General features: G+C 64.3%; 53 protein-coding genes (2 of these 53 running past the window's edge). 36 read left to right on the top strand and 17 right to left on the bottom strand.

Annotated features, from left to right (window positions below; translation table 11 throughout):
- The 4 genes from BRSPCE3_RS02965 to BRSPCE3_RS02950 form a co-directional block, all read right to left on the bottom strand.
- A protein-coding gene (locus tag BRSPCE3_RS02965; RefSeq protein WP_244064941.1) for a type I secretion system permease/ATPase crosses the window boundary here: on the bottom strand, positions 1-2,104 show its 5' portion. The gene continues 86 nt to the left of window position 1, outside the view; the window shows 2,104 of its 2,190 coding nt (coding positions 1-2,104); it begins with the start codon at positions 2,102-2,104; the stop codon falls past the left edge of the window.
- Between the two features lie 232 nt (positions 2,105-2,336).
- Positions 2,337-4,049: a TolC family outer membrane protein gene (locus BRSPCE3_RS02960; RefSeq protein WP_244064169.1), complete on the bottom strand. Its 1,713-nt coding sequence runs from the start codon at positions 4,047-4,049 to the stop codon at positions 2,337-2,339.
- A 257-nt stretch (positions 4,050-4,306) separates the two neighbouring features.
- Entirely contained in the window at positions 4,307-4,762 is a 456-nt protein-coding gene (locus tag BRSPCE3_RS02955) for a hypothetical protein (RefSeq protein ID WP_244064168.1), read from the bottom strand.
- Positions 4,763-4,897: 135 nt separating this feature from the next.
- Positions 4,898-5,554 carry an NYN domain-containing protein gene (locus BRSPCE3_RS02950; protein WP_244064167.1) on the bottom strand — a complete coding sequence of 219 codons (657 nt, stop codon included), beginning with the start codon at positions 5,552-5,554 and terminating at the stop codon, positions 4,898-4,900.
- A gap of 773 nt (positions 5,555-6,327) precedes the next feature.
- Here BRSPCE3_RS02950 and BRSPCE3_RS02945 point away from each other — a divergent pair.
- The 16 genes from BRSPCE3_RS02945 to BRSPCE3_RS02870 all read left to right on the top strand — a co-directional run bounded on the left by BRSPCE3_RS02945 (position 6,328) and on the right by BRSPCE3_RS02870 (position 19,996).
- A complete protein-coding gene (locus tag BRSPCE3_RS02945; RefSeq protein ID WP_244064166.1) occupies positions 6,328-6,834 on the top strand; it encodes a hypothetical protein in 507 nt (168 codons plus the stop codon).
- A 342-nt stretch (positions 6,835-7,176) separates the two neighbouring features.
- Complete coding sequence (locus BRSPCE3_RS02940) at positions 7,177-7,392, top strand: Flp family type IVb pilin (RefSeq protein ID WP_244064165.1); 216 nt, start codon at positions 7,177-7,179, stop codon at positions 7,390-7,392.
- Between the two features lie 81 nt (positions 7,393-7,473).
- Positions 7,474-7,689: a hypothetical protein gene (locus BRSPCE3_RS02935; protein WP_244064164.1), complete on the top strand. Its 216-nt coding sequence runs from the start codon at positions 7,474-7,476 to the stop codon at positions 7,687-7,689.
- Between the two features lie 69 nt (positions 7,690-7,758).
- On the top strand, positions 7,759-8,265 hold the full coding sequence (locus tag BRSPCE3_RS02930; RefSeq protein ID WP_244064163.1) for a prepilin peptidase: 507 nt from the start codon (positions 7,759-7,761) through the stop codon (positions 8,263-8,265).
- Between the two features lies 1 nt (position 8,266).
- A complete protein-coding gene (gene cpaB / locus BRSPCE3_RS02925; protein ID WP_244064162.1) occupies positions 8,267-9,232 on the top strand; it encodes a Flp pilus assembly protein CpaB in 966 nt (321 codons plus the stop codon).
- The gene (locus tag BRSPCE3_RS02920) at positions 9,232-10,428 is read left to right on the top strand and encodes an AAA family ATPase (RefSeq protein WP_244064161.1); all 1,197 of its coding nucleotides are present in this window, start codon (positions 9,232-9,234) and stop codon (positions 10,426-10,428) included. The genes cpaB and BRSPCE3_RS02920 overlap by 1 nt, the downstream gene beginning before the upstream one ends.
- Positions 10,425-11,867 (top strand): CpaF family protein, encoded by a 1,443-nt coding sequence (locus tag BRSPCE3_RS02915; RefSeq protein ID WP_244064160.1) that lies wholly within the window; start codon positions 10,425-10,427, stop codon positions 11,865-11,867. Before BRSPCE3_RS02920 ends, BRSPCE3_RS02915 begins: the two co-directional genes overlap by 4 nt.
- Positions 11,867-12,793 carry a type II secretion system F family protein gene (locus BRSPCE3_RS02910; protein WP_244064159.1) on the top strand — a complete coding sequence of 309 codons (927 nt, stop codon included), beginning with the start codon at positions 11,867-11,869 and terminating at the stop codon, positions 12,791-12,793. The genes BRSPCE3_RS02915 and BRSPCE3_RS02910 overlap by 1 nt, the downstream gene beginning before the upstream one ends.
- Positions 12,790-13,698, top strand: coding sequence for a type II secretion system F family protein (locus BRSPCE3_RS02905; RefSeq protein WP_244064158.1), 909 nt, complete (start codon positions 12,790-12,792; stop codon positions 13,696-13,698). Before BRSPCE3_RS02910 ends, BRSPCE3_RS02905 begins: the two co-directional genes overlap by 4 nt.
- Before the next feature lie 51 nt (positions 13,699-13,749).
- The gene (locus tag BRSPCE3_RS02900) at positions 13,750-14,355 is read left to right on the top strand and encodes an isoprenylcysteine carboxylmethyltransferase family protein (protein ID WP_244064157.1); all 606 of its coding nucleotides are present in this window, start codon (positions 13,750-13,752) and stop codon (positions 14,353-14,355) included.
- A gap of 79 nt (positions 14,356-14,434) precedes the next feature.
- Entirely contained in the window at positions 14,435-14,917 is a 483-nt protein-coding gene (locus BRSPCE3_RS02895) for a TadE/TadG family type IV pilus assembly protein (protein ID WP_244064156.1), read from the top strand.
- Positions 14,902-16,152 carry a pilus assembly protein TadG-related protein gene (locus tag BRSPCE3_RS02890; protein ID WP_244064155.1) on the top strand — a complete coding sequence of 417 codons (1,251 nt, stop codon included), beginning with the start codon at positions 14,902-14,904 and terminating at the stop codon, positions 16,150-16,152. The genes BRSPCE3_RS02895 and BRSPCE3_RS02890 overlap by 16 nt, the downstream gene beginning before the upstream one ends.
- Positions 16,152-16,586: a TadE/TadG family type IV pilus assembly protein gene (locus BRSPCE3_RS02885; protein ID WP_244064154.1), complete on the top strand. Its 435-nt coding sequence runs from the start codon at positions 16,152-16,154 to the stop codon at positions 16,584-16,586. The genes BRSPCE3_RS02890 and BRSPCE3_RS02885 overlap by 1 nt, the downstream gene beginning before the upstream one ends.
- A gap of 587 nt (positions 16,587-17,173) precedes the next feature.
- Entirely contained in the window at positions 17,174-18,817 is a 1,644-nt protein-coding gene (locus BRSPCE3_RS02880; protein ID WP_244064153.1) for a type II and III secretion system protein family protein, read from the top strand.
- 12 nt (positions 18,818-18,829) lie between these two features.
- Entirely contained in the window at positions 18,830-19,231 is a 402-nt protein-coding gene (locus tag BRSPCE3_RS02875) for a hypothetical protein (RefSeq protein ID WP_244064152.1), read from the top strand.
- Between the two features lie 249 nt (positions 19,232-19,480).
- Positions 19,481-19,996, top strand: a complete 516-nt coding sequence (locus BRSPCE3_RS02870; RefSeq protein ID WP_244064151.1) for a tetratricopeptide repeat protein — start codon at positions 19,481-19,483, stop codon at positions 19,994-19,996.
- A gap of 42 nt (positions 19,997-20,038) precedes the next feature.
- Here BRSPCE3_RS02870 and BRSPCE3_RS02865 read toward each other — a convergent pair whose 3' ends face one another.
- The 3 genes from BRSPCE3_RS02865 to BRSPCE3_RS02855 all read right to left on the bottom strand — a co-directional run bounded on the left by BRSPCE3_RS02865 (position 20,039) and on the right by BRSPCE3_RS02855 (position 24,186).
- The gene (locus tag BRSPCE3_RS02865) at positions 20,039-22,180 is read right to left on the bottom strand and encodes a fused MFS/spermidine synthase (RefSeq protein WP_244064150.1); all 2,142 of its coding nucleotides are present in this window, start codon (positions 22,178-22,180) and stop codon (positions 20,039-20,041) included.
- A gap of 341 nt (positions 22,181-22,521) precedes the next feature.
- The gene (locus BRSPCE3_RS02860; protein WP_244064149.1) at positions 22,522-23,685 is read right to left on the bottom strand and encodes a hypothetical protein; all 1,164 of its coding nucleotides are present in this window, start codon (positions 23,683-23,685) and stop codon (positions 22,522-22,524) included.
- 234 nt (positions 23,686-23,919) lie between these two features.
- Complete coding sequence (locus tag BRSPCE3_RS02855; RefSeq protein ID WP_244064148.1) at positions 23,920-24,186, bottom strand: hypothetical protein; 267 nt, start codon at positions 24,184-24,186, stop codon at positions 23,920-23,922.
- A gap of 373 nt (positions 24,187-24,559) precedes the next feature.
- Between BRSPCE3_RS02855 and dinB the strand changes: the two genes are divergently transcribed.
- From dinB to BRSPCE3_RS02840, 3 genes are all read left to right on the top strand, one after another.
- Positions 24,560-25,807: a DNA polymerase IV gene (gene dinB, locus BRSPCE3_RS02850; RefSeq protein ID WP_244064147.1), complete on the top strand. Its 1,248-nt coding sequence runs from the start codon at positions 24,560-24,562 to the stop codon at positions 25,805-25,807.
- Between the two features lie 151 nt (positions 25,808-25,958).
- Entirely contained in the window at positions 25,959-26,168 is a 210-nt protein-coding gene (locus BRSPCE3_RS02845) for a hypothetical protein (protein WP_244064146.1), read from the top strand.
- A gap of 149 nt (positions 26,169-26,317) precedes the next feature.
- Positions 26,318-26,959, top strand: coding sequence for a glutathione S-transferase family protein (locus BRSPCE3_RS02840; protein WP_244064145.1), 642 nt, complete (start codon positions 26,318-26,320; stop codon positions 26,957-26,959).
- A 78-nt stretch (positions 26,960-27,037) separates the two neighbouring features.
- Here the strand turns inward: BRSPCE3_RS02840 and BRSPCE3_RS02835 are convergent, their stop codons facing one another.
- Positions 27,038-28,249 carry an alpha/beta fold hydrolase gene (locus tag BRSPCE3_RS02835; RefSeq protein ID WP_244064144.1) on the bottom strand — a complete coding sequence of 404 codons (1,212 nt, stop codon included), beginning with the start codon at positions 28,247-28,249 and terminating at the stop codon, positions 27,038-27,040.
- 193 nt (positions 28,250-28,442) lie between these two features.
- Between BRSPCE3_RS02835 and BRSPCE3_RS02830 the strand changes: the two genes are divergently transcribed.
- Complete coding sequence (locus BRSPCE3_RS02830; RefSeq protein WP_244064143.1) at positions 28,443-29,045, top strand: TetR/AcrR family transcriptional regulator; 603 nt, start codon at positions 28,443-28,445, stop codon at positions 29,043-29,045.
- Between the two features lie 55 nt (positions 29,046-29,100).
- Here BRSPCE3_RS02830 and BRSPCE3_RS02825 read toward each other — a convergent pair whose 3' ends face one another.
- Entirely contained in the window at positions 29,101-29,919 is an 819-nt protein-coding gene (locus BRSPCE3_RS02825; RefSeq protein WP_244064142.1) for a GDSL-type esterase/lipase family protein, read from the bottom strand.
- Between BRSPCE3_RS02825 and BRSPCE3_RS02820 the strand changes: the two genes are divergently transcribed.
- The 7 genes from BRSPCE3_RS02820 (at position 29,906) to BRSPCE3_RS02790 (ending at position 36,987) form a co-directional block, all read left to right on the top strand.
- Positions 29,906-30,970, top strand: a complete 1,065-nt coding sequence (locus tag BRSPCE3_RS02820; RefSeq protein ID WP_244064141.1) for a hypothetical protein — start codon at positions 29,906-29,908, stop codon at positions 30,968-30,970. The genes BRSPCE3_RS02825 and BRSPCE3_RS02820 overlap by 14 nt on opposite strands.
- Before the next feature lie 51 nt (positions 30,971-31,021).
- Positions 31,022-31,699 (top strand): phytanoyl-CoA dioxygenase family protein, encoded by a 678-nt coding sequence (locus tag BRSPCE3_RS02815; RefSeq protein WP_244064140.1) that lies wholly within the window; start codon positions 31,022-31,024, stop codon positions 31,697-31,699.
- A gap of 131 nt (positions 31,700-31,830) precedes the next feature.
- Positions 31,831-32,781, top strand: a complete 951-nt coding sequence (locus BRSPCE3_RS02810; RefSeq protein WP_244064139.1) for a PDR/VanB family oxidoreductase — start codon at positions 31,831-31,833, stop codon at positions 32,779-32,781.
- 28 nt (positions 32,782-32,809) lie between these two features.
- Positions 32,810-34,162, top strand: coding sequence for a Rieske 2Fe-2S domain-containing protein (locus tag BRSPCE3_RS02805; protein ID WP_244064138.1), 1,353 nt, complete (start codon positions 32,810-32,812; stop codon positions 34,160-34,162).
- The gene (locus BRSPCE3_RS02800; protein ID WP_244064137.1) at positions 34,159-34,635 is read left to right on the top strand and encodes an aromatic-ring-hydroxylating dioxygenase subunit beta; all 477 of its coding nucleotides are present in this window, start codon (positions 34,159-34,161) and stop codon (positions 34,633-34,635) included. Before BRSPCE3_RS02805 ends, BRSPCE3_RS02800 begins: the two co-directional genes overlap by 4 nt.
- A 7-nt stretch (positions 34,636-34,642) precedes the next feature.
- Entirely contained in the window at positions 34,643-36,256 is a 1,614-nt protein-coding gene (locus BRSPCE3_RS02795) for an ATP-dependent acyl-CoA ligase (protein ID WP_244064136.1), read from the top strand.
- A 2-nt stretch (positions 36,257-36,258) separates the two neighbouring features.
- Positions 36,259-36,987: an SDR family NAD(P)-dependent oxidoreductase gene (locus BRSPCE3_RS02790; RefSeq protein WP_244064135.1), complete on the top strand. Its 729-nt coding sequence runs from the start codon at positions 36,259-36,261 to the stop codon at positions 36,985-36,987.
- Between the two features lie 7 nt (positions 36,988-36,994).
- Here BRSPCE3_RS02790 and BRSPCE3_RS02785 read toward each other — a convergent pair whose 3' ends face one another.
- Genes BRSPCE3_RS02785 through BRSPCE3_RS02770 form a run of 4 tightly spaced genes read right to left on the bottom strand, consistent with a single transcriptional unit; the run spans position 36,995 to position 41,692 of the window.
- A complete protein-coding gene (locus BRSPCE3_RS02785; RefSeq protein WP_244064134.1) occupies positions 36,995-37,477 on the bottom strand; it encodes a MarR family winged helix-turn-helix transcriptional regulator in 483 nt (160 codons plus the stop codon).
- The gene (locus BRSPCE3_RS02780) at positions 37,477-37,971 is read right to left on the bottom strand and encodes a MarR family winged helix-turn-helix transcriptional regulator (protein WP_244064133.1); all 495 of its coding nucleotides are present in this window, start codon (positions 37,969-37,971) and stop codon (positions 37,477-37,479) included. Before BRSPCE3_RS02780 ends, BRSPCE3_RS02785 begins: the two co-directional genes overlap by 1 nt.
- The gene (locus tag BRSPCE3_RS02775; RefSeq protein ID WP_244064132.1) at positions 37,971-39,536 is read right to left on the bottom strand and encodes an indolepyruvate oxidoreductase subunit beta family protein; all 1,566 of its coding nucleotides are present in this window, start codon (positions 39,534-39,536) and stop codon (positions 37,971-37,973) included. Before BRSPCE3_RS02775 ends, BRSPCE3_RS02780 begins: the two co-directional genes overlap by 1 nt.
- Positions 39,533-41,692, bottom strand: coding sequence for an indolepyruvate ferredoxin oxidoreductase subunit alpha (locus BRSPCE3_RS02770; protein WP_244064131.1), 2,160 nt, complete (start codon positions 41,690-41,692; stop codon positions 39,533-39,535). The genes BRSPCE3_RS02775 and BRSPCE3_RS02770 overlap by 4 nt, the downstream gene beginning before the upstream one ends.
- Positions 41,693-42,381: 689 nt before the next feature.
- On the opposite strand from BRSPCE3_RS02770, the gene BRSPCE3_RS02765 reads away from it, so the two are divergent.
- From BRSPCE3_RS02765 to BRSPCE3_RS02750, 4 genes are read left to right on the top strand one after another with little or no spacing between them, the layout of a single operon-like run.
- Positions 42,382-43,488 carry a cupin domain-containing protein gene (locus BRSPCE3_RS02765; RefSeq protein ID WP_244064130.1) on the top strand — a complete coding sequence of 369 codons (1,107 nt, stop codon included), beginning with the start codon at positions 42,382-42,384 and terminating at the stop codon, positions 43,486-43,488.
- A gap of 44 nt (positions 43,489-43,532) precedes the next feature.
- Positions 43,533-44,441, top strand: a complete 909-nt coding sequence (locus BRSPCE3_RS02760; protein WP_244064129.1) for a fumarylacetoacetate hydrolase family protein — start codon at positions 43,533-43,535, stop codon at positions 44,439-44,441.
- Positions 44,441-44,872, top strand: a complete 432-nt coding sequence (locus BRSPCE3_RS02755; RefSeq protein WP_244064128.1) for a thioesterase family protein — start codon at positions 44,441-44,443, stop codon at positions 44,870-44,872. Before BRSPCE3_RS02760 ends, BRSPCE3_RS02755 begins: the two co-directional genes overlap by 1 nt.
- Positions 44,869-45,600 (top strand): hypothetical protein, encoded by a 732-nt coding sequence (locus BRSPCE3_RS02750; protein ID WP_244064127.1) that lies wholly within the window; start codon positions 44,869-44,871, stop codon positions 45,598-45,600. Before BRSPCE3_RS02755 ends, BRSPCE3_RS02750 begins: the two co-directional genes overlap by 4 nt.
- A gap of 158 nt (positions 45,601-45,758) precedes the next feature.
- Here the strand turns inward: BRSPCE3_RS02750 and BRSPCE3_RS02745 are convergent, their stop codons facing one another.
- From BRSPCE3_RS02745 to BRSPCE3_RS02730, 4 genes are read right to left on the bottom strand one after another with little or no spacing between them, the layout of a single operon-like run.
- Positions 45,759-46,472 carry an ABC transporter ATP-binding protein gene (locus BRSPCE3_RS02745; RefSeq protein ID WP_244064126.1) on the bottom strand — a complete coding sequence of 238 codons (714 nt, stop codon included), beginning with the start codon at positions 46,470-46,472 and terminating at the stop codon, positions 45,759-45,761.
- Entirely contained in the window at positions 46,469-48,238 is a 1,770-nt protein-coding gene (locus tag BRSPCE3_RS02740; protein WP_244064125.1) for an ATP-binding cassette domain-containing protein, read from the bottom strand. The genes BRSPCE3_RS02745 and BRSPCE3_RS02740 overlap by 4 nt, the downstream gene beginning before the upstream one ends.
- Positions 48,235-49,278 (bottom strand): branched-chain amino acid ABC transporter permease, encoded by a 1,044-nt coding sequence (locus BRSPCE3_RS02735; protein ID WP_244064124.1) that lies wholly within the window; start codon positions 49,276-49,278, stop codon positions 48,235-48,237. The genes BRSPCE3_RS02740 and BRSPCE3_RS02735 overlap by 4 nt, the downstream gene beginning before the upstream one ends.
- Positions 49,279-49,320: 42 nt before the next feature.
- Positions 49,321-50,472, bottom strand: coding sequence for an ABC transporter substrate-binding protein (locus BRSPCE3_RS02730; RefSeq protein ID WP_244064123.1), 1,152 nt, complete (start codon positions 50,470-50,472; stop codon positions 49,321-49,323).
- 629 nt (positions 50,473-51,101) lie between these two features.
- Between BRSPCE3_RS02730 and BRSPCE3_RS02725 the strand changes: the two genes are divergently transcribed.
- The 5 genes from BRSPCE3_RS02725 to BRSPCE3_RS02705 form a co-directional block, all read left to right on the top strand.
- A complete protein-coding gene (locus BRSPCE3_RS02725) occupies positions 51,102-51,884 on the top strand; it encodes an aspartate/glutamate racemase family protein (protein ID WP_244064122.1) in 783 nt (260 codons plus the stop codon).
- A 136-nt stretch (positions 51,885-52,020) separates the two neighbouring features.
- Positions 52,021-53,199, top strand: coding sequence for a thiolase family protein (locus tag BRSPCE3_RS02720; protein WP_244064121.1), 1,179 nt, complete (start codon positions 52,021-52,023; stop codon positions 53,197-53,199).
- Positions 53,196-54,437: an SDR family NAD(P)-dependent oxidoreductase gene (locus BRSPCE3_RS02715; RefSeq protein ID WP_244064120.1), complete on the top strand. Its 1,242-nt coding sequence runs from the start codon at positions 53,196-53,198 to the stop codon at positions 54,435-54,437. The genes BRSPCE3_RS02720 and BRSPCE3_RS02715 overlap by 4 nt, the downstream gene beginning before the upstream one ends.
- A 34-nt stretch (positions 54,438-54,471) precedes the next feature.
- Positions 54,472-55,254 (top strand): cyclase family protein, encoded by a 783-nt coding sequence (locus BRSPCE3_RS02710; RefSeq protein ID WP_244064119.1) that lies wholly within the window; start codon positions 54,472-54,474, stop codon positions 55,252-55,254.
- Between the two features lie 54 nt (positions 55,255-55,308).
- Positions 55,309-55,688, top strand: the 5' end (the start) of a protein-coding gene (locus tag BRSPCE3_RS02705; protein WP_244064118.1) for an ABC transporter substrate-binding protein. It continues 778 nt past the right edge of the window; only the first 380 of its 1,158 coding nucleotides appear in the window; it begins with the start codon at positions 55,309-55,311; the stop codon falls past the right edge of the window.

Genomic DNA, 55,688 nt, shown 5'->3' with positions numbered 1-55,688 from the left:
GCGGGCCGTCGGCGACCAGGCGGCCATTGTCGAACAGCAGCAGGCGATCGACCATGTTCAGCAACGACAGACGATGGGTCGAGATGATGATGGTCATGCGCTCGTCGCGGAGCCCCTTGAGACGTTCAAGGAATTCCTGCTCGCTGCGAATATCGAAGTGCGCGGTCGGCTCGTCGAGAAACAGCACGCGGGGTTTGCGGATCAGGACCCGCGCGAGCCCGATGGCCTGCTTCTGGCCGCCCGACAGGCTGCGGCCGCCTTCGGAGATCGGCATGTCGTAGCCCATCGGATGGCCGGCAATGAAGCTCTCGACGCCGGAGAGCCGCGCGGCAAGCAGGATCTCCTCGTCGGTCGCCTCCGGCTTGCCGAGGGCGATGTTGTCCCGCAGCTTGCCGTAGAACAGGTCGGTATCCTGCATCGCAAAGCCGATGCCGGCGCGCAGGTCCGAGGGGTCGTATTGGCGCGAGTCCACGCCATCGACCATGATGCGGCCTTCCTTCGGCTCGTAAAATCCGAGCAGCAACCGGCCGACCGTGGTCTTGCCCGATCCGACCCGGCCGATGATGCCGACACGCTCTCCGCCCTCGATCGTGAAGCTGACTTTCTCGAGCGCGTTGCCCGGGGCGTTGGGGTAGGCGAACGACACGTTCTCGAAGGCGACCTTGCCGTCGTCGATCCGCCTTGCGACATAGGATCGGGTCGGCGATCGCTCGCGCTCGATCGACATGATGCGGTCGATCGCCTTGAGCGACGACAATGTCTGCGTTCCCTTGGTGATGACAGAGGCGATGCCGGCGATCGGCGCCAGGATGCGGCCGGCCAGCATGTTTGCCGCGACCAGCGCGCCGACGCTGAGCTTGCCGTCGAGGATCAGGAAGATGCCGACGATGACCAGCAGCAGGCTGGTGACCTGCTGGGCGGTGCTCGCGCTGGTCAGCGACATCGACGACCAGAAGTGAACGTCCTCGCCGGATCGGGCGGTCGCCGCGACCGAACGCTCCCACAAGGTCTGCATGCGCGCCTCGGCGCCGGTCGCGCGGACGGTTTCGAGGCTCGACAGCGATTCGACCAGCACGCCGTGCCGGGCGGCCGATTCGGCCTGCAGGCGCTTCATCGCGCGGTCGAGCGGGCGCTGCAGCAGGAAGCCGATCAGCATGACGAGCGGCAGCATGATCAGCGGGATCCAGGCCAGCGGTCCGGCGATGATGAACAGCACCCCGACAAACAGGATGGCAAACAGCAGGTCGGTCGCCGAGACCACGCTGCCGGACGTGAAGAATTCGCGCACCGAGTCGAAATCGCGGAGCTGGTTGGCGATGATGCCGACCGAGGTCGGCCGCTGAGCCATCTTCACGGCCATCACATGCTCGAAGATGTTGGCGGCGAGCACGACGTCGATGGTCTTGCCGGTCACGTCGATCATGCGGCTGCGGACCATGCGGAAGATGAAATCGAACAGGATTCCGAGCCCCATGCCGATCGAGAGCGCGATCAAGGATGGAATAGCGCCGTTGGGGATGACGCGGTCATAGACGCTCATCGTGAACAGCGGCGTTGCCAGCGCCAGGATATTGGTCAGGAAGGCCGCGATCGCGATGTGCCCGTAGCTGCGCCAGTGCGTCTTCACCACCGACCAGAACCAATGGCTCTTGGGGATGTCTCCGGCGGCGGCGGCGCGCGGGTCGGCTTGCGCTGCGCTTCTCACCAGGAACGCGTAGCCGGTGTAGTCCGTGGCGATCGAGGCAACGTCGGCAATGCGCGGGGCGTTCGGCGTCGCCGGATCAACGATCCTGACCGACTTGTTCGCGGGATCGACACCCAGCAGGATAAGTGCAGAGCCGTCCTTCATGATGAGGACAGCCGGCAAGACCAGCGCGGGAATGTCGGAAATGTCGCGCTTGACGGCTTCGGTCTCCAGGCCCGCGCGTCTGGCCGCGCGATCGTAGAGCGAAACCGACAAGCGGCCGTCCGTGATCGGAAGTCCGCCGAGGAGAGCTTCGCGGCTGACCGCGCGGCCGTGATGCGCGGCGAGATAAGTCAGTGACGTGGTGAGGGGATCGTCGCCCAGAGTGCGCGGCCGACTTGTCGCGGCAGGCTTTGAAATTGCGGCATCCGGCGAAGGGCGGACGGCGTCAGCCGCCGCGCTGGGGGTTCGAAACAACAACTGAAACCTCGACAACCAAAATGGAAATACAGAAATCGCATTCGATGATTTCGGCGAGACTACAACAAACAGCGAACAAAATCAGCGAAACTTGCTTTAAGTATTAATACGGGAATCGAAAGGGCCCCGATTTGGGGCCCTTTCTGAAGTTCTGACCTTTGGTTGCCGGCTGCTATTGAGCCGAGCTCGGGAACGCCGACAGCAGCCAGTGGGGCTTGGTCGATGCGTAGGAGCTCGAATTCGCCGTGACCGACGGGTCGGCGTAAATGACGTTCGGGCCGTCCGCGGCGTTCTTCTGCTGCTGCATCCATTCCGAGGAGCCCGGCACCGACGCCGTCGTGGTGGCGCCGGTGAAGCGGTCGGCAAAGCCGGCATCCTTGGGCTGGGCTGCCGCATTGGCGTCCTTATAGCCCCTGGCGGGGCGGACCGAAGCGACGGGGGCGGGCACGGCGACGTGCAGCGGCTCGGACCCGGTCTGCGGGAGATTCACGCGCAGGGTGGGGAACGAGTAGCGGGGCAGGCCGATCGACAGCATATCGGTCGGCGCGGCGTCGACCGGCGGCGGAGCCTTCAGATACTCGATCAAGGTCCCCATCGCGGCCAGCAGCTGATAGTCGGCGAACACGACGACACTGCGGGCGGAGGTGAGCGAGACCGACGCGTTGAAGAACTGGTTCTGCGCGTTCAGCAGGTCGATCAGCGAGCGCTGGCCGAGCTCGTATTCCTTCTGGAAGGCCGCGATGGTCTTGCGGTCCGCTTCAAGCTGGCGCGACAGCGCCGCGATACGCGTCGCCGTAATCGTACGGGCATTCCATGCCTTGTCGATCGATTCATAGGCGTCGCGCTGCAGGCGCGCGTGGCGCATGGTGGCTTCGGTGTAGCGCTCGGCCTTTTCCGACCGGTTCCAGGCATCCTGGCCGCCGCGGAAGATGTCCCACGACATCACCACCTTGCCGCTGTAGTCCTCATGCGTCACGGCGGGGTTTCCGGGAGCCGTCACGTAGGGGAACGAGTTGTCGTAGTGGGTCGCGCGTCCCTCGAGATAGAACTTCGGGCCGAACGTGCCGTCGGTCGCCTTGAACGCATGCTTGGCGGCATCGGCGTCGGACTGCGCCGCTGCGATCGTCGAATTGAAGCGCAGCGTGGTGGCCAGCGCTTCGTCGCGGCTGTGCGGCAGACCGGCGAGGGGGCTGGGGAAGCGAACGTTGATCGGCTCGAGGCCGACGACCTTGCGGTACTTCGCCCTCGCATCATCGAGGCTGCGCTGGAATTCGGCGAGTGCCGCACGCGCGCTCTCGACGCGCTCGCGCGCCTGCTCAAGGTCGCCTTCGCCGGCGCGGCCGCCCGAGAAGCGCGAGTTCACGTTGGCGAAGATCTTCTCGTGATTGGCGACGTTCTGCTGGGCGAGGCTGACCAGCCGGATGTAGCGCACGACGTCCATGTAGCCTTCGGCGGCGTCGAGGGCCAGCAGCTCGGTCCGCTCCTTGACGCGGGAGGCGGCCGCATTGACGCGCGCGGTCTGGCGCCAGACGTCGTAGATCGACGAGAAGCCGTCCCAGAGCAGCTGGCGCACCACCACCGATTCCTGGCTGCCGTTGCGCCACGGTCCCGATCCGACGGTGGGGGACTGCAGGGTATTGATGACTCCAGGCGGCTGATCGAATTTCTCCGGCCCGTAGCTGGCGTCGACACGCACCTGCGGCAGCAACGTGCTCTGCGTCTGTCTCAGCTCGCTTTCGGTCGCGCGCCGGTTCGCGGAAGCCTCGCCCACGCCCGGGTTGGTCAGCATGGCCTGACGCAAGGCATCGTTGATGGAATAGACCTCGGCACGCGCTGACGTTGCCGCCAGGCAGAGGCACGCGACTACCGTGTATGCCGATCTCATAATTTCCGCCCCTACTCGCAAAAAAATTACCTAAGAATCCATCAAGGCTAACAAAGGACGGTTCCGCGACCTATGACATTTCAGCCACACAGCAGCCCTAAGTGAGGCGGAGCCATCAGCTGCAGGTCGTCGGGAATATCTATATTTCTATTAAAATTCAATGATTTGGGTGTCGTTGGGTGAGCTCGTCGGCTGATGCTGGACGGCAACACCGGCGTTTGGAACAGTTAAGTTTGCCTTAATGCGGAGGCCAATGCCTACTGCTCGCGGCAGGTCGCAAGGTAGGTTGCAACGAAGGGTGCCGCCTTCGGGTCGGGCGAAGGACCTTCCAGCCGGCTGGTCATCTTGTAGAGCGCCTTGCTGCCAAAATAGAACCGGAAGATCTCGGCGGTGGACTCGTCCACGCGGGTCGCGAAGATCGATGCCGCGGTCCGGTGGGCGGCCGCGAAGACGTAGGTCGTCAGCTTGGCTCCCTTGCCTTCCGCCGCGACCGACGTTCCCCAGGTGACCGTGAAGGTTTCGCCATCGATCACCACGGCAGGCCGGACCGTCTCCAGATCGTCCTCGATCCACTGCACGTCGTTGCCTTTGCCGGAGGCGCCGGGCTCGACCCGCTTGCCCCGCGGTGTGTCACAGGTGAACCTGGAAGGCGCAGCCATCGCCGCGCTCGTCGTTGCCAGCAGCAACACCAGGCAGCCGATCGACCGCCACATTGGTTCTCCCCTCCCGCAGTTGCGCCGGGATCATACTGAAGTCTCGCACCGGGCCGCGCAACTCGGTGATGTACGGACGTCGCGCTGCGCTCGGGTTTGCGGGCGAGCCTGGCGGGCAATGTCGGGCAAGCGTCGTCACTCCGGCGCAATCGGATGCGGCGGACGCTCGATCAATGACCTGAGGCCCTCGATCTCGACGAAGACATCGGCGTGCCTGCGAAGCTCATCGGCGATCATCGGGGGTTTCGTCCGAATACTGGAAACGACGGTGACGCGGACGCCCATCCGCCTGACGGCTTCGACGACGGCGCGCAGGTCGCCATCGCCGGAGAACACGAACGCGTGGTCGATGCGGTGCGCGATCTCCAGCGCGTCGACCGCGAGCTCGATACCGATGCTGCGCTTCATCCGCCGCCGACCGTCGCCGTCGTCGTGCTGCCTGGCCGTTTTTCTCCTGACCGCATATCCGTTGTAGTCGAGCCAATCCACCAGCGGCCGGAGGCTGCTGAACTCGTCGTCGTCTCTCACGACCGTGTAGAAATATGCACGGACGATCTGCCCATGCTTGCCGAACTCCGTGAGCAGTCGCCGGAAATCGACCTCGAAGCCGAGGTTCTTGACCGTGGTATGCAGATTCGCGCCATCGATGAAGAGTGCAATACGATCGGTCATCTGAAGCCCCGTGACGCCCGGATCAGTCGCTGTACGCTTTGGTTCTGAAAATTCCAGTTCTTGAAATTCCGGTTCTTGAAATTCCGGTTCTTGAAACTCAACGAGCGCACGCGCGCCCAACTTGAAATGTCTGATCCTAGAGCATCCACTCGGCGAGGATGAAGCGAAAATTTTCGCCACCGCGGGTGCATGGTGATCGTGCGCCTGTTGATAAAGTGGCGATCCGGGCGATGCGGCCGGCCCGCGCATGGAAACGAAACGGTGGTCATTTGCCGCGAATTCTGCCGTTTGCGCTCATGATGCACACCGGGGCGTTCAGCGCTGAAGACATCCTCGCTGTGGCGCATCGATCTGCATCGGCCGTGAGCGCATAACGCCAGTCCTGATATCCACAAACAGAACAAACGAATGCTGGCTCGTTACGCGAGCACCGCATCGACGCCAGGCAATGATGCAGCGCAGCGGTGCCGTTGGCGTGCGCCGGAGGTGACTATTGCGTCGTCAACAAAACTACATCTAAAATCAATCGAGGATAGCGGCGCCATTTCGTGCCGATGCGATATTTCGAGATACCACTTTTTTGCAGATGCAGGTTTCGCCGCAGCGAATTGCGCCGTTGGGGAGAACACGGGTCTCGTCCTCCGATTGCCGGACGGTTGGTGGTGCCGGCGGCCCTGGATGCGCGGTCGCGCGTTCCTGGCGCCGCCGCAACAAGTCTCTCCTTCGCTGATCCACGAACCGGTCGCGATCGACTATTGCTCGATGTTGTGATGTCAGTATCAGCGGGATGCGAGTGGTCTCGCGATGGTGGGCCTGTCGTGACTGACGCAGCAATCGGGCGCCCCACCGGGGATCGCGCCACGGAGATCCGGCGAAAGCGCACGAGAGCCCTGGTGGCTCTCTCGCTCTGTATCCTGCTGCCGTGTTGCGGGGCTCCTCGCCAGACCGTCGAGACGGAGACCGCACCGGCAACGGCGGCGACACCGGAGCCGGCGATCACGGAGACGACACCGGCGCCGGCAACCGTCGACCTGAGCGGCGCGCTCGCGGCATGCCGTAACGCGTTTCCGGATCAGATCGCGCAGGCGGTGGCGCGGGCGTCATGCGTGATCAAGGCCACCGAGCCGCTACGGCCGCTGTTGCCGTTTCCTGAGCTGCTCGATCGCGAGAACGCGCTGCGCAAGGCGCTGGCGGAGCAGGTCCAGGCGAGAACGATGTCCCTGCTGGAGCGAAACGTCCAGGTTCAGAAGCTGCATTCGCAGCTGCTCGATGAAGAGCGCAGCAGGCTGGCGGCCGCGCCGGCGGACGCGAGCACGCAGCCGCTGGCGGCGACGCAGTGGCGACAGTCCAACGGGGAAGGGTGCGGCCGGCTCGGAGGGGATTCCGGGACCTGCTACTGAGACGGTCGATCCGGCGAAGGGCAGTCCGCCGCAGCTCCTCCGGTCCGGGATTGCGACATCATCGCGCACCTGCAGCGGCCACCGTATTTGCACGGGCGGGGCCGCACCGAACACATCGTGAAACGCCGAAACACCTATAATTCAAGAGGTTTCGCGCGCCGGGCCGCGCAGCGGCACGCCGCAAGAACGGCGCCGGCCATTACGACAGTAGGGTTAACAAGGGATTACCAAGTGACAGGTTTCTTGCAGCAGATTATAAGCAAAGTCAGTTGGTGGATTTTACCCCCCAACCGGTTGCGTAAATTCATTGTCAAAACATTCGTTCAAAAGGGATATTTTCCTATGCTGAAGCTCTACATCCAGACCACTGAAGCCTTCAAGCGTCTTGCCTCGGACAAGGACGGCGTTGTGTCGTTCGAGTACGTGATCGTCGCCGCTTGCATCGTTGCCGCCGTGTCCGCCGCGTTCGGTACCGCCAATGCCAACGGCATCGGCAAGGTCCTGACCACCTCGATCGGCACGATCAGCGCTGCGGTCACCACCGCGGTCAGCGCTTAAGCGCCGGGAGTTGAATGCTGTTGGCAGATTTTTCTGCCGACAGCCGTCAGCCCGATGTGCGAGCCTGAGGAGGCTTCTCCCATGTTGCAGTCCTATATTAAGATCACCGAAGGGTTGAGGCGTCTGCGCGCGGACAAGGACGGCGTCGTGTCGTTCGAGTACGTGATCGTTGCCGCTTGTATCGTTGCTGCGGTGTCCGCCGCGTTCGGTACCGGTGCTGCTGGCGGTATCGGCAAGGCTCTGACCGACTCGATCAGTACGATCAGCGCTGCGGTCACCGTCGCGGTCAGCGCGTAAGTCCAGAGAACGGCGCTCCGGAGGGGGGCACTATTTTGTGCCCCCCGCCTTCTCCGAGGCACATATTTTATGAATTGGATTGCGTCCACGACCTCGTGTCTGGAAATCGCATTGTTGTTGTATGTCGCAACGATCGATATCGCGACACGGTTGATCCGAAACGAAATCTGTCTGGCGCTGGCGCTCCTCGGGATCGTCGGTCAATTGGCCAGTCCGATGCAGGTCGGCCAGTCGCTGATCGTTGCCGCAATTCTGTTTCTGGTGCTGTTCGTGATCTACCAGCGCGGAATGATCGGCGGCGGCGATGTCAAGTTGCTGGTTGCCGTGGCGATCGGTCTCCCATTGAGCGGCGTGATCGAATTGCTGACCGTCACCGCGCTGGCTGGTGGCGTCCTGGCCGCGGTGCATCTGATGATGCGCCGTCTGCCGCAGCCGAAGCTGGCACCCGCCGGATCTTCGCTGGTGCGTCGGGTCTACGCGGTCGAACGCTGGCGTCATTTGCGACATGCGCCGCTGCCTTACGGGGTGGCCATCGCATGCGGCGGTATCTGGACTATTTTGAGCAAAGGATTTTGACATGTCCTCCGCATTGCGCGTCTCGATCATCATGGTGCTGTTGCTTGCGGCGACGGCGCTCGGGCTCATTGCCTACAATGTGAACCTGCCGAAGCCGACGGTCGCGGAAGTCGTGGAGAAGCGGTCGGTTGCGGCTGCTCCGGCTGCGACAGTCGGCTACTTCGTCACGACACGAGCGCTCTCGAAGGGAACGCTGGCGCGCGACGAGGATTTCACCGTGCGCCAGGCGGCGCCGGATCGTGTCCCCGCGGGGGCGATCCTCGAAACGCCCGACAGCAAGGCCGGACTTCCCGGTTCTCTGGTTCGCAAGTTCGTCGACGCCGGCAGCGCCATCACCCTGGACGACATCCTGCGTCCGAGGGATCGCGGCTTCCTCGCCAGCGTGCTGGCGCCGGACAGCCGCGCCATCAGCCTCAAGGTCGACGAGGAGACCGGCGTCTCGGGTCTGATCAGGCCGGGTGACAATGTCGACGTGGTGCTGACCCAGGTGTTCGAGAAGGCGGATCCGGTGCGGCGGGCGGTCAGCGAAACCGTGCTGTCCAATGTGCGCGTCATTGCGATCGACCAGGAGATTGCGCAAGGCGGGCGTCCTCTCACCAATGCCGTCCCGGGCAAGACGGCGCAAACCGTCTCGCTGGAGCTCAAGCCGGAGCAGGTCAAGAAGGTCGCCGTCGCCAAGCAGCTCGGAACGCTCTCGCTCGTGATCCGCGCGGCGGCCGAGCAATGGGACAAGGCCGACACCGGTGCGACCTCCAGCTGCGACGTGTCGCCGGAGCTGGCACGCCAAAGCGCAGTTGCCGGCCAGACCACGACGGTGGCGATCTACAGCGGCATCGGAGTGAAGCAGTACTCGGTGAGGAAGCAGGACGTGGACGACGACGCGCGCATGGCCTGCGAGAGCGCGGCCGACGTTGCCCGTCAGACAGCTGCCGCGGGTGATGCTGTCAAGGGTTCGGAGAAACCGTGATGAGCATGGCAGTGGTTGAACCAGTGGAAGAAACGACGTCCGTCGTCACGCGTAACCGTATCGTCTGCTTCGTCAACGACGAGCTGAGCGCAGCGGCGCTGCGCAAGGGGCTCGATGGCAGCAATCTGGTGATCCGGCGGGGCACCATCCGTCATGCCACGCGCATGCTCGAGACCGATACCGACCTGACCGCGCTGGTGACCGACATCAGCGGGATCGACGATCCCTTCACGGAGCTGGAGCGCCTTGCAAGCGTTTGCCCGCCCGATGTGCGGGTGTGCCTGATCGGCGACAACCGGGAGATCACCTTCTATCGCGAGCTGATGGAGATCGGCCTTACCGAATACCTTCCGACGCCGATCACCCGTGACATGGTGCTGGACCAGCTTCGCCCGAAGCTGGTCGGCGATGTCGCTCCCGCCCAGAACGATCGCGGCGGGCATGTGGTCTCGATCTGCGGCGCGCAGGGCGGCGCCGGCGCGACGAGCGTCGCGATCAACCTTGCGCTGCAACTGGCCGAGACCACCAAGGCCAAGGTCGCGCTGCTCGACCTGCATCTGCAGGGCGGCGAGACCGCGGTGATGCTCGGCGTTCGCCCCGGACCGGGCCTGCGCATCGCGCTTGAAAATCCGATGCGGGCCGACACGCTGTTCCTCGAGCGCGCGGCGATCGAGGTGAACGACCGGGTCTGCCTGATCTCCGGCGACGAGGATCTCGATGCCAAGCTCGATATCACCGAGGCCGGCGTGCGGCACGTGCTGGGCCTACTCCGCCAGCGCTTCAACTACGTCGTCGTCGACGTGCCGGTGCCGTTCCCGGCATCGATCTATCCGGTCATCCAGATGTCCCGTCACGTGCTGGTCCTGCTGGAAGCCGAGGTGACCGGCCTGCGCAATGCCCATGCGCTGCGCAACGCCGTCACCAACATCGCCGGCAAGGATCGGGTCTTTACCCTGCTCAACCGCGCCGATCGCGCCGGCGGCCTGCCCAGGGCGACGATCGTCAAGGCGCTGGGCGCAGAGCCGGACATGGTGATCCCCGATCTCGGCAAGGGAATGACCCAGGCGGTCAACCTCGGCGTTCCCGCGCTCAAGCATGTATCGGCACTGCGGCGTCACCTTGCTCCGATCGTTCGGGAAATCACCGGCGTCGGTGCCAAGAGGAAGGCCGGCTGGAAGAGGTGGCTCGGGCTATGAAAAAGTTCGGCAGGCGCGCAGACGAGATGCCAGTGCGGATGCCCGGCGCGGTGCTGGTCGCGCCGGCGTCGGCACCAAATGTGCAGCCGGTCCCGCCGGCCTTGCCGCCGGAGGAATCGAGCGCGTCGCCGTCGGCGTCCAGCTTGTTCGTATCGGCGCCGAAGCATGAGGAGCGTTCGCACCACCCGGTGATGCCGGCGTCGCTGCGCGAACGGGTCATCGAGCAGATCGAACCGGCGGTGGCGACGACCGTGCCTCGCGAAGTGCTGCGGCGGCAGATCGAGGAGATCATCCACGGCATCGCCAACCAGGAGCGGCTGGAATTGTCCGGCCGCGAGCAGCTCTTCCTGGCGGAGGAAATCGCCGACGACATGACCGGTTACGGGCCGCTGCGCCCGCTGCTGCTGGACGAGACGATCAACGACATCATGATCAACGGCCCGAGCAACGTCTATGTCGAGCGCAACGGCAAGCTCGAGCGGGTCGCGGTGCGATTCCGCGACAACGACCATATCGCCTCCGTCGCCCAGAAGATCGCCTCGCAGGTCGGCCGGCGGGTGGATGAATCCAGCCCGATGGCGGACTGCCGTCTGCCGGACGGCAGCCGCGTCAACATCATCCTGCCGCCGCTGGCGATCCACAGTCCCTGCATCTCGATCCGAAAATTCCCGAACCGGCGCCTGAACATCGCCGGGATGATTCAAAACGGCTCGATGACCGCCGCGCTCGGCCAGTTGCTGGAGATCGCCTCCCGCTGCCGGCTCAACGTGCTGGTCTCCGGCGGCACAGGTTCCGGCAAGACGACGCTGCTGAACGCCCTGAGCCAGTTCATCGACCACAGCGAGCGCATCGTCACGATCGAGGACGCGGCGGAGCTCCAGCTTCAGCAGCCGCACGTGATCAGCCTGGAGACGCGTCCGCCCAGCCTCGAGGGCACCGGGCAGGTGACGCAGCGCGATCTGCTGTGGAACGCGCTTCGTATGCGCCCGGACCGCATCGTGGTGGGCGAGGTGCGCGGCGCCGAGGCGTTCGACATGCTGCAGGCGATGAACACCGGCCACGACGGGTCGATCTCGACGGTGCACGCCAACAGCGCGCGCGATGCGCTGACCCGCGTGGAGAACATGGTGCAGATGGGCCAGGTCAACCTGCCGTCGCGCGCGATCCGCGCCCAGATCGTCGCTGCGCTGGATCTCATCGTCCAGGTCGAGCGCATGCGCGACGGCCAGCGCCGCATCGTGCAGGTCAGCGAGGTGATCGGGCTCGAGGGCGAGGTGATCACCACCAACGACATTGCGCTGTTCGAGTTCAAGGAAGAGGACGTCCACGGGCGGATCTCTGGCAGCTACCGATCCACCAACGCGGTCCCGAAGTTCAAGAGCCGCCTGGTCTATTACGGGCTCGATCGGGCCTGGGCAGAGGCGATGAGGCAGATCTGATGTCGACGCCCCTGATCATCGTCCTGGTGCTTCTGCTGTGCGCGACGGTCAATACGTTGTGGCTCGACGCGCGGCAACGGCGAATGGATCGCCAGCTTGAGATCGCTCTGCCGACGGTTGAAGCAGCCGCCCTGGTCTCGATCCGTCGCGCGGCCAAGACGTCGCGCTGGCGTACGCTCCAACGCTTCGCCAATTACCACCCTGAGATGGTGTACGCCGTACGCCCGGTCTTCGTGGTGCTTGCTGGGGCCATGGCGGCGGCGGGCGTCCTCTACCTCAATGAGGTGCTGAAATTTCCCGGGCTGTATGCCGGCATTGCCGCTGCGGTCGTAGCCGTCATGGTCGTGCGCGGTCTGTTCGGGTGGCAGCAACGGAAATTCGCGACCCAATTGTTCCAGCAGCTGCCTGACGCGGTCCAGTTGGTGACGAGTACGGTCCGGTCGGGATTGCCTGTCCACGAGGCATTTCGCACCATCGCCCGCGAGATGCCGCAACCGACATCCGGACAGTTCGCCATGGTCTGCAGCGAACTGAATCTCGGCAGGTCGCCCGAGGAAGCCGTCGAGGCGATCTATCAGCGAACCCTCGTGCCGGAATATGCGATGTTTGCGGTCACGCTTGCGGTGCAGTTGAAGACCGGCGGCAGTCTGGCGGAAACGCTGCAGACGCTGGGCGAGACGGTGAGCCAGCGGGTCGCGCTGGCGGCCCGCGGGAAGGCACTGGCCGGAGAGGTGATCTTTTCATCGCGCGCGCTCACGTTTGCGCCGGTGGTCGTCGGCGGGCTGCTCTACTGGATCAATCCACAGTCGATCGACCTGCTGCTGACCGATCCGCAAGGAAACGTGTTGCTCGCCTATGCGGCGTGCTCGGTCCTGCTGGGGCATTTCGTGATCCGCTGGATGGTCAGAAGGGAAACCACGCTATGACAGCCGGGCTCGGTCTTGCCACCCTTGCCGTCGCACTTGCGGCCGCGACCTTCCTGCTGATCATCCGCGAGATGCACCTTCGCGCCCTGAACACGCGTGTCTCGAATGCCGTACTGGGCATTCCCGATCGGTCGCACTCGTCCAGGGACCTGATCGGCTGGCTTTCATCGGTAGGTACGCGCTACCGGCGCTTCTACGCCCAGGAGAATGTCGATCAATTGCGGATCGTTCTGCAATCGGCGGGTTTCAACCACTATCGCACGCTGCCGATCTGGATCGGCTTCAAGACGGTCAGCAACTTTGCATGCCCGATCGCGGCGTTCATCGTCGCGCAAGTCCTCGGATCATCGTTCTCGGACGTGATGATCTTCACGTTGCTCGGCCTGGCAGTCGGCATCATGGCCCCGCGCCTGATCCTGCTGATCCTGAAGCGGCGCTTCGATGCGGCGATCCGGCTTGGCACGCCCGACACCATCGACCTGCTCGTGGTGTGCAGCGAAGCGGGCATGGGGCTGGAGAGTGCGCTCGAACGCGTGGCGGACGAGATGCGGGAGGCCAATCCGGCCATCAATCATGTGCTGCGAGGTCTGCTCGATGATCTGCGGATCCTGCCCAACCGCGTGGATGCATTCGAGAAGCTCGCCCTCACGTCGGAAGGCCTCCGTCGCTTCGGCACCATGGTCAGTCAGAGCCTGCAATATGGCACGCCGCTGAGCCAGGCGCTGCGCAGCATCGCCGTCGACCTGCGTCGCGAGCGCATCACCAAGCTCGAAGAGCGGGCGCACAAACTGGGTGCCAAGCTCACCGTCCCCATGGTGCTGTTCCTGCTTCCTGCGATGTTCGTCATTCTCGGCGGCAGCCCGTTCCTCCATCTCATCCGTACGTTCTCCAGCATCGGTAAGTAAGCCATGAGTGCAAGTGCAATGACTGTTCAAACGAGCCTGGCTTACGATCGGATGACCCGATTCCTGGGCAGCGCCTGGTTCCTCCTTTTGGGGCTCACCGTGACCCACAAGCTGGGGTCATCGGGTGGCGAGCCTTGGCCGTCGCTGGTCGCGAGCTTTTGTACCGCGGTGTTCTACCTGACGTTGGCGCTCTTGATCCTGATCCGGGCGCCGGCAAAGGCGCAGGCCGAAGGCCTGCTGCCGAGAATTGCGGCGTTCGTCGGCACCTACTGGCCGTGGACGATCACGTTCTTCGACAGGACCGAAGGCGCACTGCCGAACCTTCTGTCAACGATCTGCGTGCTCGCCGGCTTGATCATGATCCTCGTCACCATCCGGCATCTCGGTCGGTCGTTCAGCCTGGTGCCGCAGGCGCGCTCGGTGGTGCAAACCGGTCCGTACCGATGGATCAAGCATCCGCTCTATCTGTCGGAAGAGATCGTGTTCCTTGGCGTCGTGCTGCAGCATCTGAGCTGGATGACGGTGGCGCTGCTGATCCTGCACATAGGCATCCAGGTTTGGCGAATTCATTACGAGGAGGACGTGCTTCGGCGCACGCTTCCCGAATACTCCAGCTACGAAGCCTCGCGCTGGAGATTGATTCCTTACGTCTGGTGAGCGTCCATGAATGGCCCGGATAGCTAAGAACATGTGTGTCGCGCCGCAACGATCTAGTACTGGAACGGAGTTACGCACTTTGCGTGACCTCCTGGCTGACAGGCGTGGCGTTGCGGCACTTGAGTTCGTCTTGATCGCCGGATTTCTGTTCTTCGCTCTGTTGATTCCGATAGGTGACGTGGCGGTCGGCGCACTCCGCTTTATGCAGGTCAAACAGGGGATGCGCGACCTTGGTGCATTCGTCCAGTACAATCCGCCACCAGACCTGACGAACGCGGCTACTTGGCCGGCTCTTCCTTCGACGGTAGGGACGTTCACCGTAAAGATCGGGACTGCTTTCCCGACGGTCGAAAACCAGATCAACGTTACGGTGTCATGCGGGACGCCGCCGACAGTGGGGGCGGCGGCCGGCGCGGCATGCACCACCGCCAATATGTCGGATCCCTCGACGCCGAAGTACGTCTGGATGGGAGCGGTCGTCAAGCTGAAGCCATTCGTCATCAAATCCTTGACTGGCGGGAACATCGGTTACGCGGAGCGGCTCCAATGGCCTCCTCAATGATGAAGCACCTATGGAATGATCGCCGCGGCGCAACGGCATGGTTCATGACGGTCGCCATGGTGCCATTGCTCGGCATGGTCAGCTTGGGCACCGAGGTTGGTTCCTGGTACTCGATTCGTAGACAAGCTCAGAATGCCGCTGATACTGCCGCCATCGCAGGCGCAACGGCGCTGGTCGTCAACGACACAGCTGGAGCCGTTACCGCTGGTCAAGCTTTCGCTACCTCAAATGGCTTTGCGAACGGTGGCGGCTGTGGCTCGTCGGCAAAAAGCGGTCAGAATGTCTGCATTACTTCTTCGGGTGCCGGCACCGGTGCTACGGTTACTGCGGTTGTCACGCAGTATCAGACCCCAATCCTTGCCCAATGGTTTGTACCATCAGGTGCCGTCAAGATTCAGGCCACAGCAACTGCCCAGATTCAACAGAAGCCGGGGTACTGTATCCTCGGCCTCAATTCGTTGGACATGAGTGGCAACTTCAACTTTTCCGGCGGGTGCGGTCTTGCGTCGAACGGGACGTTCGCCCCACCCCCGCCAGGGCAGAATCCATTCCAGGGCAGCCCTAGTCAATGGAGCCTTAGTGTTCAGGGTGATTGCACCGGCAACGCCAACAAGTGCGATCTCAGTGGAAAGGTCAAGTGGTACGGCTACGACACAGGGGCGGCGATTGCCCTCCCACCAGCGCTCGATCATCTTATGAATGGTGGTGTTGTGCCAACCGAGCCTGCCTCGCTCCCTGCAGTGACAGGGACGCCGAGTCCATCTTCGTCATGGCAGGGCGCGTATACTGTGCCATCTGCGGGAGTGACATTGGCTCCCGGTCTGTACATGTTCAAGCAGTTGACGGTGAATGGCCCGCTGAATGGCACGGGGGTCAACATCATTATCGGGTCTGGAGGGTTCTCCGGAGGCGGTGCCATCACTATGACGGCGGGCACCGGGGGCACCTTGAGCGATATGAATGGCGTGCTGATTTTTGATATGGAGGGCAAAACCGCGTCGAAAACCCCTGACATCAAATTCACCGGCCAGTACACATCGAATTTCAACGGCGCAGTCTATTTTCCCTATGCACATCTGACGTTCAGAGGCGGCGCCGGTCTCACTGGCTGCATGGTGGTGGTGGCAAAAGTCTTGGACTTTGGCGGCAATTCATCAATGGACATGTCCGGATGCAGCAACACCATTCTCAACAACGTCGTCGCGCAAGCCCGCGTCGTGATGCTGACGAACTGATGACCATGTTCCAGCTCATTCACGATCGCAAAGGTGCAATGGCGTTGGAGTTCACGCTCGTCCTGTTTACGATTCTTCTGTTCATATTCGGCATCTTTGATTTGTCGCGCTACGCGCTGGTTTGGTACTCAGTGAGTAACCTTGCCGACGAGGCGATACGATCGCAGACCATTTGCTATTCTCCGCTGATCGCCAAGCAGGGGCAAACTGTAGCGTGTCCGTCTGATCCGTTTTCCTCCGATCAGAAGAAGTCTGTCGCTCCAGCCTTGTTCTGGGGCAGCCTGAATGCGCCGACGATTACAACTGTCCCAACTGATACCACCGTGTCCCAGCCACGTGTCATCACAGTATCGGTGACGGGATTCAAACCAGTGATGTCGTCGCTTTTTTCCTATCCGGGTACTCTGACGGTAACGGTCAATCTGCCGTACTGACCGCGTTTGGTCGAGTAATGCTGCACCCGCACGGGCGCAGAAAAGTGGTGCGTGCTTGTGGGGAATCTGCGCTTATCGTGGCGGGGCGTCAGCCAAGCTTCAACATGCCGATGCCGATATGGGCACGACGTTCAAGGCGCCGGGCGCGTCCACCAGTATTCCATACTGAGGGTGCTCGATTCATGGTAGCTGGTTGGAGGCTGTCCCGCGACCGCTCGCCGCAGGATCGGCCGCGGCCCGCTGGACCGCCGCCAAATAGCCCAAGCGGGCTAGGGAAGTGGTGCGCGGTGGCAACATCGAAGAGTTTTCTCCGGGGTTGGGACGGGGCGGCGGGGCTCTCTCCTTGCAATCAAGGCGCGTCGCGGGGGATGATCACCAAGCCGCTATTTGCGGCCTGGCGTGTGGGGCGTCCGGAGCGAGTTGGTTTTGCTTTCGCTCGGCGCGCCAGGGAATGGAAATTCGCAAGTAACTATTTGTAGTCGGACAGTCTGTAAGCTCTACGGCGTGATGGACGAACGGGAGTGATCGGGACGTCGGTGCCGTAGATTTACGGGGATCGTCGCGGAAACGCGGCGAAGGGGATTGGCATGATGGGAAGTCGCGTTTCGATTGATGCGGGACTTGGGCTGGTCGCCTTGAGCGCGATGGCGTTCGGCGCTGCGATCGCCCTGTTTCATTCCGTCGATCCCGCCGCTGCCGCGGACCGGCGGGCGCCATCATCCAGCGGCGTGTTCGTCAGCGAGATGAGCGACGTCCAGCGTGTCAGGGTGATCGTCAACAAGTCACGCACCTTCAGGGTCGACTCGGCGTTTTCGTCGATCGTTGCGGGTTCGCCTGAGATCGCCGACGTGAAGTCGTTGAGCGACCATCTGATCTACGTCCAGGGCAAGAGGACTGGCACCACCAACGTCATCCTGTTCGACAGCGGGATGAAGCAGATCGGCATTCTCGATGTCGAGGTCACGCTCGATATCGGCAATCTGCAGCAGAACATCCAGGCCGGCACCGGCACGCGCGGCATTCGCGTGTCCGCCTCCGAGGGCCAGGTGGTGCTGAGCGGAACGGCCGCCGATGCGGTCGCCGCGGAGCGGGCGATGACGATTGCCCAGGGCAGCATTCCCAAGGACGCCATCGTCGTCAACGCGATGAGCGTCGCGGCGCCACAGCAGGTGATGCTCGAGGTGCGCTTCCTCGAGGTCAACCGCGACGCCGGGCGCGATCTGGGCGTCAACCTTTATGCGGCGAACGCCAACGGCACCAATGTTGCGAATACAGGCCTTGGTGGTGCTGTGCCGGGGGCCGTGGGGCGGGCACCCATTGGCGGCGTCAACGGCAACGTCGGCTCTCCTCCCACCGGCAGCCTGCCCATCCTCGGAACATTGGGCACGCTTGCTGGCACCGCGGGCGGTGTAGCTCCGCTCCCGTTCGGAAGCCTTTTGACCAGCATCGTCCGAACCAGCAATGGCGGCTCGGTGGACTTATTGATCTCGGCGCTGGAAACCAAGGGATTGGCTCGCCGATTGGCGGAGCCGAACTTGACCACGCTGTCCGGAGATGCCGCGCGCTTCCTGGCCGGCGGCGAGTTCCCGGTGCCGGTGGCTTCGACGGCGGGCACCGCTGGCCTGGTTCCTACCATTACCATCGAGTTCAAGAAATTCGGCGTCGAGCTGGCGTTCGTGCCCACCGTGCTCTCGCGCGGCGTGATCAACCTCCGCGTCGAGCCCTCGGTCAGCGAGCTCGATTTCTCCAACGCAGTGACCGTCGCCGGCACGACGATCCCGGCATTGACCCGCCGCGACGCGCGTACCACGGTCGAATTGCGCGACGGCCAGAGCTTTGCCATCGCCGGCCTCTTGCAGACCCGCAACCGGCAGGACGTTTCGCAATTGCCGTGGATCGGCTCGGTGCCGGTGATTGGAACGCTGTTCAGCAGCAAGTCCTACCAGCAGCAGGAAACCGACCTCGTCATCATCGTAACGCCGCGCCTGGTCGCGCCGGCGGCGCCCGGCCAGCAACTGGCATCGCCGCTCGACTCCCGCCTGCCGGCCAACGACGTCGATTTCTTCCTCAATGGTCAGATGGAAGTTCGCAAACGCTACAACGACTATGTCAATTCCGGCGGCGACGTGAAGGGGCCCTATGGCCACATCATCGCGCCCGACGCGGTCGTGCCTGTTCCGCCACCGGCTGCCGTTGGTGCGAACCAGCCGGTCGTGAAGACCCTGAACTAGAGGAGGCGAGAGATGACCATCCGATATCTGGCTTTGCTCGCTCCCTTCCTGCTCGGCGGCTGCTACGGCGTTGCCGGTCATGACGAGATGGACCGTTACGTCCAGCGTTCCGACACCATCACGATGAGTGCCGGCAACGCCAAGGACGTCAACGCCGTCACCCACACGATCCACCCATGGCCGTCCTATGTCGGCGACCGCCGGATCGCGTATGATGCGCGGCGCACGGGCGAGGCTGTGAAGCGTTACGGCAGCCAGCAGCGGCCGTTGGATCAACTGCCCGACATGGGTGATCCGACCAAGGCGATGGGCCAGCCGCCGCCTGTCACGACGATTCAGAATGTCAACACGACCGGATTGGGCGCGGGGACCGGCGGATCGGTGGCCGTCGGCGTAGGGGGCCCTGGCAGGTAATCGGCTGAAAGGTCACAGCCTCCTGGGCATCTGCCCGTGGGATCTCGATGTCTCGATCCTTGCGGGGTGGGCGGATGCCGGAGCTGGACCTCGGAAGGGAAGTGACGACGTGAGATTCTGGTACTGACCTCGGTGTTTCGGTCGTGCCGTCTGTTTTTCGTAGGTAGTTTCGCGATGGTGTTTCGAATGGGGCAAGAGATGCGCTGGACTAGGGAAACGGGGCGACGATTACATCGTCTCGCACCAGCGTTGCTCTGTTGCTGGCTGGCGGTGGGCCTCGGCGCCTGCGACTACACGACGCGGGAAGCCGCGATCGTCGCTCCCGTGGATCCGCCCGGTGGCGACCCCGTGCAGGAGCCGACCGACGTCAAATACTATCCCTCCGACGAGCCGGTGCGGCTGGGGCTCGAGCACTACAACCGCGGCAATTACGGAATCGCGCAGCGCTATTTCAAGGATGCGGTCGAGAAATCGCCGAAGGACGTCACGGCCTGGGTCGGGCTCGCGGCGAGCTACGACAAGATCCGCCGCTTCGATCTTGCCGATCAGGCCTATGCGCAGGCGATCCGGATCGGCGGCGAGACCGTCCAGATCCTCAACGACCAGGGCTATTCGCTGATGCTGCGCGGCAATCTGAGCGGCGCGCGGCGGAAGTTCGAGAAGGCGTATTCGCTCGATCCCGGCAACCCCGTGATCGCCAACAATCTCGAGCTGCTCAACGGCAGCCGCAAGTTCATCGAGCGGCCGCCGAACAATCAGCCGTAGAGCGTTTCGAGCGAAGATGGCCTCACGGGGCAGGCTCGTTCGTCAGCGCCCGAGCCAGCGTCCGAGCTTGGCGTCGAGAACTGCGCTGAGGATGTCGGCATAGTCGTCGGTCCACACCGCCCGCGAGCCGGGGTCGACGCGCGTCCAGCCCTGCGTGGGCAGGTCGCCGAGATCCTTTTCGTCCCGGGCAAACACGACCACGTCCGACGCGCTGCGCATGTCGTTGTCGGTCATGTCAGGCGGCAGCTGCGCTTTGGCAAAAGCGACCAGACCTTCGGCAACGCCGACCGCGGCCGCCGGTGCGCGCAGCGCCAGGTGCCGGTTCGAGATGTGCAGGACAATGATGCCGTGGTCCGTGAGGTGCGACAGATATCCGGCAAACGCCTCGCGCGTCAGCAGGTGCACGGGAATGGAGTCGGAGGAGAACGCGTCGAGCACGATCAGGTCGTAACGCTCCGCTGATGCCGTCAGCGTCAGCCGCGCATCTCCGAGCACGATGGGGATATCAGCTCCGCATTCCCCGAGGAAGCGGAACAGCGCCGGATCGCGTGCGATGCGGACCACCTGCGGATCGAGCTCGAAGTATGTCCAGGCCTCGCCGTCGTGGCGATGGCAGGCAAGGCTGCCGGTGCCGAGCCCAACGACGGCGACGTTTGCCAGCCGTCCCTGCGTGGTGCGGGCCGCGGCAATCGCGGCGCTGATCGGTCCGCCGAAATAGTAGTAGGTGGTCGGCTCGGGACGGCCGCTGACTGGCGTCCCATCGGCATTGCGCACCCGTTCCGCGCCATGCAGGGTCGTTCCATGCACCAGCAGGCGAAATTGCCCGGAGCGGTCCTCGACCACGCGATGCACGCCGAAGAAGCTGCGAACCTGCTCGATCGGCGTGAACAGCGGATCGAGCCTCGCGATCGCGAAGGCGAGCACCGCAAGGCCGAAGAACACGGCCGGTTGCCGGCGCACCAGCACCAGGACGCCGGCGAGGACAATCAGTGTGATCTCGATCGGCATCGCGGCGTGGGCCGGCATGCGGACGTGTAGCCACATGATGCCGAGGATCAACGCGGCCAATGCCAGACCTGGGCCACTCTGCCGCAGGAACCGGTCGAGGCCGCCGGCAAACGCGCCGGGCATGGCCAGCAGCGCGGCCAGCACCAGGATCGGGTACTCGGCGATGCCGTTGAAGATGTGCGCTGCGATCAACCCGGCGAACAGGCCGCCGATCATGCCGCCGAACGAGGTCCACAGGTAGAATTCCGTCAGGCGCGCCGGCTGCGGCCGCCGGCGATAGAGCTCGCCATGACAGGCGAGCGCGATCACCAGAAAGCTCGCGAGATGGATCGCAAGCAGGACGCCGATATACGGCCGAACCACCATCGATGCGGTTGCGACGAGGGCGACCGCGGCGAACGGCACCAGCTTCAACACGCGCCCATGTGCCACCCAGGCACGCTCGCGGAAGATCGCCACGAAGGTCAGAAGGTAGAGTGACAGCGGCAACACCCAGAGGAACGGCGCTGCCGCGAGGTCGACCGAGATCGCCGCCGTGACGGCGACCACGAGCCCGGCGGGAATCGCAGCGAGCACCGTCCACATCGCGCGGTCGGCGATCGTCGGAGCGGCGGCCGTGTCCGCGCTCGCCCGGCTGATGGTGGATTTGCCGGCGCCGGCGACGACCACCGCCGCAGCCACGATCAGCCCGGTCAGAACAAAATAGCCGAGCGACCAGATCCTGATCTGGGTGTGCAGCGTAAACAGCGGTTCGACCACGAAAGGATAGGTCAGCAACCCCGTGAACGATCCGAGATTGGAGGCCGCATACAGCAAATAAGGATTGGCAGCCTGCGGGTGGCCGCTTGCGGCGAACCAGTTCTGCAACAGCGGGGCGGTCGCGGCGAGCGCGACAAACGGCAGCCCGATCGATGCCGCGAACAATGCCAGCAGCCAGAATTCGAGTCCCTGCTGCGGCGCGGCCTCGAAGCCGTGGGCGATGCTGACCGGCAGCGTGATGGCGGCGATCGCCAGCAGGCCGAGATGGACGAGGGCGGATGGTCCCGGCGACAGCGCGCGGCTGAGCAGGTGCGCGTAGGCATAGCCCAGCAGCAATGCCGTCTGGAAGAACACCATGGCGACGGACCAGATGGCTGCCGCGCCGCCGAGCCGCGGCAGCACCATCTTTGCAAACATCGGTTCGATCGAGAACAGCAGCAGCGCCGAAAGGAAAAGCGCCGCTGGATATATCGCGGGTGCGAAACGCAAGGCCGGTGCGGATATCGCCCGAAGATTGACCTGGTCATCAAGATGCATGGCGTTCTGAAAATGCTTGCGGCACGCGGTGCCAAATTAAGGTTAAAAATGGCCGGCAACGGAAAGCAGAAAAGCTTGGCAATGGTACGCTTGAAAACACCCGAGGATACCATCAACGGGCGTATTGTGGAAACCGCTCGCCGTTGTGGTTACCGCCCGATCACGCCGTGTCCAACGGCCGCCTGCCACGCCTCGAAAGCATCGCTGGGGCTCGCGCCGACCTAGTTCGGCATCAGCACGGCGTCGACGCGGCGGCTGTTGCGCGTGCTGATGATGATGGCGCCGTTGCGGATGGCAAATCTCGCACCGACGAGCCGTGAAACTTTTTCGGTCAGCGGTGATGGTAACGGAATCATTCCGCCGGTGACGGGATCGCCGACGTTGACCGGCGGCGCGGCGGCCGCGCCGACCGAAGGCGCGGCCTTGATGTACTCCCTGATCAATTGAATCTCTTCTCGCGAGAGGTTGAGTGCGGACTGCTCGCTGATCGCCGCTCTCTTTTCCGCCTCAGCCTTGTCTCGCGCTTCTTCCTGTTGCGCGGCTTCGCGCTTCGCCGCGTCCTGTTCGAGTTTGGCGAGGCGCTCCCGCAGCGGCACGAATTCCCGGCGCAGCGTGACGATCTCAGATTTCAACGACGAGTTCTGACCAAGCGCGATCGCCGCGGCAACGCAGGCAACGACCGAGATCAGGCCGAGGAAGGCGACCGCCAGCCCCGGCATTCCAAAGCCGCTGCTCGTCTTCCGATCCGGCGCGTCCTGCGCGCGACGCCGCCGCCGCGCCCGGGCAAATCCCGGCATGCCGGTGCCGAGGCGCTCCGCAAGTCGCGCGAACAGCGACGCGTTTCGGTCGGTCTCCCGGATCGAGCCGAACGCCGGCCCGAGCACGATCGGGGCAGGCGCCGGCAACTCGGGTGGCGCGGTCGAGCGGCTTGCGCTCGCGATGATGCGATCGCCAGGCTCCTCATCCATCACGCGCGGGAATTGCCGATCAATCGCGCCGGCCCGCTCGCCGACGGCATCGCCGGTCGCATCTGTTGTCTCGGCGGCGACGGGCGCCAGGCGCTCGGCCTGTGGTTCGCTGTGCTCCTGATCGCCGAGTTCCTGCTCGCCGAGCTCCTGCCCGATGCGTTCCTGTTCGGCGCGGGAGGCTTCGAGCGAGCTCCAGAGCGCGAGCCCGCTCTCCGTGATCTGCAGTCCGGCCTCATTGATCGAAGCCCATCCGGACTGGAAGACGTCGGCCTCGCCAAGCTCGGACGATCGCTTCAATCTGGTGGCTGCATCGCCCGCCGCGATCATGCGCTTGACTTCGCGGCTGACCTCATCGAGCGGGATGCGCTGCTCGGGTCTTGCAGCCAGCACGCTCAGGATCGCCAGGTTGAACCTCATGTGGCGTCTCTCGATGCCCCACAAACCGGTCGTGCAGCAGCTCCACACCCATGCGCGCGACGTGCAAGCCGGAGGGGAGGTCGAAGCGGATCAATCATGCCGGCATGGACTCGGTCGATCAGAGAGTCGCGCGACTGTAACGGCTCGCTGGCGGGCAAACAATCCGGCTCCAGGTGTAAGACGGATGGATAAGTCCACCCGCCAACGCGACGCGTCACGTGCGCCAGGAGCGCCTCAGAGAAACTCGCGCAGCCTGGAGAGCTCGATCACATGCTCGGGCGACAGCACATCGGGGACCAGCGGCGGCTGCGACGCGGTCCGGATCTCGTAGAGATGCCGCGTCTTCTCCGGCTTGCTCATGAAATCCCGGATGCACTGGTCGAGCGTTCCGTTGACGATCATATAGGGCGCGCGATCCTCTCGCCGGGAATTGTTGAGAGAAGGCCATTTGTAAAGGTAGGCCGCGGCCTGGAAGTCCACCTGAGGCGAGTGGTCGGTCATCTCTCAATGTCTACCCGAAAAAGCCTGACCGTCAAAGCAGTCGGCCGGTGCGCTGGCGGCGCGGCAAGCTGCGAGCGGCGCGCGCCCGCTGCGCCGCCGTCATGCTTTCCGCACGATCCGCCAACGCCTCGTGCCGATTGCTTCGGTAGCGACCGCAATCGCATCGATGTCCCGCGAGACGAGATCGGCTTCGAACCGTGGAAGCCCCACCGAAGGATCGCGCGTCGACGATCCGGCGTCGCCCTAGGTGCAGGCGGTCGCGGCGACAAATGCCGGGTTGACTCGATTTGACGATGTTCCTATTTTGTTCTAATGGCGGTTGCGGCGTCCGGGGACAGGCCGTCTCGGTCAGGTCGGGGATGAACAGGTTGAGATGGCAGTCACGGCCACCATCCTTCACGCGGACCTCGATGCCTTTTACGCGTCGGTCGAGCAGTTGCTTGAGCCGTCGCTGCGCGGCAAGCCGATTGCCGTCGGAGGCGGGGTCGTGCTGGCCGCGTCCTACGAGGCCAAGGCCTTCGGCGTGTGCGGCGGCATGTCCGGACGCGACGCGCGCCTTCTGTGTCCGCAGCTGATCTTCGTCGGCGGTCACTTCAGGGATTATCAACGGCTGGGCGATGCGGCCATCAAGGTGATCGGCGACTTCACGCCGCTGGTCGAGCGCATTTCGATCGACGAGGCATTTGCTGACGTTGCCGGCTGCACGCATCTGTTCGGCGCGCCCGCCGAAATCGCCGCGACGATCCGGCGACGCGTGCGCACCGAGCTCGGCCTGCCGATCTCGGTGGGCGTCGCGCGCACCAAGCATCTGGCGAAGATCGCTTCGCAGGTCGCAAAGCCCGACGGGCTCGTCGTCGTTGATCCCGACGCCGAGCTCGGCTTCCTGCACGACCTGCCGGTCGAGTTGATGTGGGGAGTAGGGCCCGTCACCCGGAGACGGCTGGACGCGATCGGCGTCGCGACCATCGGCCAGCTCGCCAGATTGTCGGAACGATCGCTGGCGCGCCTGCTCGGTCCGGCAGCGGGCGAGAAGCTCGCGGCGCTGTCCTGGAATCGCGATCCGCGCCAACTCACGCCGCACCGGCGGGCGCGATCGGCGGGTGCGCAATCGGCGCTCGGCCGAAAGCCGGCGATCGAGCGCGTCATCCGGCCGACGCTGCTGCATCTCGCCGACCGCGTCGCCACGCGGCTGCGGGCGAAATCGCGGCCCGGAAGAACCGTGACGGTGCGGGTTCGCTTCGCCGACCTGAGGTCGGTGACGCGCGCGGTCACGCTCGACGCGCCGGTGTGCACGACACTGCTGCTCGCCCAACTCGCCGAAAGCCTGGTCCGTGGCATTCTCGCCGACCATCCGCGCGAGAAGATGATTTCGCTGCTCGCGATTTCGGTGTCGCATCTCGAGGAGCAGTGGAATCTTGCGCTGGAGCTTCCGCTTGGGCTGGCGGATGAAGCGCTTCGCCCTGGAAGTCCGGCAGGGCTGGCGCGCTGGGCGGCGGACTCCGCGATCGACAAGATCCGCGATCGCTTTGGCTGGGAAGCGATCGGATACGGCTCGGCCGCCCTGGAGGCGGCCCGTTCGGTGCCCGACGCATTTCGCCAGCTGGCCGAGAAAGAACTCTAGAGCGTTTTCGCGCGAAGTGGATACCGGCTCGCGTGGAGAAAAACGCTTCACGCGTCCGTCATCGCATTAAGAAACGGCAATTTGGAATCGCGGGCTTGTGAGTGGCGACCGCACGCGCGTGGTCTATCCTCGATCGTGCGGAGGACAGGCCATGAAGTACAGCGCGGAACTGATCCAGACCATGCGCGATGCGCTGGACGCAGTGATGGCGAGCGTACCGCCGGATCAATCCGTCTTCGGCCTCAAGGCCGCCGTTGCCGAATGCATTCTGCGGGCCGCGGCCCACGGCCAGACGTCGTTCGACGGCCTCGTGACCTCAGCATCCAATCAGCTTCAATCCATCATCTCGATGCTGACCTAGGTCGTGGACCCACAGAGCGGGCAGAGGCTGCGCTTTGGGATGACGAATATGCGCCAGGTCTCGAGCGCATTACGCCGTCGATAATTCATTGCGCGATTGGCTTAGCTCTGCGAGTTAGTATACCCGGCTCAATCCAGGAATTCTTGGCTATGCTCACCGTCTATGGCGAAGGTCGTGGCTTCCGTGTTGTTTGGCTGCTTGAGGAATTAGGATTGGCTTATCGGCTGCGCCCGGTCGATCTGCTGGCGGTCGAGAATGATCGCGACTTCCTGGCGATCAATCCCGCCGGCTTCATTCCCGCGCTGCAGGATGGCGAAACGATCATGGTCGAATCGATCGCGATTCTTGAGTACCTGCTCGCGCGCCACGGCTCAGCTTCGCTTGCCGTCGCCCCGGATGATCCCGCCTTCGCTTGCTATCTGCAATTTCTCCACTTGGGCGAGGCCGGGCTCGCCGGACCGATGAACGCTGTCTTTGTCGGCCGCGAGCTGGCGCCCGAGGCCGAGCGAGATGCGCGGGTGACCTGCTGGGCACGCGAGACCTTCGAGAGCCGGCTGGGGCTGGTTATCCGCCGCCTCGCGGACTGCCCCTATCTCGCCGGCGACCGATTCACTGCTGCCGATATTTCGGTGAGCTACGCGCTGCTGCTCGGCCTGCGCACTGGCAACTACGTCCCCGGTCCGACCGAGCGGGACTATCTCGCCCGCACGACGGCACGCCCTGCCTACGCCCGAGCGATGGAAAGCTGCCAGGCCACCAAGGCTTGGGCGGCGAGATCGCCGGGATTGTAGCGCGCGCTTCGTCGGAAGGGTGTGTAGCGTTAGTCCTGCCCTCGGGGTCTGCATCCTCGGGAATGTCCTGCCGCACAGTCATCCGGGCTGACGGCCGCCAGGTCCACAATCGCCGATGTGATCCGCCCCGCCGACCTTCTCGATGAAGGCGAGCAGGAGCGTGCTGAGCCGAACCGGCTGCTCCTGTTGGATCCAGTGACCGGCGCCCTCGATCATCTCGATGCTGCTCATCCTCGTCACCGCCTTCGCCTCCATGAGATCGAGCGCGCCCGGCGCCGCATAGGTGCCCCAATCGTTCGTCCCGCCGATGAAAAGCGACGGGACGTCGATCGTCTTGCCCGAAAACAGGCGCAACTCAGCGTTCAGGCCGGGATCGGAAAGGACGCGATAAGCCTGCAGGGCGCCTTGAAACCCGGTGCGGCCATACTCCTCCACGTACACTCCAAGTTCCGGCTCGGTGAGCCATTTGCAGGCCTCGACCTCGGCGGCGGAAGGATGGAATGGAGCGACGGTCTCGGGCATCGTCTTGCCGAGATCCATGACGTAATAGGTCGGTAGTTGTGCAAGTTCGACGGCGGTTCGCGCCTGCAACGGATGCGGCTTGTTTCCCGGCCAGTCGGCACTCTTGACGTGGAAAAATGCACGAAGGAACGCATTTAGACCTTGAGGGGGATGCCACATGTCATCGTTCGCGCCCCGTGTACTCAAGTATTGCTGGTAATACTCTCGCGGCGGATCGAGCGCGGCCAGCGCGGCCGCCAGCTTTTGAGTGTCGGTGTTCGGTTGGACCGACGATGCCGCGCTTTCCGCCGTGTTGAAAGGAAACGCCGGCGGACCGGGAAACGGTGCGCTCATCAGCACCACAGAGGGAAACACGTCAGGGCGCGCAAGCGTACAACAGGCCGCCACGGGCGAACCGAAGTCGTGCCCAACCAGCATCGCCGTGCGCCGATATCCCAACGCCGAAACCAGTGCGAGGGCGTCACGCGTCATGTTCAGGAGGCTGAAGGGTTCCAGCGGGGCGTCATAACTGTTCACCCAACCGGTGGTGCGGCCAAAGCCCCGCTGGTCCGGTGCCACCGCATGGTACCCGGCGTCGGCCAGGAGCGGGAGCAGGTGTCGCCAGCCGTATGCCAAATCCGGAAAGCCGTGCAGAAGCAGCGCGAGCGGCCGGCCGGGGCTTTCGTAACCGGCTTCGAGAATATGGACATCGAGGCCGTTGACCCCGTGGATCATGCGCGAGCGAACCACCTTGGGAAGCGTTCCCTCGCCATATGGTGATGCGGTCAAATCAGCTTCTCCCATGGGGTTTGCGCGGGCCGGTCGAAGTGAAGCCGCGACCAGGCCGGCCACGCTCATCGTCAAGAGGGCCCGTCGGGACGTCGAGGGTGGGTAGAGGGGCATCGCCGGGCTCCTACTATGGTGATCGACATAGTATGGTGGTCGCCATAGTCGCGTCGAGCGAAACGTGTTATGTCGGGGCATGCCACGTAAGACTGACGCCCGCGCTCGCGCGATTGCCACGGCCGAACGGCTGTTTCGCATCCAAGGCTACACGGCGACTGGATTGACCCAGATCATTGAAGAGAGCGGGGCGCCCAAAGGATCGTTCTACTTTCACTTTCCACGCGGCAAGGCGCAGCTCGCAGAAGAAGCCATCGATCATTACGTTGCGGGCCGAATTGCGGTATTGCGGAATCTCTCGGCGGATACGACGGGCGATGCCCTGAAGTTTGTTCGTGAGATTTTCAGCGCGTTCGCGGCTGAAATGGTCGCCTCCGATTTCCGTTATGGCTGCCTCATGCAGAATCTGGCGAATGAGCTGCCCGCACTCGACGCTGAGCTGACCAAACGGGTCGCGCGCGGATTTGTCGATTCGACCGAGATCATCGCCGAGCATTTCAGAGGGTGCGGTTTCGCTCCCGCGCGCGCGGCATCTACCGCAGCCGCGTTGGTCGCCGCCCTCGAAGGCGCGCGAACGATTGCCCGCTTGGAGCGCACGCCGGCTGTATTCGAGGCGCTCGCGGATGTGAGTTGCCAAAGATGCCAACCACCAAAGCGACGCGGAGCTTCGCCGTCGCGATAACCTCGTGTCGGCCTCTGGCCCTTGGCGTCCCGTTCAGCGCAACCGCGCCGAACGGCTAGGGGGAGCCGATGCCTTGTTTGGTGATCCTGGTGAGGATCTCGTATCCCGGCGGCGTCAGGTGCAGCAGGTCGCCCTTGTAATTGGCGCACGGCGTCGTCTTTCCGCATGCGATGTCAGCGGCGTCGATCGTCTTGATTCCGAGTTCCTTGCTTCTTCGGCCGAGCTCGGAATTGACATATGCGATGTTCTCGGCCGCTCCCTTCATCTGCTCGCCGCGCGGGAGAATGTGGATGCTGTAGATTTTGCCGTTCGGCCAGAGCGACCTGATCTCTCCAAACAGCTTTTGATACGACTCCATCACCCCGCACGGCTTGTCGAGATAGATGTTGTTGGTCCCGACCAGCACGATGATGGTCTTCGGTTTGATTCTGCGCAGTTGCTCGCGATCGTGTTCGATGAACCAGAGTGTGTTCTGAATCCTGTCGCGTCCGACGCCGAGATTGGCCACCGGTCCGGTGCCGAGCGTGGCCGACAAGTCCTTCGGCCACGCTTCCACCAGCGAGTCGCCGAGCATCACGGTCGAGACGTCGCCGGTCAGGCCGGACACATTTCTTTCATACTTGCGCAAGGCGTCCGCATTGTCAGGCACGGACGGTGATATTGCGAATTGCGTATCGGTCTTGTCGCACGTGGACCGCGGGCTCTGCTGCGCGCGGCCCGCGGACGGTAGACAGAGCGCGGCGACAATTGATAACGTCGCCGCTGCATAGACGATCGATGTCGTTGACGCGGTGTGGCGGAGTTCTCCATCGGGTGTTTTCGATGTCATTGAGCGGTTCCATCTGAGGGCGATCAATCCGATGTCGATGAGCATTTCGATCCTGGGACAGTCGAACAGCATTCTGAAGGCCGGTTTCTTTCAAAAGTTTCTGGATGCTGACGACACCATTACCGTCAAATCAGCGGGCAGGATCGGGGCGTCGCCATCCTTGCTCGGCCCTTACTTCGCCCAAGGCGACTTCTTTCAGGGCTCGGAGTTCTGCATTGTCGATCCGTGCGTCATCGATTTCTCGCTCCTCTCGGCCAACGCGATCGATTACTACGACGTTTTGAAGTGGATTGAGTGGATTGGACATTCGGCCAAACGCGCCAATTGCGAACCGGTCTTCGTCTGCATACCGGTGAGCGACATCAACGCGTCAAGGACGGTGATCTCAGCCTGCATCTCGGTCTGCCAGAAGAACGATTGGTATTACCTTGATGTGAGGGACATCATTGCCACCGTCGCCAAGTCCAGAAACGTGGACGCCAAGGAACTGTACGCAGACGGCAGTCATCCGGCCGAGTTCTTGTCAGGGGTGATAGCGACGCACCTTGGCAATTTCTTGACTAAGATAAGAACGGCGAAGACCGAAACGTGCAAACGCACGTTTGCGTTCACGGCTTACGAACGCGTCTCTCTCAGGGAACAGATACAGAGCGCGCCGGTCGACTATTCGTCGAGACTGATCGCATTCTCCGGTGTCAGGCTGGCGCGCGGAGAGAGGTATCCGATCTACATCGGATCGGATGCATCGATCCGTGGCCTGATGGTCAATTCGGCAGCCTGCAAGAGCGTGCTGACGATCGAGGGAGACAGGACCTTCCACAAGAACCTGCGCCTCAAACCCTATCATCCGACCAACTTCGAAGCGCGGCTCATTCCAATCTGCAAGCCGATTCGCGACCATCAGGGAGGCGTCACGCTGTCCCTGACGAACCAGGACGTCCGCATCAGCGACGTCACCATGCATAGCTTCAAGGAGGACAACGACGAAGGTTTCATCGAAGCCGCCGATCTCGTCGTCGAGCGCGGCTATGACCTGATCACGTACGCGGCCACGCGGCCGGCCGACCCGGCCTCCATCAGATGGATGCCTGATTGATGCGGCGTAGCCATCGAAACAAGTCACGATCGAAGCCCGCGGTCGACGACGGTGCAGCCTGACAACCTGACTTTTGCGCGCGACGGCGCGCAGCTGTTCCGCGCGGCCCTCTCGCGCGATCGGTTGCACTGCCTCGAAGCCGTGCTCTCCCATTTGCCGCCGGATCACGCCGGCCTCAGGCTGAGGGACGTGGAGGGGCTCGCACCTTTCCTTGCGTCAGCGGGACCAATCGGCCGCTGCGCCGCTTCGCTGTTGGGCGACGATTGCCGGCCGGTCAGGGCAATCCTGTTCGACAAGACACCGGGAACGAACTGGGCGCTGGGTTGGCATCAGGACCGCACCATCGCCGTGAAACAACGCGCCGCGGTCGAAGGCTTCGAGACCTGGAGCGTCAAGGGCGGCATGCTGCATGTCGAACCGCCCTTTGAGCTATTGTCCGGCATGGTGACCTTGCGGGTGCATATCGATGCTGTCCCGGCCAACAATGCGCCGCTCCTGATCGCGCCCGGATCGCACCGGCTGGGACGGATTGCCGAGGACGAGGTTCGCGCGGTGGTTCGGCGTTGCGGCACCGTCGCCTGCCTGGCCGAGCCCGGCGATGTCTGGCTTTATGCGACACCGATCCTTCATGCGTCGGAGGCCGCCGCCGCGCCCGCGCATCGCCGCGTGCTGCAGGTGGATTTTTCGGTCGATCGGCTCCCCGGCGGCCTGGAGTGGCTGGGCGTTTGAAGCTGGCGCCCGGAGCAGACAGCCCCGGGCGGCGCCGTCCCATTGCCAATCCAACCCCGCCGTTGCGATCATTGACAGCCAATTATTACATGTATAAAAATATGCAAATTCATATAATCTGAGATGCCCGAATGGACGCGCATCCGCTCAAGCTCACAGTGCAGTCGGTCGTTGCGGAGACGTCGTCTATTCGCAGCGTCGTGTTCGGCGTCGAGGGCGGCGCGGTGCCACACTGGCAAGCGGGCGCGCATATTCGCGTGGCGCTGCCCGACGGCGGAGACCGGCCGTATTCGCTGATGGCGTTGCCGGACTTGCCCGAGGGCACCGTTGCGCTCGGGGTGCTGCGCGAGCAAGCGTCAGCCGGCGGATCGCGGTTCATGCATGAACTTCAGGTCGGCGACGTCGTCAGGGCGACCGCGCCGCTCAACAATTTCGCGCTTCATGCCGGCGCCGCGCCGGCGTTGCTGTTTGCCGGCGGCATCGGCGTGACGCCGATCCTGTCGATGGCGGCGGCGCTGAAGGCGCAGGGCACCTCGTATCGCCTGCATTATGCCGGGCGAACGCCCGGGCTGCTGGCGTTCCTGCCGCAGCTGCAGGCGATCTGCGCGGAGGGGTTGGCGGTTCACTACGACAGCGATGCGTCCCGGCTCGATATCGCGGCGGCACTTGGCGAGGCACCCGCGGGTGCCCACGTCTATGTCTGCGGCCCTGCAGGGATGATCGACGCGGTGAAGACGACGGCGCTCGCCAGGGGCATCGCGGCAGACCGCATCCATTTCGAGCTGTTCAAGGCGGAGCTGGCCGGCTCGCCCAACCGGCCGTTCGAGGTCGAGCTCAAGTCGACCGGGCAGGTGATCACGGTCGCGACCGATCAGAGCATCATCCAGGCGCTGGAAGCGGCGGGGCTTGATGTGCTCTACGATTGCCAGCGCGGCGATTGCGGCATCTGCCAGTGCGGCGTGATCTCGGGCGTACCCGATCACCGTGACGTCATTCTCAGCGACGACGAGAAGGCGTCCAACAAGGTCATGCAGATCTGCGTGTCGCGTGCGAAGTCGGAACGGCTGGTATTGGATCTCTGAGCGGAGGCAAGAGGAGGCAAGAGGCGCCATGGCGAAATACGAAAACAATCCCCGCGCGATCAGGGGGCTCGTGCGCGAGGCCGAGGTGCATCGCGACGTCTATGTCGATCCCGAGGTGTTCGAGCTCGAGATGGAGCATCTGTTTCCCAACAGCTGGATCTATGTCGGACACGCCAGCCAGTTGTCGAAACCCGGCGATTTCATCACCGCCAATATCGGCCGGCAGCCGGTGGTGGCGAGCCGCCATAGCGACGGCGCGATCCACCTGTTCTACAACCGCTGTCCGCACAAGGGCGTCAAGATCGCCTCCGAGCCGTGCGGCAACACCGGAAAATTCTTCCGCTGTCCCTACCATGCCTGGTCGTTCAAGACCGACGGCTCGCTGCTCGCGATCCCGCTCAAGAAGGGCTACGAGGGCACCGGCTTTGCCGAGACCCAGGCCAATGACGGGCTGTCGAAGATCAAGAACGTCGTCATCTACCGCGATTTCATCTTCGCGCGCCTGAGCGAGCACGGCGTCGCCTTCGAGGACTATTTTGGCGACAGCCTCTCGACCATCGACAACATGACCGACCGCTCGCCGCAGGGAAAGCTCGCCGTCGAGGCCGCCCCGATCCGCTACATGCACACCTGCAATTGGAAGATGCTGGTGGAGAACCAGACCGACACCTGCCATCCGATGGTGGCGCATGAAAGCTCGGCGGGCACCGCGATCAAGGTCTGGCAACGCGAACAGGGCGACTCCACCGAGAAGCCGATGGCGGTGCAGCTCTACGGGCCCTTCATGAGCCCGTACGAGTTCTACGAGCAGAGCGGCATCCGGATCTGGCCCAACGGCCACGGCCATACCGGCGTCAACAATTCCATCCACTCGAACTATTCGGACATCGAGGGCTATCTCGGCCAGATGGTCGCAGCCTATGGCGAGACGCGGGCGCACGAGATCCTCGGCGAAGTCCGGCACAACACGGTCTATTTCCCGAACATCATGGTCAAGGGCGCGGTGCAGATCCTGCGCAATTTCATCCCGATCGCGGTCGACAGGACGCTGGTGGAGAGCTGGGTCTATCGCCTGGTCGGGGCGCCCGACAAGCTCTACGAGCGCGCGCTGATGTACAACCGCTTCATCAACGCGCCGACCTCGATCGTCGGGCACGACGACCTCGAAATGTATGAGCGCGCCCAGGAAGGGCTGAAGACCAACGGCAATCAATGGGTCAATCTGCGCCGGCTCTACGAGAGCGGCGAGGAACCCGACGTCACCGCTGTCATCAACGGCACGTCGGAGCGCCAGATGCGCAACCAGTTTCATGCCTGGGCCAAATACATGACCATGGACATGGACAAGAACTTGGACCAGCCCGGCGAGGCCGCCGAATGATCAGCGAAAACACCATCACCGATTTCGTCTATCGGGAAGCCGATCTGCTCGACACCATGCAGTGGCAGGCCTGGCTCGACCTGTTCCACCCCGAAGCGCGCTACTGGATGCCGCTGGAATGGCAGCAGCAGGATCCGGTGCTACAGCCGTCGCTGATGTACGAGGACCTGCTGCTGATGAAAGTGCGGATCGAGCGGCTGGCCGGCGAACGCACCTTCAGCCAGAAGCCGAAGAGCCGCTGCCATCATCTGCTGCAGGCGCCGCAGATCCTCGCCTGCGACCCGGCAGCCGGAATATTTAAGGCACGGACGTCCTTCATCTACACCGAGACGCGCGGCGACGCGCTGGAACGCTTTTCGGGATGGGCGTCGCACGATCTCGTGCAGGTCGGCGATGAACTCAAGATCAAGCTCAAGCGCATCGATCTCGTGAATTTCGACGCGCCGTTCGGCAATATCCAGCTTTTCATGTGAGTGCGCCTTGACCACAGCGACGACAGTCTTCGCCCGCTTCCGCGAGATCGCCCTCCAGCGGGGGGAGGCCGGCTTTCTCAACGTGCTGCCCGAGACCGCCGACATCTACGGCATCGCGGCCGGGGAGATCTCGTACCGCGCGATGCTCGAACGCGTCGAGCGCTGGCGCGCGGTGTTCGCGACCCGCGGTTACGGTGCAGGCCATCGGGTCGGGCTGCTGCTGCAGAACCGGCCGCTCTTCGTCGAGCTGTGGTTCGCGCTGAACGCGCTCGGTGTGTCGGTGGTGCCGATCAACCCCGATCTGCGGGTCAGCGAGCTCGAATACATCATCGCGCATTCCGAGATGAATGCCGCCTTCGTGCTCGCCAAGCGGCGCGACGAGGTCGAGACCGCGGCGCGGCAGGCCGGCCGGCCCATTCCGGTGGTGACCGACGGCGACGAGATTCCGGCGCCGTTCGGCGGTGCGCGGCCGGCGAACCCCGGCGACGGCGCCAGCGAATGCGCGCTGCTCTATACCTCGGGGACCACGGGCCAGCCCAAGGGCTGCGTGCTGACCAACATTTATTTCCTGTATTCCGGCGACTGGTATCGCGATGTCGGCGGGCTGATCGATCTCAGCGGTGACGACGTGCGCATGATCACGCCGCTGCCGCTGTTTCACATGAACGCGATGGCGGTGTCGCTGATGGCGATGCTGACGGTCGGCGGCAGCCTGACGATGCTCGATCGCTTCCATCCGCGCAGCTGGTGGCAATCGGTGCGCGACAGCCGCGCGACCTGCCTGCATTATCTCGGCGTGATGCCCTCGATGCTGATGGGCGCGCCGCCGTCCGATGACGACCGTGCGCACAGCGTGCGGTTCGGCTTCGGCGCCGGCGTCGACCGGCTGCTGCACACGCCGTTCGAGGCGCGCTTCGGCTTTCCGCTGCTCGAGGCCTGGGCGATGACCGAGACCGGCAGCGGCGGCGTGATCGCCGCCCATGTCGAGCCGCGCAAGATCGGCACCAGCTGCTTCGGCCGTCCGGCGGCGGAGGTCGAGGTCCGGATCGTCGGCGACGACGGCCACGATGCGGCGGTCGGCGTGCCGGGGGAGCTGTTGGTGCGGCGGGCAGGGGATGATCCCCGCTACGGCTTTTTCAAGGAGTACCTGAAGAACCCGGAGGCCACGGCCGAGGCCTGGAAGGACGGCTGGCTCCACACCGGCGACATCGTGAGCCGCGATGCCGATGGCGATCTGCATTTCGTCGACCGCAAGAAGAACGTGATCCGCCGCTCCGGCGAGAACATCGCCGCGGTCGAGGTCGAATCCGTCCTCAACCGGCATCCTGCAATCCGGCAGGCCGCGGTCGCGGCGACGCCCGATTCGTTGCGCGGCGACGAGGTCGCGGCGGTCATCATCGCGGAGCAGCCGGGCGACCGCGCGCTGGCCGAGGACATCGTACGCTGGAGCCTGCAGCAGATGGCCTATTACAAGGCGCCGGGCTGGATCGCGTTCGTCGAAAAACTGCCGCTGACCGCGACCGAGAAGATCCAGCGCGGCGGATTGAAGGATTTCGTCGCGCAGCTGATGCGCGACGGCGCGTTCTTCGACCTTCGCGACCTCAAGCGGCGGCAGGAGTGATCATGAGCCAGGCCCGCACCACACTCATCACCGGCGGCAATTCCGGAATCGGCGAGGCGCTGGCGAAAAAGCTCGTCGGCGAGGGACAGCGGGTCGTCTCGGTCGGCCTCGAGAAGCCGGACTGGACGCACGATTTGCTCACCGCCTATCGCGCCGACCTGACCGATATGGCGGAGACGCGGGCCGTCGCCGAGGAGATCTGCCGCGATCACGCGGTGGATGGCCTCGTGCACAATGCCGGAATCATCCTGCCGAACCTGCTCGCCGATGCGAAGCCGGAGGACATCCTGACGCTGGCGCAGCTGCATCTGGGCGCGCCGATGCTGCTGACCCAGGCGGCGATGGAGGGGATGCGGTCGCGGCGGTTCGGGCGGATCGTGTTCGTGAGCTCGCGCGCCGCGATGGGCGCTGCGACGCGCTCGGCCTATTCCGCGACCAAGGCCGGGGTGCACGGCATGGCGCGGACATGGGCGCTGGAGCTGGCGTCGAGCGGGATCACGGTGAACGTGGTCGCGCCGGGTCCGATCCTGACCGACAATTTCTGGGGCATCGTCCCGAAGGATTCCGAGCAGCAGGAGAAGATGGCGCGCAACGTTCCGGTCGGGCGGCTCGGCTCGCGCGAGGACGTCGCGCACGCGATCCGCTTCTTCCTCGACGAGCGCTCGGACTTCGTCACCGGCCAGGTGCTCTATGTCTGCGGCGGCACCAGCCTTGCCGGCCTCAGTCCTTGATCCAGAGTCAGATCTGGTTCTGGCGGATGTTCTCGACCATCCTGGCCAGCACGCGGGCGCACACCTCGATCTCTTCGGGATCGATGCCGACGGTCAGCCGGTCGTAGTTGTTCTCCATGATCGGCCAGATCTTGCGCAGCAGGGCCTCGCCGTCCGCCGTCAATCCGACGACGCGGCGCCGCTGGTCTTCCTCCGCGATCTCGCGCTTGACGAGGCCCGATGACACCATCGACTCGACCATGCGGCTCGCGGTCGACTGCTCGGTGACCGCAAGCACGGCAATCTCGTTCACGGTCAGGGTCTTGTAGATGAACAGCACCGACAGCGTCCGGAACACGACGTTGTTGATGTTGTGCTCGCTGAGATCGCGGTTCTGATCCAGGTTCCAGCGATTGGCGAGCCGGTTGAAGAGATAGGGAATATAGCTCTGCAGCTGGTCCCGCGTCCGCGGCGGACCGGATTTCCATCTGCTCCTGGATTCCTTGGCCATTATGTCCTGCGACCCTGCTTTTTGCCTTCGTTGCCGAGTTTCGAGGAGAGCGAGCGCAATACCGACAATGCAGTCTCCAGCTCCTGCGCGGGGATATTTTCGAGCCGTTCGCTGAGCTGCCGCTTGTGCACGTCAGCCGCCTTCCTGAACAACGCTTCGCCCTTCGGCGTCAGGCGCACGATGAACGAGCGGCGGTCTTCGCTCGACATTTGCTTGCTGATCAGGTCGTCGGCGAGCAGCCGCTGCACTAACCCCGAGACGTTGCCGCCGGACACTTTCAGGTTCTGCGACAGCTGCCCGAGCGCCAGTCCGTCGCGGTAGCGATCGAGCTGCGCCAGCACGTCGAACTTGGCCAGCGACAGACCGAACTCCGAGCTCAGCATCGAATTCAACGACGCGAACAGTTCGCCATGCAGCGACAGCAGTTGCAGCCACAGCCGGGTTTCGATCTGGCCGAACAGGGGAGCGGCGCTTTCCTTGAGTGCGGCCGGCATCACGCAAAACTCTTGATGGTCTGGATCACGCCGTCGAGCTCCTTGCCCGCGCTGTCCTTCAGCGCGGCTTCGCGCAGCCGGCGGGCCCAGTCGGCGGCATCCTCGCGCGGTGCGACCAGCTTGATCGCGGCCAGCGTCTTGTCGAACTTCGACAGGCCGCGGCTGTGGGTGTCGGAATAGCCCTTGACCAGGCGCCGGCATTGCAGGATCTCGACGCCCAGCTGATAGTTGGTTCGTACCGCCTCGGTCGCGGCCTCGAGCCATGCGTCCCGATGCGCGGTCTCGATGGCGTGACGCAGCGAGCGCCGGCGGATGCCGCGCAGTCCGCCGACGACATAGAGTGCAACGAACCATGGCAGCGAGTAGGTCTTGATCCGGCGTCCCTTGTTGACGCGACGATCGAGCCAGCCCAGCAGGCGCGGCCTGGCTTCAAGCCAACGGCCGACGCTCACCGGCAACATGCCCATCACCTCTTCCATGCGGGGATGCATGAACTCGGTGGTCTGCAGCACCTGGCCCTCGGACAATTCGAGCTCGCCCTCGATCCGCGCGCGGCGGCCGGATCTGGTCTTGAGGTCGGCCACGCGGATGACGTCATCATAGGTCATGGCGTTGGCGAGATATTTTGCGGCGGCCTCGGTGAAGGCAAAGTCGTGCCCGGCGCCGCCGGCGCTGCGGTCGGCGGCGTGTAGCTTGCCGAGGAGGTCGAGATATTCGCCGCCATAGGCCACGTCCTGGAAATCGACCACCTTCTTCAGCCCGGCGCGGCCGATCGCCTGCACGGCGTCGGGCAATTCCTGCACCAGCCGGGCGGCAAGGCCGGCAAGACGGGGATCCAGCGCAGCCGGCGAGGCGGCGGTAGCAGCCGCCTCCGGTTGCGCGGGTGCTGCCGGCTCCGGAGACTTCGATTGCACCCGGTCGAACGCGGCCTCGAACGCGCGGACGCTGGCCTGCGCGCCCTTGTCGCCGGCGCGGATGACGTCGAGATAGCTGTCGCGGCTGAAGCTGAGCACGCTGGCGCCTGCGAGCGCGCCGAACATCGCTGCCGAGATCACGCTGCCGTTTGCGATCGCCAGCGCGTTCATGTCGAAGATGATCTCGGTCTTGGCGGCGATGCCGATGGCGCCGGTCACCGCGCCCTGGTCGGCGATGCCGTTGCCCGGCGCGATCTTCTCGCCGATCGCGAAGGTCCGGTGATTGGATGCGATCAGCGTGGTGCGGTCCGGCGTCACCAGACCACGCAGGATCGAGCGGCCGGCTTCCATGAATTCCGCCGCCATCACCACGTCGACGTCGCCGGGTGTCGGCATCAGCGACAGGATCGGCTTGCGGCCGTCCAGCGGCGGCATCGCCTCGATATAGTAGATCGTGGCGCCGGTGCGCTGAGCGACGCCGGGCACCGAGGTCGATTGCGCGACCCAGCCGTGGTTCTCGGCGAGCTGGACGATCCAGTCGGTCAGCACGCCGCCGCCCTGGCCACCCATCGCGACGATCGCGATCGAGACCGGCCGCTCGGTCGCGTCACCTGCGGCAGGAAGCGCCAGCTTGACCGTTTCGTCTCTCATACGAGCGCCCCGAGCGTCGGGCGCCGGCGATCGCGCCGCCGCTGCAGCCAGCCGATCACGGCCATCGCGACCCCTGACTTGAACTTGTCCCAGCCGGTCGGATTGTGAATCACGTCGGCGCGGTAGAATGACGGACACAGCACGGCTGCGTCAGCGACCTCGCCGCAATTGCCGCAGCCGACGCAGGAATTGTCGATCGCCGCGACGGGATCATCGCGCAGGGGATCGTCGAGCTGTTTGACCGAGAGCGACGGGCAGCCGGAGAGGCGGATGCAGACGTGGTCGCCGGTGCAGACGTCCTCGTCGACACCGAAACGTTCCTTGACGGTGCGAACGCCGTCCTTGATCGCCTTGCTGATCTGCGGCTTCACGCGGCGCTGCTTGTTCAGCATGCATTCGGAGGAGGCGACGATGACCTTGGGGCCTTGCTCCGTGGTGGTCAGCGCCTCCTTCAACGTGTCGCGCATCCGGCCGACATCGTAGGTGCGGTCGATCTGCCGGACCCATTGCCCGCCGATGCCCTTCACCGCCTGCACGATCGAGTTGTTGGTTTTTCGCCGCTTGCTGATCGCGCGCGACGACGGGATATCCTGACCGCCGGTCGCAGAGGTGTAGTAATTGTCGACGATGACGAAGACGCCGTCGTGCTTGTTGAACACGGCGTTGCCGATGCCGCTGGTCAGCCCGTTGTGCCAGAAGCCGCCGTCACCCATCACGGCGATCGAACGCTTGTCGGCCTTGACGTTGAAGGCCGAGGTCGAGGCCGGGCCGAGGCCAAAACCCATCGTCGTCGTGCCGATGTTGAAGGGTGGCAGGATCGAGAACAAATGACAGCCGATGTCGGCGGAGACGTGGTGCTCGCCGAGCTCGCTCTCGACCAGCTTCATGGCGGCGAAGATCGGCCGCTCCGGACAGCCGGTGCAAAGCCCGGGCGGCCGCGCCGGCACGACTTGCTTCAGCTTCTCGACCTCGGGATGGCTCAGCACGGCGCTCGCGTCAGGCGCCGGCGGCCGATTGCCCAGCAGCCGCGGCTCGGTCTTTTCGATGAAGTCGCGCACGCCACCGAGCAGCACTTGCGCGGTATAGTCGCCACCCATCGGCAGCACGTCCTTGCCGTGGACACGCGCCTGGATATCCTTGCGGCGCAGCACGGTGTTGATCGCCTGCTCCAGATATTCCGGCTGGCCTTCCTCGACGATCAGCACGGCGTCCTTGTCGAGGCAGAACTCGGCGACCTCGGTGTCGATCACGGGGTAGGTGACGTTCATGACGTAAAGCGGGATCTGGGTGTTGCCGTAGGCATCCGACAGCCCGAGATATTGCAGCGCGCGGATGACGTTGTTGTACATCCCGCCCTGCATGATGATGCCGACCTTGCTTTGCTTCGGTCCTATCGTTTCATTCAGCCGGTTGTCCCGGACGAAGTTGATCGCCGCGGGCATCCGTGTCTTGATCTTTTCCTGCTCATGCTCGTAGGCCGCCGGCGGCAGCACGATGCGGCCGACGTCGCGCTTCGGATTGTTCAGGGCGTCCTTGATGGTGTGAGCGGGCTTGACGTTGTCCTTGCAGGCAAAGCTGCCGTGCATGTGGCAGGCGCGGACCCGCACCTCCAGCATCACAGGGGTGTTGGAGACTTCGGAGAGCTCAAACCCCTTCTCGATCAGATTGACGATGCATTCATGATCAGGCCGTGGATCGAGCAGCCAGATCTGCGATTTCATCGCAAAGGCATGGGTGCGCTCCTGCATGATCGAGGAGCCTTCGCCGTAATCCTCGCCGACGATGATCATGGTGCCGCCGGTGACGCCGCCGGAGGCGAGATTGGCCAGCGCATCGGAAGCAACATTGGTGCCGACCGTCGACTTCCAGGCCACCGCGCCGCGCAGCGGATACATCACGGAGGCCGACAGCATTGCGGCTGCCGCCGCTTCATTGGCGGAGCTCTGGAACACGACGCCGAGATCGTCGAGCACGTCCTTGGCGTCGGCCAGCACGTCCATCAGATGCGAGATCGGCGAGCCCTGATAGCCGCCGACATAGGCGACGCCGGATTGCAGCAGTGCCTTGGTGATGGCGAGGATGCCTTCGCCGCGGAAGGTGTCGCCGTCGCCGAGCCGGAGATCCTCGACCTCACGAGCAAAAGACCGTTCAGCCATTGCACCCTCCAGAAATATGCTATAGCATACGTTTACATGTAAAGTAAGTCAAACGCTGCGCCCCGCCATGGGCCTTGCTCCAGGCGGCGATCATGAGCCGGCGACAGGGTAGGGCCAATGCTGAAGCTGCCGCGGAGCACGCGAGCCTTCACCGTCGTCACAACTGTCATCGCCCGGCTCGTCCGGGCGATCCAGTACGCCGCGGCCTTTCCGCTCAAGCACAGCCGTCTCTGGAATAGTGGATCACCCGCTTTCGCGGGTGATGACGCCGCGTGGCGCGGCAACTTTAATCGACAGCCATCCTTACCGTCGTCCTGGCGAAAGCCAGGACCCATTACCCCGACCGGTCATTGTCGAGCGAGCCCGGGGCCACGATCCCTTTCACAACCAGATGCGGTGGTTATGGGTCCTGGCTTTCGCCAGGACGACAGTCGTGGATGTGGGTGCGGAGCAGGCAAGGCCCCCCGACTGTCATCGCCCGGCTCGACCGGGCGATCCAGTACGCCGCGGCCTTTCCGCTCAAGCACAGCCGTCTCTGGAATACTGGATCACCCGCTTTCGCGGGTTATGACGCCGCGTGGCGCGGCAAATTTAATCGACAGCCATCCTCACCGTCGTCGTGGCTTTCGCCAGAAGGACAGTCGCGGATGCGGCGACAGGACGTCATGAGATAGTACTTGGAGGACAGCATGGGCGACAACGTCATCGGCCGGGCCAATGTCGAGGATACCCCGGAGCTCAAGGCCTACTACAGGGATCTCGAGGGGTTCGAAGCCGGCGCGCTGTGGACGGTCGCCAACAAGATCGAGCCATGGCAGCCGCAGTCGGCCTCCATTCCCGTTCTCTGGCGCTACAGCGATCTGCGTGAGCACGTGCTGCGCTCGGTGGAGCTGGTCTCGCCGGAGAAGGCGGGGCGGCGGGTGATCTATCTCAACAATCCGGGCCGCCGCGACGTGTCGGCCGCGGTGGGCTGGCTTTATTCAGGCTTGCAGGTGATGCACCCGGGCGAAGTCGCCTCCGCCCATGCGCATTCGGCCTCCGCCCTGCGCTTCATCATGGAAGGCGAGGGCGCCTACACCATCGTCGATGGTCACAAGATGACGCTCGGCGCGCGGGATTTCGTGCTGACGCCGAACGGCACCTGGCATGAGCATGGCGTCGAGGCCAACGGCTCGGTCTGCATCTGGCAGGACGGTCTCGACATTCCGCTCGTCAACGCGCTGGAGGCCAATTTCTTCGTCGTGCATCCGAAGATCCAGCAGGAGGCGTCCGGCTATCCCGTCGACGACATGACCAGGACCTGGGGCAATCCCGGTCTTCGCCCGGCGGGCTCGCGATGGTCGAACGGCTATTCGCCGATGTTCAAATATGAGTGGGAGCCGACCTACGAGTCGCTGCAGAAATATGCCGCCGCGACCGACGGATCGCCCTATGACGGCATCCTGATGAACTACGTCAATCCGGTCACCGGCGGCCACGTGATGCAGACCATCGGCGCCAGCATGCAGATGCTGCGTCCGGGCGAGACGACCAGGTCGCACCGCCACACCGGAAGCTTCGTCTATCAGGTCGCCAAGGGGCAGGGCTATTCCGTGATCGGCGGCAAGCGGTTCGAGTGGCAGGAGCGCGACATCTTCTGCGTTCCGTCCTGGGCCTGGCATGAGCACGGCAACGCGTCCGCAAGCGAGGACGCCTGCCTGTTCTGCTTCAACGATCTGCCCGTCATCGAGGGGCTCGGCCTCTACCGCGAAGAGGCCTATGGCGACAATGCCGGTCATCAGCCGGTCGCGGTCTGACATTTCCTTGTAGACATCAACCCGAATAACCGGATCAAGCCTTCATGCGTCTTGTCACCTACACCTTGGGCTCAAGCGGCGCCCGTCTTGGAGCCCTCGTCAATGGACTGGTCGTCGATGTCGAGCACCTTGGTGCGTCCAGCGGTGTGACATGGCCAAGTGATATGCTGTCGTTCATCGACAACAGCGTGACCCTGCTGCCTGCGCTCAGGGATACACTGGAGGACGCCAATGGCCGCTTCCCAGCCGGCGCGGCGGTTGCGGTCGAGGACGTAAAGCTGCTGGCGCCGATCCCGCGGCCTCGGAAAAACATCTTCGGGATCGGGCTGAACTATCGCGCGCATGTCGCGGAGTCCGCCAAGAGCCTCGACACCGACAAGGATCTGCCGAAGCAGCCGGTGGTGTTCTCCAAGCCGCCGACCGCGGTGATCGGGCCGGGAGCCGCGATCCAGCACAATGCTCGCATGACCCAGCAGCTCGACTGGGAGGTCGAGCTCGCCGTCATCATCGGCAAGACCGCGACCCGCATCGCGGTCGAGAAGGCGATGGATCACGTGTTCGGCTATTCCGTCATGATCGATATTTCCGCGCGCGACAATCGCCGTGCCGGGCAGTGGATCTTCTCCAAGGGCATGGACACCTACGCGCCGTTCGGCCCCTGCATCGTCACCGCGGACGAGATTCCCGATCCGCACGATCTCAGGCTCTGGCTGACCAAGAACGGCGTCATCAAGCAGGACTCCAACACCCGATACATGATCTTCGACATTCCGGCGCTGGTCGCCGACATCTCGTCCGGCATGACGCTCGAGCCGGGCGACATCATCGCGACCGGAACGCCCAACGGTGTTGGCGCCGGCATGAGCCCGCAGGAATGGCTGTGGCCCGGCGACGTGGTCGAGGCCGGCATCGACGGCGTCGGCGTCATCCGGCACCCCGTTGTTGCGATCTGATGCCGTCGTTCTCATTCGATCGCGAGCTGAGGTTCGGCGACTGCGATCCCTCGGGGATCGCGTATTTTCCTTCCTATCTGAACATCCTCAACGGCGTGGTCGAGGAGTTCTGGGCCACGATCGGATTTCCCTGGCCGGAGCTGATTACGGTCCGCAGGATCGGGACGCCGACGGTGCATCTCGCCTGCGACTTCTCGCGGCCGTCGAGGTTCGGCGACCGCCTGACGTTCGGCCTCTCCATCGTCAAGATCGGCGGTGCCTCGCTGCATCTGGCCCACGTCGTCACGGGCGCAGATGGCGTGCGTTGGCGGGCGCGCCAGATCGTTGCGGCGACGTCGCTGGCCGATCATCGCGCGATGCCGTGGCCCGATGACGTTCGTGCGGCTCTCCTGTCGCATCTGCAGACCGGCGAGGAGGCCGCGGCGTCATGATCTCGCTGTTCATGACGTTCTCCGATCCGAACGGCGAGCGGCGAATTCACGCGGACGATCTTGCGGCTGCTGCTGCCATGGTGGGGTCTGCACCGGGGATGGCCGAGGGCCTGCTGTTCACGCCGCTGGAGCAATCGGTCGATCATCCCTACAAGGCGGACGGGGCCGGACCGGTCTTTGCGTTGCAACTGCGTTTTCCGGACCTGTTTGCGTGCGAGGCCGCGATGGATCGCGGCGGCGTGCTTGCAGGCCTTGCGGCAGGTCGCGGACTGCCGAGCCTTGCCGGATTGGACGTGACGCATCAGGCGATGGTGACGCGCGTCTTTCCGGTTGACGACGCCGCGCATGCGAACGACACGGCCACGCCGTGCAGCTACCTCGTGCATTATCCCGGGCCGGCCGACGACATGAATGCCTGGAATTTGCATTACCTGGAGCATCATCCGTCGATCATGCGGAGCTTTCCCGGCGTCCGCCAGATCGAGATCTACACCCGCATCGATTGGGTCGACCGGCTGCCGTCGCAGCGGGTCGACTACATGCAGCGCAACAGGCTGATGTTCGACAGCCCGCAAGCCCTTGCGCTTGCGTTGGGCTCCGACGTGATCAAGCGCATGCGCGCGGACTTCGTCCGGTTCCCGCCGTTCGCGGGCGGCAACAAGCATTTTCCGATGCTGACGCGGATCGTTTCGGCGAGGGGGGCTAGCGAGGGCGGAACGCCGCGATGATGGGATTGTGCCGCTGAGTTGCCCGACGGTGCAAGCGGATTCTGAAAACCAGCAGGTGCTGCGCCCGGGGTCTACAAGCCATTGATATTGCTATGGCCGGCTACTGTGCATGGGGTTGTTTTCGATGTTTTTGGCGTGCGGCCCGCTGCTAGCCGGTCTCAGTGTCCGCCGAGATAGGCGGTGATCAGCCGGGGGTCGTGGATCAAGTCCTTGGCAGGACCGGACTGCACGATCTCGCCTGTCTCCAGCACGTAGCCATAGTCGGCGGTCTCAAGCGCGGCGCGGGCGTTCTGCTCGACCAGCAGGATCGACACGCCGAGGTCGCGTAACGACGCGATGGTGCGAAAGATCTCGCGCACGATCAGCGGCGCCAGGCCGAGGCTGGGCTCGTCGAGCATCAGCAGCGCGGGCCTGGCCATCAGCGCGCGCCCCAACGCGAGCATCTGGCGCTCGCCGCCGGACAGCGTGCCGGCGGCCTGACGCTGCCGCTCCTTCAGGCGGGGAAACCGATCATAGACCTCATCCAGTGTCTTCTGAACGCCGGAGCGGTCACGCAGGCTGTAGGAGCCGAGCAGGAGGTTGTCGGCGACCGACATGTCGGAGAACAGTTCGCGCTTCTCCGGAACCAGACAGAGCCTGCGCTCGACGCGATCCTCGACCGACATCTTACCAAGATCGCTGCCGCGGAACGCCATGCGGCCACGCGATCCGAGCAGCCCGATGGCCGCCATCAGCAGCGTGGTCTTGCCGGCGCCGTTCGGGCCGATCACGGTGACGATCTGGCCCTCGTCGACCGACAGCGAGACGTTGCGCACGGCCTCGACGTTGTCGTAGCAGACGGTGACGTCGGTCATGGAGAACATCTCGCTCATGCGACGCCCCCGAGATAGGCCTCTTGCACCCGCTCGTCGCTGCGGATCGCGCTCGGGACGCCCTCGCACAGCTTGGAGCCGAAATCGAGCACCACGATGCGGTCGACCAGCGACATCACGAACTCCATGTCGTGCTCGACGATCAGGATGGTCAAATGGTCCGCCCGCAGCGAGCGGAGCAGCTCCGCCAGTCGCAGCTTTTCCTGGCGGCGCAGGCCAGCCGCCGGCTCGTCCAGCACCAGCAGTGCGGGATCCGCGGCGAGCGCGCGTGCGATCTCCAGGATGCGCTGGTTGCCGAGCGGAAGGTTGCCGGCGAGCTCGAACGGCTTGTCGCCGAGCCCGACGCGCTCGAGCTGCAGCAGCGCCTCGTGCCGGGCGCTGGCCTCCTCGCGCCGGTTGAGGCGAAAGGCGCCGGCCAACAACCCGGCACGGGTGCGACTGTGGGTGCCGAGCATGACGTTCTCCAGCAGGCTCATGCGCGGCCGCAGCTTGACATGCTGGAAGGTCCGCGCGACGCCGGCCTTGGCGATGCGGGATTGCGGATCGCGGGTGATCGGGCGTCCGGCGAAGACGATCTCACCCTTGTTGACCCGCAGCGCGCCGGTCAGGCAGTTGAACATCGTGCTCTTGCCGGCGCCGTTCGGGCCGATCACGGCAAGGATTTCGCCTGACCTCACCTCGAAGCTGACATTGTTGACCGCGACGAGGCCGCCGAACCGGCGCTCGGCGCCATCAACTTTCAGCAGCAGTTCACCCGGCGTCGGTTGCGGACGGCGCGGCAGCGGCGGCGCCGGCTGCGGCCGCTCGCGCCGGATCTTCGGCAGATGGCGCGCGATCGAGGGCACGATGCCCTGCCGCGCCCATTGCAGGAACAGGATGAACAGCGCGGAGAAGGCGACGATTTCGAGCTGCCCGGAGGCGCCCTTGGCGATCAGCGGCAGATAGTCCTGCACGCTGTTCTTGAGCAGGGTCACGATCGCGGCGCCGACCACACCGCCGAGCAGGCTGCCGGCGCCGCCGACCATCGTCATCATCAGATATTCGATGCCCATGCCGGCATCGAACGGGCCCGGGCTGATGAAGCGGCTCATATGCGCGTACAGCCATCCGGACAGCGAGGCGAGGCACGCCGCGATCACGAAGGTCACGAGCTTGATCCGGAACGCGTTGATGCCGAGGCTCTCGACCAGCGTATTGCCGCCGCGCAGCGCCCGCATGGCGCGGCCGAGCCGCGAGTCCAGCAGATTGTAGCCGAGCAGCAGCACCAGGGCGACGATGCCCCAGATCAGGTAGTAGATCTGCGCGCTACTGACGAGCGCGAACGAGCCAATGCTGATCGGCGGGATCGACGAGATGCCGTTGAAGCGGCCGAGCCCCTCGACATTGCCGAACAGGAAGCCGATCGCAAGGCCCCATGCCACGGTCGACAGCGAGAGGAAATGGCCCTGCAGCCGCAGGGTGACGACGCCGAGCACGGCCGCGACGCCGCAGGTCAGCGCCACCCCGAACAGCAGGCCGAGCCACGGCGATTGCCCGTTCAGCGCAGAGACCCATGCCGTCGCATAGGCCGCGATGCCGACGAATGCGGCCTGCCCGAACGACACGATGCCGCCGACGCCGGTGAGCAGCGCCAGGCCGATGGCGACCAGCGAGTAGATGCCGATATAGTTCATCAACGTGACGCTGAACGGGCTCAGCACGAGGGGCGCGAGCGCGAGGCACGCCAGTGCTGCTACGGCTGCGAGCTGCACATGAAGGCGCGTCATTCCTCGATCTCCTCCTCGGAATGCAGCGAGGCGAGGGATCGCCAGAGCAGGATCGGGATCAGCAGCGAGAACACGATCACGTCTTTCAGCGCGCTGCTCTGGAACGATGCGAAGCTTTCGAGAATGCCGACCCCGACCGCGCCGATCGCAGCACCGGGATAGCTGGTCATGCCGCCGACGATGGCGCCGACGAACGCCTTGAGCCCGATCAGGAAGCCGGAATCGTAGAACACGGTGTTGACCGGCGCGATCAGGATGCCGGATACGCCGGCCATCAGCGAGCCCAAGAGATAGGCGATGGTGCCGGCCCGCGCCGGCCGGATCCCCATCAGCCGCGAGCCGGTCCGGTTCACCGCGGTGGCGCGGAGCGATTTGCCGACCAGCGTGAAGTCGAAGAAGAGGTAGAGGAGACCGCTGAAGACCAGCGCGGCGAGCACGATCAGCATGGTCTGGCCCGAAATCAAGACGCCGGCGAACTCGGTCGAGAACGACGTCAGCGGTTCGGTCCGGACGCCTTCAGGGCCGAAGAACAAGAGGCCAAGGCCGACCAGCGCGAAATGCAGCGCCACGGACACCGTCAGCAGCAGCAGCACCGTGCCGTCGGCGATCGGGCGGAACACGATCCGGTCCAGCAGGGGCGCGATCGGCGTGATCAGCATCAGCGCGAGCACCAGCCGGACCGCGAGCGGCGGGTCCATGCGCATGACGAGCCAGGCGATGCCGACCACCGCCAAGGGAATCGCGAGATAGAACAACAGTGCGCGCGGCAGCAGCCGAATGTCGCCGTTGCGGACGAGCGAGATGATCTCGACCAGGGTCGCCAGGCATGCCAGCGCCACGACCAGCGCGCCGGTCCCGGGAAAGCGCTTGGCATCGAGCGCCGCGAGCGTCAGCGCGGTGAACGCGGCGATGTCGCCGAACGGAATGAAGATGACCCGGGTCACCGTGAAGATCAGCACGGTTCCGATTGCCACCAGCGCGTAGACCGCGCCGGTGGCGATTCCGTCGATCGCAAGGATGGCCGCGATGTCGCTCGTCATGGAGACGCCGTTCCCCCGTTCTGACCGCCGGCCATCGTCCGCTTACGGCGCGTACTTCCAGGTGCCGCCGGTGAGGCGGACCACCACCAGCGAGCGCTCGTCGACGCCGGTCACCGCACCGGGCTTGAAGTTGTAGACGGCATGCACGCCGGGCAGTTCCTTGGTGCTGAGAATGGCGTCGCGCAGCGCGGTGCGGAATTCCGCCGTGCCGGGCTTCGCAGTCTTCAGCGCCCGCTCGGCCGCGTTGGCGAAGATCAGCCAGGCATCGAAGGAGTAGGCGGAGAACCCGTCGGTGGTCGGAATGTTGTGGGTCTTCTGGTAGACCGCGCGGAAATCCATCGCGATCTTCTTGGCGAAGTGCTCGTCCGGAAGCTGCTCGGCGACGATCACGGGACCGGCGGAGACCTGGATGCCCTCGGCGGCCTTGCCGCCGACGGTGACGAAGTCCGGATTGACCAATGCCACGGTGCCGTAGGTATTGCCCTTGAAGCCGCGCTCGGCGAGCGTGATCAGCGGCAGCGCGCCTTGCGTGCCGGAGCCTCCGATCAGCACGGCGTCGGGACGCGCCGCCATGACCTTGAGGATCTGCGCGGTCACCGAGGTATCGGTGCGGGCATAGCGCTCGTTGGTCTGGACCTTGATGTCGTCGACCGGCTCGGCGGCCTTGGCCCCGTTGTAGACGAGGTCGCCCCACGCATCGGAGAAGCCGATATAGCCGATGTTCTTCATGCCGTCGCGCTTCATCCGGTCGGCGACGATCTTGACGAGCAGCGACGCCGGCTGCGGCACCGCGACGACCCATTGCTCCGGCGAGTCCGGAAGCTTGCCGATCGGCGAGATCGCGATCATCGGCACCTTCAATTCGCTGGCGACGGCCGCCATGGCGATGGTCGATGGCGCGGTCGACGTCCCGATCAGGAGGTCGACCTTCTCTTCTTCGACCAGCTTGCGCGCATTGCGCGTCGCAGTCGACGGATCGGAGCCGTCGTCGAGCTGGATCAGGCGGATGGTCTCGCCGTTGATCGTCTTCCTGTATTCATAGGCGGCATTGATGCCGCGCCCATAGGGGATGCCGATCGAGGCGCCGTTGCCGCTCAGCGAGGTGACGAAGCCGATCGTGATGTCGGCCTGCGCAGCCGTTGCTGCGAACACGCCGGCGACAAGTGCGAGTAGGCCCAAGGTCTTCTGCCGCATTTGCATTGTCCTCCAATGATGTTGGATACGAATGGCTGGAAGCCGGGCGGGGAGCCCGAGCTGCGAACGAACCGACTGAAGGCATTGCTGCAGCGCCAGACGCCGGGCGCGGCGAGAAGGATGTTCGCTCGGCCGGGCGTCAGCGGCCATGGTGCGGCGTGCCGCTGAAATAGCGGACAGGCCGGCGGCGACCGCCGGGCTTCTGTCGAAGCAACAGGAGAGGAGTGCCGCAGCCGCGATGCGCGACCGGCGATGTTGCTGCCGGCCATTCGGGCCCGACGATCGTCCACGCGATTGAGTTTCTCAAAATCGGTGCCCTGCAACATCATCGTGACGGCTTACCCGTCGTTCGCCGGCGGATGATTACTTAAAGCCTAAAGTATTCTCCGTGGCGCCGTCAACACGTGTCGCGGGGCTGTCGGAAAAAAATGTTGATGCATACAATTCCGGCAGAGTGCGCCAAATCCGTCAGATATTGGTCCCACAAAACGGGCCTCCTGCTCGCGATCGGGAAGGTCCCCCGGCCGGCTCCGCCGCGCGCATTTGACGCGTCAATTAGTTTATGGTTGAAATATCTCGGTCGGCAGGCCGACGGCCGATGCTCCCGTCACCGTTTGAGGAGAAGGGCGATGCGCATCTTCTGGCAAAGTTTCGTCGATGCGAGCGTGAATGCGCCCTACATGGCGCGGCTGTCGGAGTACCTCAACACAATCGCAGCGCCCGGCACGACGGTTCACGTCGAGGGCATTTCGCCGCCGGATCGGGAGTTCGGCCGGCTCGCCGAGTTGCGCTGCGCCGTTCAGGCGATCGACAACGGCATCGCGGCCGAAGAGCGCGGCTTCGACGCCTTCGTGATGGGCCACTTCCAGGATCCCGGTCTTTACGAGCTCCGCGCGACACTCGACATCCCCGTGATCGGAACCGGCGAGGCGACGCTGCTTGCGGCCTCGCAACTCGGCCGGCGCCTTGGCCTCGTGACGCTCGATCCGGTCTTCGAGGTCTGGCACTACGAGCAGGCCGAACGCTACGGTCTCCGCGATCGCGTGGTCCATGTGACCGGCCTCGGTTGCAAGCCGGAGGATTTCGCAAGCGCGTTCGCCGGCGATCAGGCGGCCCATGCCCGAATGATCGAGGATTTCCTGGCCTGCGCGCTGCCGCTGGTGGAGCGCGGAGCCGACGTGGTGATCCCCGCCGGTGTGCTGCCGGGGCTGTTGATCGGGCGGGAGCACGGCCTGAAGGTCGGGCACGCGCCGGTCGTGAACTGCGCCGCGGTGGCGTTGAAGAGTGCCGAGATGTGGGTGCAACTCAGGCAGCTCAACGGCACCGAGCCGAGCCGCGGACCGAGCTTCAGGCGCGCCAGTGCCCTGGCACGTGACGATTTCCGGGCGATGCTCGCCCGCAACAAGCGCTAGCGCCCGAACGGCCGACCAGCTCTGGAGAGCCAGACGTGACGAGACCCGAGAAGGTGACCCTGTTCGAATACGGCGCATGGCAGTATCGATGTGAAGCTGGCGATGATCCGGGGCGGGTCAGCAAGGCAGGCGGTTGGTGAGAAATTCGCTGCGCACACCGTATGACGGCATCGTGATGGCGGCTCCCGTCACGATCCCCTATGCGCGTTACTCGATCGAGAGCGCGCAATGGTGGATCGGCCGTGCGCTGAGCGCACTGGTCGCGCGAGCCGGGATCAAGGCTTCGGACATTGACGGTCTGTGCGTCTCCAGCTTCACCATGGGGACCGACAGCGGGATCGGGCTGACGCAGCATCTCGGGCTGTGCGTCAGATGGCTGGACACCATCCCGCTCGGCGGCGCCAGCGCCATTGCGGCGTTGCGGAAGGCGGCGCGCGCGGTACAGGCACACGATGCCGACATCGTGGCTTGCGTGGCCGGCGATACAAACCATGTCGATTCCTTCCGCCTGACGCTCGAGAATTTCTCGCGCTTCAACCAGGATGCGGTCTATCCCTACGGTGCGGGCGGTGCCAATGCGAGCTTCGCGCTGATCGCGCGCAATTACATGCGGACCTATGGCGTGACGCGCGAGGACGTCGGCAGGATCGCGGTCACCCAGCGCGCCAACGCGTTGCGCAACCCGCATGCGCTGATGAAGACGCCGCTGACGATCGAGCAGTATCTGGCGGCGCGTCCCATCTCCGATCCAATTCATCTGTTCGATTGCGTGATGCCGTGCGCCGGTGCCGAGGCCTTCCTGGTGATGCGGGACGACACCGCGGCGTCACTGGGCTTGCCGGCGGCACGATTGCTGTCGACGATCGAGCGCCACAACGCCTTCGCCGACGATCCGATGCAGCTGCGCGGCGGCTGGGCGATGGATGTCGGCGAGCTCTACGCAATGGCCGGCGTGAAGCCCGACGATCTCGATACCGTGCAGACCTATGATGATTATCCGGTCATCACGATGATGCAGTTCGAGGATCTCGGCTTCTGCAACAAGGGCGAGGGCGCGGCCTTCGTGCGTCAGCACGATCTGACGATCGACGGCGATTTCCCACACAACACCTCGGGCGGTCAGCTCTCCGTTGGGCAGGCCGGCGCCGCCGGCGCCTATCTTGGGCTGGTCGAGGGACTGCGGCAAGTCCTCGGCGAAGCCGGTCCCACGCAGGTGAAGGGTGCAAAGCTGGGCCTCGCCTCGGGCTTCGGAATGATCAACTATGATCGCGGTCTTGCCTCCGGCGCCGTGATCTTTGCAGGGCCTGGGCGATGATCGATCCGATTGAGCCACCCCGGCGCAAGAACCCGCTGCTGAGGACAAGGCTTCCCGCGTCGCCGCCGCGGGCGCGCAGCAGGACGTCGCACGGATTCACGCGCGCCGCCGCCGAGGGACGCTTCATGCTGCAGCGCTGCGAGGCATGCGGCGCCTTCGCGTATCCGGCACGTGAGGCATGCCCCGCCTGCCTGTCGGCCGGCCTTGCGTTCGTCGATGCGCCGCGTCGCGGCGCGCTGCTGGCCGAGACGACAGCGCGGGTGCCGAGCGACGTGTATTTCCGCGAGCGGGCGCCCTGGCGCATTGGTCTTGTCAAGATGGACTGCGGCCCGACGATGGTGGCGCATTTGCATGCCGACTGCGTCGAGGGTGCGCCCGTCTTGATGTCATTTCAGCTCGACAAGAGCGGTCAGGCGGTGGCCTTTGCCCGACCCGAGGGGGAGACGCCCAACATGGCAGACGACCGGCAGTGGCGGGAAATGACGGCTGATCCGAAATTCCGGCGCGTGCTCGTGACCAACGGCCGCAGCGTGATCGGCCAGGAGGCCGTCGCGGCGCTGAAGGCCGCGGGCGCCAAGACGGTGTTCGTCGGCGTTGCCGAACCGTGGCGTCCCTTCGGCGGCGAGCAGCTGCTGCGCGGACAGCAGGGGATCGAGGTCGTGACGCTCGACGCATCCGACGAAAAGTCCGCGACCGACCTTGCGGCCGATATCGGCGGCAAGGTCGATATCCTCGTCAACACGACGGAATATGTGCGTCCCGGCGGCCTGCTCGATCGCAGGGGCACGAGCACCGCGCGGGACGAAATCGACCAGGCCTATCTCGGCTTCATCAACCTCGCGCAGGCGTTCGGGCCTGCGATGCGGATGCGGGGGGCGGATGGCACCAACAGCAGTGCCGCCTGGGTCAACATCCTGTCGGTGTACGCGCTGGCGAACTGGCCCGCGTTCGGCGCCTATTCGGCATCACAGGCCGCCTGCCTGTCGCTGTCGCATTGTCTTCGCGCGGAACTGCGGCCCGGCGGTGTCAAGGTGATGAACCTGTTCACCGGCCCGGTCGATACCGAGTGGTTCCAGACCGTGCCGCCGCCCAAGGTCGCGCCGCGCGCCGTCGCGCAGGCGATCGTGTCCGGGCTCCGGGGCGGGCTCGAAGAGATGTATGTCGGGGACGTCGCCGAGGAAATCCGGCAGCGACTTGCCGCCAATCCGAAAGCGCTCGAGCGCGAGCTCGACAAATAAGATCAGGGTTTCAACCAAGCGGGAGGACGTGACGATGCAAGGCAAGAATCTCCTGGAGCTCGCAGGCGCGATCTCGTCCGGCGCGGTGCGCGTGGTCGATCTGACCTTCACGCTCAGTCCGGATTTCCCGGTCATCGTGCTGCCGCCGGAATTCGGCCAGGCAGCCCCGGTCCGGATCCAGGAGATTTCGCGCTATGACGGTCGCGGACCGGCCTGGTACTGGAACAATTTGACCTTCGGCGAGCACACCGGCACGCATTTCGACGCGCCGATTCACTGGTTCACCGGCAAGGACCTGCCGAACAATTCCGTCGACACGATGCCTCCCAAGGACATGATCGCGCCGGCGTGCGTGATCGACGGCTCGGCCGGCGCGGCGCAGGATCCGGATTTCCTGCTGACCGTTCCGCTCGTCGAAGCCTGGGAAGCGAAGCACGGCCGGATTCCCGAGCGGCACTGGGTCCTGCTGCGGACCGACTGGTCGAAGAAGGGCTGGCGCGACTACGCCAACCTCAGGGATGACGGTGCGCATACGCCAGGCCCGAACGCAGCGGTCATGAAATGGCTGGTGGAAGAGCGCGGCATCATCGGCTTCGGTACCGAGACGATCGGCACCGACGCGGGGCAGGCCGGCCATTTCGAGCCACCTTATCCGGCGCATCACTTCCTGCACGGCGCCGGCCGTTATGGCCTTCAGTGTCTCTGTAACCTCGATCAGCTTCCCGCCACCGGCGCCATCATCGTTGCGTCACCCTTGAAGATCCAGAATGGCTCCGGCAGCCCGCTACGCGTGATCGCATTGGTTGGGGCGAGCTAACGCGCGGATGGCGCTTGCCAGCAGAAGAAACGCAAATCAAGAAAGACAGGTGCCATGATCTCGATGAAGACCTTGCTGGCTTCCGCCGCGCTGCTTGTTGCCATTCCGCAGGTCGGGCAGGCCGAGATCCTCGTCGGATTCGTCACCGGTCTCAGCGGACCGGTGTCGTCGATCGGAATTCCGAACGCGAAAGGGATCGCGGCCGGCGAGGCCTATGTCGGCGAAGTCGGCGGTGAGAAGCTCCGCGTCATTCAGCTCGACGACGCCTCCGATCCCACCGCGTCGGCGCGCAACGCGCGCAAGCTCGTCGAGCAGGAGAAGGTCGACATTCTGATCGGCACGTCGGGCGCGCCACAGACGCTGGCGATGGCAACCGCCGCGATCGAGATGAAAGTTCCGATGATCGCGGTGTCGCCGATCGCGCCGGTGCCGCC

The sequence above is a fragment of the Bradyrhizobium sp. Ce-3 genome, from assembly GCF_022835695.1.
Lineage (GTDB): Bacteria > Pseudomonadota > Alphaproteobacteria > Rhizobiales > Xanthobacteraceae > Bradyrhizobium.
The sequence above is the reverse complement of the archived record's forward strand: the minus strand, read 5'-3'. Positions and strand labels throughout refer to the sequence as shown.

Excerpts from the sequence above, each read along its gene's own strand:
- BRSPCE3_RS02940 (WP_244064165.1), top strand. The coding sequence starts at position 7,177 with ATGCTGAAGCTCTACATCCAGACCACTGAAGCCTTCAAGCGTCTTGCC.
- BRSPCE3_RS02745 (WP_244064126.1), bottom strand. The coding sequence starts at position 46,472 with ATGAGCGAGATGTTCTCCATGACCGACGTCACCGTCTGCTACGACAAC.
- BRSPCE3_RS02890 (WP_244064155.1), top strand. The coding sequence starts at position 14,902 with ATGGCCTCCTCAATGATGAAGCACCTATGGAATGATCGCCGCGGCGCA.
- dinB (WP_244064147.1), top strand. The coding sequence starts at position 24,560 with ATGGCAGTCACGGCCACCATCCTTCACGCGGACCTCGATGCCTTTTAC.
- BRSPCE3_RS02805 (WP_244064138.1), top strand. The coding sequence starts at position 32,810 with ATGGCGAAATACGAAAACAATCCCCGCGCGATCAGGGGGCTCGTGCGC.
- BRSPCE3_RS02830 (WP_244064143.1), top strand. The coding sequence starts at position 28,443 with ATGCCACGTAAGACTGACGCCCGCGCTCGCGCGATTGCCACGGCCGAA.
- BRSPCE3_RS02935 (WP_244064164.1), top strand. The coding sequence starts at position 7,474 with ATGTTGCAGTCCTATATTAAGATCACCGAAGGGTTGAGGCGTCTGCGC.
- BRSPCE3_RS02930 (WP_244064163.1), top strand. The coding sequence starts at position 7,759 with ATGAATTGGATTGCGTCCACGACCTCGTGTCTGGAAATCGCATTGTTG.
- BRSPCE3_RS02765 (WP_244064130.1), top strand. The coding sequence starts at position 42,382 with ATGGGCGACAACGTCATCGGCCGGGCCAATGTCGAGGATACCCCGGAG.
- cpaB (WP_244064162.1), top strand. The coding sequence starts at position 8,267 with ATGTCCTCCGCATTGCGCGTCTCGATCATCATGGTGCTGTTGCTTGCG.
- BRSPCE3_RS02735 (WP_244064124.1), bottom strand. The coding sequence starts at position 49,278 with ATGACGAGCGACATCGCGGCCATCCTTGCGATCGACGGAATCGCCACC.
- BRSPCE3_RS02865 (WP_244064150.1), bottom strand. The coding sequence starts at position 22,180 with ATGTTTGCAAAGATGGTGCTGCCGCGGCTCGGCGGCGCGGCAGCCATC.
- BRSPCE3_RS02845 (WP_244064146.1), top strand. The coding sequence starts at position 25,959 with ATGAAGTACAGCGCGGAACTGATCCAGACCATGCGCGATGCGCTGGAC.
- BRSPCE3_RS02750 (WP_244064127.1), top strand. The coding sequence starts at position 44,869 with ATGATCTCGCTGTTCATGACGTTCTCCGATCCGAACGGCGAGCGGCGA.
- BRSPCE3_RS02780 (WP_244064133.1), bottom strand. The coding sequence starts at position 37,971 with ATGCCGGCCGCACTCAAGGAAAGCGCCGCTCCCCTGTTCGGCCAGATC.
- BRSPCE3_RS02955 (WP_244064168.1), bottom strand. The coding sequence starts at position 4,762 with ATGTGGCGGTCGATCGGCTGCCTGGTGTTGCTGCTGGCAACGACGAGC.
- BRSPCE3_RS02790 (WP_244064135.1), top strand. The coding sequence starts at position 36,259 with ATGAGCCAGGCCCGCACCACACTCATCACCGGCGGCAATTCCGGAATC.
- BRSPCE3_RS02855 (WP_244064148.1), bottom strand. The coding sequence starts at position 24,186 with ATGACCGACCACTCGCCTCAGGTGGACTTCCAGGCCGCGGCCTACCTT.
- BRSPCE3_RS02960 (WP_244064169.1), bottom strand. The coding sequence starts at position 4,049 with ATGAGATCGGCATACACGGTAGTCGCGTGCCTCTGCCTGGCGGCAACG.
- BRSPCE3_RS02880 (WP_244064153.1), top strand. The coding sequence starts at position 17,174 with ATGATGGGAAGTCGCGTTTCGATTGATGCGGGACTTGGGCTGGTCGCC.
- BRSPCE3_RS02785 (WP_244064134.1), bottom strand. The coding sequence starts at position 37,477 with ATGGCCAAGGAATCCAGGAGCAGATGGAAATCCGGTCCGCCGCGGACG.
- BRSPCE3_RS02900 (WP_244064157.1), top strand. The coding sequence starts at position 13,750 with ATGACCCGATTCCTGGGCAGCGCCTGGTTCCTCCTTTTGGGGCTCACC.
- BRSPCE3_RS02910 (WP_244064159.1), top strand. The coding sequence starts at position 11,867 with ATGTCGACGCCCCTGATCATCGTCCTGGTGCTTCTGCTGTGCGCGACG.
- BRSPCE3_RS02715 (WP_244064120.1), top strand. The coding sequence starts at position 53,196 with ATGATCGATCCGATTGAGCCACCCCGGCGCAAGAACCCGCTGCTGAGG.
- BRSPCE3_RS02770 (WP_244064131.1), bottom strand. The coding sequence starts at position 41,692 with ATGGCTGAACGGTCTTTTGCTCGTGAGGTCGAGGATCTCCGGCTCGGC.
- BRSPCE3_RS02800 (WP_244064137.1), top strand. The coding sequence starts at position 34,159 with ATGATCAGCGAAAACACCATCACCGATTTCGTCTATCGGGAAGCCGAT.
- BRSPCE3_RS02825 (WP_244064142.1), bottom strand. The coding sequence starts at position 29,919 with ATGCTCATCGACATCGGATTGATCGCCCTCAGATGGAACCGCTCAATG.
- BRSPCE3_RS02905 (WP_244064158.1), top strand. The coding sequence starts at position 12,790 with ATGACAGCCGGGCTCGGTCTTGCCACCCTTGCCGTCGCACTTGCGGCC.
- BRSPCE3_RS02915 (WP_244064160.1), top strand. The coding sequence starts at position 10,425 with ATGAAAAAGTTCGGCAGGCGCGCAGACGAGATGCCAGTGCGGATGCCC.
- BRSPCE3_RS02730 (WP_244064123.1), bottom strand. The coding sequence starts at position 50,472 with ATGCGGCAGAAGACCTTGGGCCTACTCGCACTTGTCGCCGGCGTGTTC.
- BRSPCE3_RS02710 (WP_244064119.1), top strand. The coding sequence starts at position 54,472 with ATGCAAGGCAAGAATCTCCTGGAGCTCGCAGGCGCGATCTCGTCCGGC.
- BRSPCE3_RS02755 (WP_244064128.1), top strand. The coding sequence starts at position 44,441 with ATGCCGTCGTTCTCATTCGATCGCGAGCTGAGGTTCGGCGACTGCGAT.
- BRSPCE3_RS02885 (WP_244064154.1), top strand. The coding sequence starts at position 16,152 with ATGACCATGTTCCAGCTCATTCACGATCGCAAAGGTGCAATGGCGTTG.
- BRSPCE3_RS02725 (WP_244064122.1), top strand. The coding sequence starts at position 51,102 with ATGCGCATCTTCTGGCAAAGTTTCGTCGATGCGAGCGTGAATGCGCCC.
- BRSPCE3_RS02875 (WP_244064152.1), top strand. The coding sequence starts at position 18,830 with ATGACCATCCGATATCTGGCTTTGCTCGCTCCCTTCCTGCTCGGCGGC.
- BRSPCE3_RS02840 (WP_244064145.1), top strand. The coding sequence starts at position 26,318 with ATGCTCACCGTCTATGGCGAAGGTCGTGGCTTCCGTGTTGTTTGGCTG.
- BRSPCE3_RS02920 (WP_244064161.1), top strand. The coding sequence starts at position 9,232 with ATGAGCATGGCAGTGGTTGAACCAGTGGAAGAAACGACGTCCGTCGTC.
- BRSPCE3_RS02740 (WP_244064125.1), bottom strand. The coding sequence starts at position 48,238 with ATGACGCGCCTTCATGTGCAGCTCGCAGCCGTAGCAGCACTGGCGTGC.
- BRSPCE3_RS02860 (WP_244064149.1), bottom strand. The coding sequence starts at position 23,685 with ATGAGGTTCAACCTGGCGATCCTGAGCGTGCTGGCTGCAAGACCCGAG.
- BRSPCE3_RS02810 (WP_244064139.1), top strand. The coding sequence starts at position 31,831 with ATGGACGCGCATCCGCTCAAGCTCACAGTGCAGTCGGTCGTTGCGGAG.
- BRSPCE3_RS02820 (WP_244064141.1), top strand. The coding sequence starts at position 29,906 with ATGTCGATGAGCATTTCGATCCTGGGACAGTCGAACAGCATTCTGAAG.
- BRSPCE3_RS02760 (WP_244064129.1), top strand. The coding sequence starts at position 43,533 with ATGCGTCTTGTCACCTACACCTTGGGCTCAAGCGGCGCCCGTCTTGGA.
- BRSPCE3_RS02775 (WP_244064132.1), bottom strand. The coding sequence starts at position 39,536 with ATGAGAGACGAAACGGTCAAGCTGGCGCTTCCTGCCGCAGGTGACGCG.